General features: G+C 65.2%; 53 protein-coding genes (2 of these 53 running past the window's edge). 25 read left to right on the top strand and 28 right to left on the bottom strand.

Features of this window, described 5'->3' with window-relative positions:
- Both QRQ56_RS15850 and QRQ56_RS15855 read left to right on the top strand, forming a co-directional pair.
- A protein-coding gene (locus QRQ56_RS15850) for a PLP-dependent cysteine synthase family protein (protein WP_438741344.1) crosses the window boundary here: on the top strand, window positions 1-953 show its 3' portion. It extends 208 nt beyond the left edge of the window; the window shows 953 of its 1,161 coding nt (coding positions 209-1,161); its start codon lies beyond the left edge, outside the window; its stop codon occupies window positions 951-953.
- Window positions 954-1,063: 110 nt separating this feature from the next.
- Entirely contained in the window at window positions 1,064-1,624 is a 561-nt protein-coding gene (locus QRQ56_RS15855; protein ID WP_438741346.1) for a carboxymuconolactone decarboxylase family protein, read from the top strand.
- A gap of 16 nt (window positions 1,625-1,640) precedes the next feature.
- On the opposite strand, the gene QRQ56_RS15860 is transcribed toward QRQ56_RS15855, so the two are convergent.
- Window positions 1,641-3,224 carry a diguanylate cyclase gene (locus QRQ56_RS15860; RefSeq protein ID WP_438741348.1) on the bottom strand — a complete coding sequence of 528 codons (1,584 nt, stop codon included), beginning with the start codon at window positions 3,222-3,224 and terminating at the stop codon, window positions 1,641-1,643.
- A 184-nt stretch (window positions 3,225-3,408) separates the two neighbouring features.
- Complete coding sequence (locus QRQ56_RS15865) at window positions 3,409-4,338, bottom strand: hypothetical protein (protein ID WP_438741350.1); 930 nt, start codon at window positions 4,336-4,338, stop codon at window positions 3,409-3,411.
- Between the two features lie 155 nt (window positions 4,339-4,493).
- On the opposite strand from QRQ56_RS15865, the gene QRQ56_RS15870 reads away from it, so the two are divergent.
- Window positions 4,494-4,739, top strand: coding sequence for a hypothetical protein (locus tag QRQ56_RS15870; protein ID WP_438741351.1), 246 nt, complete (start codon window positions 4,494-4,496; stop codon window positions 4,737-4,739).
- A 168-nt stretch (window positions 4,740-4,907) separates the two neighbouring features.
- Here QRQ56_RS15870 and QRQ56_RS15875 read toward each other — a convergent pair whose 3' ends face one another.
- Entirely contained in the window at window positions 4,908-5,843 is a 936-nt protein-coding gene (locus QRQ56_RS15875; RefSeq protein ID WP_438741353.1) for an alpha/beta hydrolase, read from the bottom strand.
- A 267-nt stretch (window positions 5,844-6,110) separates the two neighbouring features.
- Here QRQ56_RS15875 and QRQ56_RS15880 point away from each other — a divergent pair, with 267 nt between their 5' ends.
- A complete protein-coding gene (locus QRQ56_RS15880; RefSeq protein ID WP_438741355.1) occupies window positions 6,111-6,998 on the top strand; it encodes a branched-chain amino acid aminotransferase in 888 nt (295 codons plus the stop codon).
- Between the two features lie 122 nt (window positions 6,999-7,120).
- Here the strand turns inward: QRQ56_RS15880 and QRQ56_RS15885 are convergent, their stop codons facing one another.
- Complete coding sequence (locus QRQ56_RS15885) at window positions 7,121-7,741, bottom strand: class I SAM-dependent methyltransferase (protein ID WP_438741356.1); 621 nt, start codon at window positions 7,739-7,741, stop codon at window positions 7,121-7,123.
- A gap of 44 nt (window positions 7,742-7,785) precedes the next feature.
- Entirely contained in the window at window positions 7,786-8,376 is a 591-nt protein-coding gene (phaR, locus tag QRQ56_RS15890; protein ID WP_438741358.1) for a polyhydroxyalkanoate synthesis repressor PhaR, read from the bottom strand.
- 316 nt (window positions 8,377-8,692) lie between these two features.
- Between phaR and QRQ56_RS15895 the strand changes: the two genes are divergently transcribed.
- The 3 genes from QRQ56_RS15895 (at window position 8,693) to yddG (ending at window position 11,871) form a co-directional block, all read left to right on the top strand.
- Window positions 8,693-9,871 carry an acetyl-CoA C-acetyltransferase gene (locus QRQ56_RS15895; RefSeq protein WP_438741359.1) on the top strand — a complete coding sequence of 393 codons (1,179 nt, stop codon included), beginning with the start codon at window positions 8,693-8,695 and terminating at the stop codon, window positions 9,869-9,871.
- A gap of 263 nt (window positions 9,872-10,134) precedes the next feature.
- Window positions 10,135-10,860, top strand: coding sequence for an acetoacetyl-CoA reductase (phbB, locus tag QRQ56_RS15900; protein WP_438741361.1), 726 nt, complete (start codon window positions 10,135-10,137; stop codon window positions 10,858-10,860).
- 141 nt (window positions 10,861-11,001) lie between these two features.
- The gene (gene yddG, locus QRQ56_RS15905; protein WP_438741362.1) at window positions 11,002-11,871 is read left to right on the top strand and encodes an aromatic amino acid exporter YddG; all 870 of its coding nucleotides are present in this window, start codon (window positions 11,002-11,004) and stop codon (window positions 11,869-11,871) included.
- On the opposite strand, the gene QRQ56_RS15910 is transcribed toward yddG, so the two are convergent.
- From QRQ56_RS15910 to gloB, 3 genes are all read right to left on the bottom strand, one after another.
- Complete coding sequence (locus QRQ56_RS15910; protein ID WP_438741364.1) at window positions 11,872-12,555, bottom strand: flavin reductase family protein; 684 nt, start codon at window positions 12,553-12,555, stop codon at window positions 11,872-11,874. It lies immediately after the preceding gene.
- Between the two features lie 104 nt (window positions 12,556-12,659).
- A complete protein-coding gene (locus QRQ56_RS15915) occupies window positions 12,660-13,082 on the bottom strand; it encodes a cupin domain-containing protein (RefSeq protein WP_438741366.1) in 423 nt (140 codons plus the stop codon).
- A 49-nt stretch (window positions 13,083-13,131) separates the two neighbouring features.
- Window positions 13,132-13,899: a hydroxyacylglutathione hydrolase gene (gene gloB, locus QRQ56_RS15920; RefSeq protein ID WP_438741368.1), complete on the bottom strand. Its 768-nt coding sequence runs from the start codon at window positions 13,897-13,899 to the stop codon at window positions 13,132-13,134.
- Between the two features lie 108 nt (window positions 13,900-14,007).
- On the opposite strand from gloB, the gene QRQ56_RS15925 reads away from it, so the two are divergent.
- The gene (locus QRQ56_RS15925; RefSeq protein ID WP_438741369.1) at window positions 14,008-14,754 is read left to right on the top strand and encodes a methyltransferase domain-containing protein; all 747 of its coding nucleotides are present in this window, start codon (window positions 14,008-14,010) and stop codon (window positions 14,752-14,754) included.
- 69 nt (window positions 14,755-14,823) lie between these two features.
- Here QRQ56_RS15925 and QRQ56_RS15930 read toward each other — a convergent pair whose 3' ends face one another.
- Both QRQ56_RS15930 and prmC read right to left on the bottom strand, forming a co-directional pair.
- Entirely contained in the window at window positions 14,824-15,618 is a 795-nt protein-coding gene (locus QRQ56_RS15930; RefSeq protein ID WP_438741371.1) for a DUF4167 domain-containing protein, read from the bottom strand.
- A gap of 462 nt (window positions 15,619-16,080) precedes the next feature.
- On the bottom strand, window positions 16,081-16,977 hold the full coding sequence (gene prmC, locus QRQ56_RS15935; RefSeq protein WP_438741372.1) for a peptide chain release factor N(5)-glutamine methyltransferase: 897 nt from the start codon (window positions 16,975-16,977) through the stop codon (window positions 16,081-16,083).
- A 90-nt stretch (window positions 16,978-17,067) separates the two neighbouring features.
- Here prmC and QRQ56_RS15940 point away from each other — a divergent pair, with 90 nt between their 5' ends.
- The gene (locus tag QRQ56_RS15940; protein WP_438741374.1) at window positions 17,068-17,493 is read left to right on the top strand and encodes an HIT family protein; all 426 of its coding nucleotides are present in this window, start codon (window positions 17,068-17,070) and stop codon (window positions 17,491-17,493) included.
- Here the strand turns inward: QRQ56_RS15940 and QRQ56_RS15945 are convergent, their stop codons facing one another.
- From QRQ56_RS15945 to QRQ56_RS15960, 4 genes are all read right to left on the bottom strand, one after another.
- Window positions 17,494-18,192: an ABC transporter ATP-binding protein gene (locus QRQ56_RS15945; protein ID WP_438741376.1), complete on the bottom strand. Its 699-nt coding sequence runs from the start codon at window positions 18,190-18,192 to the stop codon at window positions 17,494-17,496.
- Window positions 18,189-20,030 (bottom strand): branched-chain amino acid ABC transporter ATP-binding protein/permease, encoded by a 1,842-nt coding sequence (locus QRQ56_RS15950; protein ID WP_438741377.1) that lies wholly within the window; start codon window positions 20,028-20,030, stop codon window positions 18,189-18,191. Before QRQ56_RS15950 ends, QRQ56_RS15945 begins: the two co-directional genes overlap by 4 nt.
- Before the next feature lie 11 nt (window positions 20,031-20,041).
- Window positions 20,042-20,917, bottom strand: coding sequence for a branched-chain amino acid ABC transporter permease (locus QRQ56_RS15955; RefSeq protein ID WP_438741379.1), 876 nt, complete (start codon window positions 20,915-20,917; stop codon window positions 20,042-20,044).
- Window positions 20,918-21,020: 103 nt separating this feature from the next.
- Window positions 21,021-22,352 carry a substrate-binding protein gene (locus QRQ56_RS15960; protein WP_438741381.1) on the bottom strand — a complete coding sequence of 444 codons (1,332 nt, stop codon included), beginning with the start codon at window positions 22,350-22,352 and terminating at the stop codon, window positions 21,021-21,023.
- A gap of 269 nt (window positions 22,353-22,621) precedes the next feature.
- Here QRQ56_RS15960 and QRQ56_RS15965 point away from each other — a divergent pair, with 269 nt between their 5' ends.
- The gene (locus QRQ56_RS15965; RefSeq protein ID WP_438741383.1) at window positions 22,622-23,221 is read left to right on the top strand and encodes a hypothetical protein; all 600 of its coding nucleotides are present in this window, start codon (window positions 22,622-22,624) and stop codon (window positions 23,219-23,221) included.
- Between the two features lie 109 nt (window positions 23,222-23,330).
- A complete protein-coding gene (locus QRQ56_RS15970) occupies window positions 23,331-23,810 on the top strand; it encodes a MarR family winged helix-turn-helix transcriptional regulator (protein ID WP_438741384.1) in 480 nt (159 codons plus the stop codon).
- Window positions 23,811-23,822: 12 nt separating this feature from the next.
- Here QRQ56_RS15970 and prfA read toward each other — a convergent pair whose 3' ends face one another.
- The 3 genes from prfA to QRQ56_RS15985 form a co-directional block, all read right to left on the bottom strand.
- Window positions 23,823-24,908, bottom strand: a complete 1,086-nt coding sequence (gene prfA / locus QRQ56_RS15975; protein ID WP_438741386.1) for a peptide chain release factor 1 — start codon at window positions 24,906-24,908, stop codon at window positions 23,823-23,825.
- 57 nt (window positions 24,909-24,965) lie between these two features.
- Window positions 24,966-27,233 carry a phosphoenolpyruvate--protein phosphotransferase gene (ptsP, locus tag QRQ56_RS15980; protein WP_438741387.1) on the bottom strand — a complete coding sequence of 756 codons (2,268 nt, stop codon included), beginning with the start codon at window positions 27,231-27,233 and terminating at the stop codon, window positions 24,966-24,968.
- A gap of 371 nt (window positions 27,234-27,604) precedes the next feature.
- Window positions 27,605-28,861 carry an aspartate kinase gene (locus QRQ56_RS15985; RefSeq protein WP_438741390.1) on the bottom strand — a complete coding sequence of 419 codons (1,257 nt, stop codon included), beginning with the start codon at window positions 28,859-28,861 and terminating at the stop codon, window positions 27,605-27,607.
- Between the two features lie 149 nt (window positions 28,862-29,010).
- On the opposite strand from QRQ56_RS15985, the gene QRQ56_RS15990 reads away from it, so the two are divergent.
- The 4 genes from QRQ56_RS15990 to QRQ56_RS16005 all read left to right on the top strand — a co-directional run bounded on the left by QRQ56_RS15990 (window position 29,011) and on the right by QRQ56_RS16005 (window position 31,827).
- Window positions 29,011-29,478, top strand: a complete 468-nt coding sequence (locus QRQ56_RS15990) for a PH domain-containing protein (protein ID WP_438741392.1) — start codon at window positions 29,011-29,013, stop codon at window positions 29,476-29,478.
- Between the two features lie 14 nt (window positions 29,479-29,492).
- Entirely contained in the window at window positions 29,493-30,266 is a 774-nt protein-coding gene (gene ubiG / locus QRQ56_RS15995) for a bifunctional 2-polyprenyl-6-hydroxyphenol methylase/3-demethylubiquinol 3-O-methyltransferase UbiG (protein ID WP_438741394.1), read from the top strand.
- A 112-nt stretch (window positions 30,267-30,378) separates the two neighbouring features.
- Complete coding sequence (locus QRQ56_RS16000) at window positions 30,379-30,660, top strand: GIY-YIG nuclease family protein (RefSeq protein ID WP_438741493.1); 282 nt, start codon at window positions 30,379-30,381, stop codon at window positions 30,658-30,660.
- A 267-nt stretch (window positions 30,661-30,927) separates the two neighbouring features.
- Window positions 30,928-31,827 (top strand): EamA family transporter, encoded by a 900-nt coding sequence (locus tag QRQ56_RS16005; protein WP_438741395.1) that lies wholly within the window; start codon window positions 30,928-30,930, stop codon window positions 31,825-31,827.
- Here QRQ56_RS16005 and QRQ56_RS16010 read toward each other — a convergent pair.
- From QRQ56_RS16010 to QRQ56_RS16025, 4 genes are read right to left on the bottom strand one after another with little or no spacing between them, the layout of a single operon-like run.
- Window positions 31,824-32,315 (bottom strand): DUF1178 family protein, encoded by a 492-nt coding sequence (locus QRQ56_RS16010; protein WP_438741397.1) that lies wholly within the window; start codon window positions 32,313-32,315, stop codon window positions 31,824-31,826. The genes QRQ56_RS16005 and QRQ56_RS16010 overlap by 4 nt on opposite strands.
- Window positions 32,312-33,190, bottom strand: coding sequence for a carbon-nitrogen hydrolase family protein (locus QRQ56_RS16015; protein WP_438741398.1), 879 nt, complete (start codon window positions 33,188-33,190; stop codon window positions 32,312-32,314). Before QRQ56_RS16015 ends, QRQ56_RS16010 begins: the two co-directional genes overlap by 4 nt.
- A complete protein-coding gene (gene grxC, locus QRQ56_RS16020) occupies window positions 33,187-33,462 on the bottom strand; it encodes a glutaredoxin 3 (RefSeq protein WP_438741495.1) in 276 nt (91 codons plus the stop codon). The genes QRQ56_RS16015 and grxC overlap by 4 nt, the downstream gene beginning before the upstream one ends.
- Before the next feature lie 47 nt (window positions 33,463-33,509).
- Window positions 33,510-34,307: a ComF family protein gene (locus tag QRQ56_RS16025; protein WP_438741399.1), complete on the bottom strand. Its 798-nt coding sequence runs from the start codon at window positions 34,305-34,307 to the stop codon at window positions 33,510-33,512.
- 237 nt (window positions 34,308-34,544) lie between these two features.
- On the opposite strand from QRQ56_RS16025, the gene QRQ56_RS16030 reads away from it, so the two are divergent.
- Entirely contained in the window at window positions 34,545-35,393 is an 849-nt protein-coding gene (locus tag QRQ56_RS16030) for a methyltransferase domain-containing protein (protein ID WP_438741400.1), read from the top strand.
- A 135-nt stretch (window positions 35,394-35,528) separates the two neighbouring features.
- Here QRQ56_RS16030 and mutT read toward each other — a convergent pair whose 3' ends face one another.
- Entirely contained in the window at window positions 35,529-35,939 is a 411-nt protein-coding gene (gene mutT, locus QRQ56_RS16035) for an 8-oxo-dGTP diphosphatase MutT (protein ID WP_438741401.1), read from the bottom strand.
- A gap of 142 nt (window positions 35,940-36,081) precedes the next feature.
- Here mutT and QRQ56_RS16040 point away from each other — a divergent pair, with 142 nt between their 5' ends.
- Complete coding sequence (locus QRQ56_RS16040; protein WP_438741402.1) at window positions 36,082-37,413, top strand: TadE/TadG family type IV pilus assembly protein; 1,332 nt, start codon at window positions 36,082-36,084, stop codon at window positions 37,411-37,413.
- Window positions 37,414-37,536: 123 nt separating this feature from the next.
- Here the strand turns inward: QRQ56_RS16040 and argJ are convergent, their stop codons facing one another.
- Together argJ and QRQ56_RS16050 are read right to left on the bottom strand one after the other, a co-directional pair.
- Entirely contained in the window at window positions 37,537-38,778 is a 1,242-nt protein-coding gene (argJ, locus tag QRQ56_RS16045) for a bifunctional glutamate N-acetyltransferase/amino-acid acetyltransferase ArgJ (protein WP_438741403.1), read from the bottom strand.
- Window positions 38,779-38,879: 101 nt separating this feature from the next.
- Window positions 38,880-39,806 carry a peptidylprolyl isomerase gene (locus tag QRQ56_RS16050; protein ID WP_438741404.1) on the bottom strand — a complete coding sequence of 309 codons (927 nt, stop codon included), beginning with the start codon at window positions 39,804-39,806 and terminating at the stop codon, window positions 38,880-38,882.
- A 353-nt stretch (window positions 39,807-40,159) separates the two neighbouring features.
- On the opposite strand from QRQ56_RS16050, the gene secA reads away from it, so the two are divergent.
- Window positions 40,160-43,000 (top strand): preprotein translocase subunit SecA, encoded by a 2,841-nt coding sequence (gene secA, locus QRQ56_RS16055; RefSeq protein WP_438741405.1) that lies wholly within the window; start codon window positions 40,160-40,162, stop codon window positions 42,998-43,000.
- Between the two features lie 235 nt (window positions 43,001-43,235).
- Here secA and QRQ56_RS16060 read toward each other — a convergent pair whose 3' ends face one another.
- Window positions 43,236-43,679: a MarR family winged helix-turn-helix transcriptional regulator gene (locus tag QRQ56_RS16060; protein WP_438741406.1), complete on the bottom strand. Its 444-nt coding sequence runs from the start codon at window positions 43,677-43,679 to the stop codon at window positions 43,236-43,238.
- Between the two features lie 179 nt (window positions 43,680-43,858).
- Here QRQ56_RS16060 and QRQ56_RS16065 point away from each other — a divergent pair, with 179 nt between their 5' ends.
- The 7 genes from QRQ56_RS16065 to QRQ56_RS16095 all read left to right on the top strand — a co-directional run bounded on the left by QRQ56_RS16065 (window position 43,859) and on the right by QRQ56_RS16095 (window position 51,334).
- Entirely contained in the window at window positions 43,859-45,043 is a 1,185-nt protein-coding gene (locus QRQ56_RS16065; protein ID WP_438741407.1) for a substrate-binding domain-containing protein, read from the top strand.
- 153 nt (window positions 45,044-45,196) lie between these two features.
- Window positions 45,197-46,711 (top strand): amidase, encoded by a 1,515-nt coding sequence (locus tag QRQ56_RS16070; RefSeq protein ID WP_438741409.1) that lies wholly within the window; start codon window positions 45,197-45,199, stop codon window positions 46,709-46,711.
- A gap of 36 nt (window positions 46,712-46,747) precedes the next feature.
- Window positions 46,748-47,605, top strand: a complete 858-nt coding sequence (locus QRQ56_RS16075) for a branched-chain amino acid ABC transporter permease (protein ID WP_438741410.1) — start codon at window positions 46,748-46,750, stop codon at window positions 47,603-47,605.
- A gap of 4 nt (window positions 47,606-47,609) precedes the next feature.
- Entirely contained in the window at window positions 47,610-48,827 is a 1,218-nt protein-coding gene (locus QRQ56_RS16080) for a substrate-binding protein (RefSeq protein WP_438741411.1), read from the top strand.
- A 6-nt stretch (window positions 48,828-48,833) separates the two neighbouring features.
- The gene (locus QRQ56_RS16085) at window positions 48,834-49,925 is read left to right on the top strand and encodes a branched-chain amino acid ABC transporter permease (RefSeq protein ID WP_438741412.1); all 1,092 of its coding nucleotides are present in this window, start codon (window positions 48,834-48,836) and stop codon (window positions 49,923-49,925) included.
- On the top strand, window positions 49,915-50,646 hold the full coding sequence (locus QRQ56_RS16090; protein WP_438741413.1) for an ABC transporter ATP-binding protein: 732 nt from the start codon (window positions 49,915-49,917) through the stop codon (window positions 50,644-50,646). The genes QRQ56_RS16085 and QRQ56_RS16090 overlap by 11 nt, the downstream gene beginning before the upstream one ends.
- Window positions 50,639-51,334, top strand: coding sequence for a branched-chain amino acid ABC transporter ATP-binding protein (locus QRQ56_RS16095; RefSeq protein ID WP_438741414.1), 696 nt, complete (start codon window positions 50,639-50,641; stop codon window positions 51,332-51,334). The genes QRQ56_RS16090 and QRQ56_RS16095 overlap by 8 nt, the downstream gene beginning before the upstream one ends.
- 249 nt (window positions 51,335-51,583) lie before the next feature.
- Here QRQ56_RS16095 and QRQ56_RS16100 read toward each other — a convergent pair whose 3' ends face one another.
- From QRQ56_RS16100 to xerD, 3 genes are all read right to left on the bottom strand, one after another.
- The gene (locus QRQ56_RS16100) at window positions 51,584-53,092 is read right to left on the bottom strand and encodes a L,D-transpeptidase family protein (protein WP_438741415.1); all 1,509 of its coding nucleotides are present in this window, start codon (window positions 53,090-53,092) and stop codon (window positions 51,584-51,586) included.
- Window positions 53,093-53,598: 506 nt separating this feature from the next.
- Window positions 53,599-54,561 (bottom strand): acetyl-CoA carboxylase carboxyltransferase subunit alpha, encoded by a 963-nt coding sequence (locus QRQ56_RS16105; protein ID WP_438741416.1) that lies wholly within the window; start codon window positions 54,559-54,561, stop codon window positions 53,599-53,601.
- Window positions 54,562-54,877: 316 nt separating this feature from the next.
- Window positions 54,878-55,735: the 3' portion of a site-specific tyrosine recombinase XerD gene (gene xerD / locus QRQ56_RS16110; RefSeq protein WP_438741417.1), read on the bottom strand. It continues 102 nt past the right edge of the window; only the last 858 of its 960 coding nucleotides appear in the window; its start codon lies off the right edge, out of view — the gene reads right to left on this strand; it ends in the stop codon at window positions 54,878-54,880.

Genomic DNA, 55,735 nt, shown 5'->3' on the forward strand with positions numbered 1-55,735 from the left:
TGGCGCGCTCGCTGTTTCTCTATGCGCTTTGCAACGGCCATATCCGCCAAGGTACGCCCGTGGTCGAGGCTTCCTCCGGATCGACCGCGGTGTCGGAAGCCTATTTCGCAGAGATGATCGGCGTGCCCTTCTATGCCGTGATGCCGCGCACGACCTCGGCGGAGAAGGTCGCCGCGATCGAGCACTACGGCGGCAATTGCCATTTGATCGACGACGGCCGCGCGCTCTATGCGGAGGCGGCCGCGCTCGCGGCCCGCCTGAATGGTCATTACATGGACCAGTTCACCTTCGCCGAGCGTGCCACCGATTGGCGCGGCAACAACAACATCGCCGAATCGATCTTCAGCCAGTTGCAGGGCGAGCCGCGCCCGCTGCCGGACTGGATCGTGATGGGCGCGGGCACCGGCGGCACCTCGGCCACCATCGGACGCTATTTGCGCTATCGCCAGTTTCCGACGCGCCTGTGCGTCGCCGATGTCGAACACTCCGCCTTCTTCGAGTGCTTCCGCTCGCAGGATCATTCCCATGTCTGCGATCGCCCGTCGCTGATCGAGGGCGTCGGAAGGCCGCGCTGCGAGCCGTCCTTTGTGCCCGGCGTGGTCGACCGCATGATGAAGATTCCGGATGCGGCAACGATCGCGGCGATGAACGTGCTGTCGCGGCGGCTGCGTCGTCCGGTGGGCGGCTCCACCGGCACCAATTTCCTGGCGCTGTGCCGGCTCGCGTCGGAGATGCGGCAGGCGAACGTGACGGGGTCGCTGGTGACGCTGATCTGCGATTCCGGCGAGCGCTATCGGCAGACCTATTATGAGCCCGGCTGGCTGAAGGCGCGCGGCCTCGATCCGGCGCCGTTCGAGGCGATGCTGTCGTCGTTCCTCGCGACTGGCGAGCCGCTGACGCTCGCCGTTGACGACGTCATCAACCCGCAGAGCGCAGGGCAAAACGGCCCATAGCCGGCGTTGCCGTGCGATTTGCGAAATGGCACGGCCGTCACGGCAACTTCACTTGCCTTGCGCAAGCATGCGGGTGAGCTTCGCATCTTCTCAACGAGGAGACCCCTGCTGTGCGCCTTCCCATTCTCGATCCCAAGGATCTGACCGACGAGCAGAAGCCCCTCTATGATGACATGCGAGCGGGCATCAAGGACCACTTCAAGGGCTTCGTGAACATGCGCGACGACGGTGCGCTGCTCGGTCCGTGGAATCCCTGGATCCGCGAACCGCGCTTCGGCAAACCAGTGTGGGAGCTGGTCAAGGCCATCGCGGCGAACCCGCTGCTGCCCGCGCCGGTGCGCGAGGTCGCGATCCTCGTCACCGGCTCGCATTTCCGTTCCGGCTACGAACTGTATGCCCATGTGCTGGTGGCCGAGCAGCGCGGCCTGTCCGACGAGAAGCTCGCGACCATCGTCGCCGGCCAGCGGCCGGTCGATCTCACCAAGCAGGAGGCGGTCGCCTACGACATGGCTTCGGCACTGGTGAACGGCGGCGTGCTGCCTGAGCTGACCTATCGTGCCGCCGTGAAGGAATTCGGCGAGCACGGCGCGGCCGAGCTGTCCTACCTTGTCGGCGTCTATTGCATGGTCTCGGTCACGCTCAACACGTTCGACGTGCCGGTGCCGGAGTAACAGCTACAGCGCTCGGTCACTCCGCCGCCTTGTCGGCCGGCAATGGAGGCGCGAAGGCGATGCAGCGATTGCGGCCCTCGGCCTTGGCCTGGTAGAGCGCTGAATCGGCCGCGCTCATCAGCGCGTCGATGCCGGACATGCTCACGGTCGCCTCCGCGATGCCGACGCTCACGGTGACGCCGAACTGAATTTGTCCGGATACGACCTGCGCCCCTAACACGCGCTTGCGGATGCGATCGGCGACGGTCCTTGCGCGCGACAGGCTGGTCTCGGGCAGCAGAATCGCAAACTCCTCGCCGCCGAGACGGCCGACGATGTCCGATTTGCGCTTGCCGTCGAGGCACGCGGACGCAACGGTCCTGATCGCGGCGTCGCCCACGGCGTGGCCGTAACGATCGTTGACCGACTTGAAGTGGTCGATGTCGAGCATCAGCACCGAGACGGAGCGATAATAGCGCTGGAACCGGCTCCATTCCGCGTCAAGGCACTCCAGAAAGTGCCGGCGGTTGTAGAGGCCGGTGAGCGGGTCGGTGGTCGCGAGCGTCTCCAGCATCGCGGCCTTCTGCGTGAGGTCGGTGATGTCGACATAGGTCAGCATGCGGCCGCCATTCGACATCGTGGTGCAATGGGCCCTGATGCGTCGTCCATCCGGCGTCTGCAGGTCGCGCACGTGGTCGCCGGCCTTGACCTCTGCAACTCGCCTGGCCGGAAATTTCGTCAGTTCATTTGTGGGAAGGTTCGGCGCGCTCGCGCGATGGACCCGGCTCACCAGCGATGCATAGGTCGGCCGGCTTGCGGCTTCCTGCTCGCTGACTTCCCAGAACCGGCGCATCCGCCGGTTCATGAAGCTGGCGTTGAGATCGCGATCGAGCAGCAGCACGCCGTCCTCGACATTCTCGAGCGCGTCGCGCAGCAATTTGAGCTCGTCGGAATTGCGCACGATGTCGGTGACGGGAGTATAGGTCAGCATCCGCCCACCGTCGGGCAGCGGCGTACATTGCATGCGAACGACGTCGCCGCCCGAGCGGCGCAGATCGAGCGGCGATGCGTCGCCCGCCTGCACGTGACGAACCCGCTCGGCGACATAGGCTTCGAGTTCAGCCGGCGGAATCTCGTAAGCGAGCGTATCGCGGCCATGATGCATCAGGGTCACGAATGACGGATGGCTGTCGGCGACTTCATCCGGCAATAGCCACATCTGCCGGAACGCGTGGTTGATCAACCTAGCGCGAAGATTTGCATCCAGGAGCACGATGCCGAGTGGGACGAAATCGAGCGCCGCGCGAAGCGCGAGCATCTGCCCGCGCATCATCGCGTCGGACGAGCGCCTCCGCTCTTCACCGGCGTGGCTCTCGACGCCGTTCGGTCGTTCGAAGGCGATGCCGACTTGCCGGTCGGACCGCCAGACGATGCGGCAGGACAGCATCTCGTGTCCCGCCAGCCTGAGCTGGAAGCGCTCGGGCACGCCGAGGCTGCTTTCCATTTCCAGCGTTGCCGCTTCCTCGGTCAGCCGGCGTACCAAGCAATCGATCGTGGACTGGCCGAAATTGAAGAAGATCTTCCCAGCGAGCAGAGTCCGTTCCGGCACCAGATGGGACATTCGCAGCCTCCAAGCACGCACGATGCGAAAAGTCGGTCCAGTTTGCTTCAGGCTTCCTTGCCGCGGCGTAACGCAATCGAGGTTTTGGGATGAGGATTAACAATCGGTTGACGGCCGGTGCGGCACCCGGCCGTGGGTCAATGGCCGAGGCCGGGCTCTGCCGAAAATCCCTGCGCGATCGCAGTCAGTTGCGCACGGCGTAGAGCGGCGTGCGCAAGGTCAGCTGGTAGGACGGCTTCGGCATCCAGGCGATCTGCGCGGTGATGCCGAACAGGCGGTTGTCATTATCGTCCATGCGATCGAGGTCGAGCCGCAGGATCGGTTGTGTGAAGGACTCTGCCAGCGTCCGGCCGGCAAGCCGAGCGCCGCCGAACGACTGCATGCCGAGGCGTCCAGTGAACTTCCAGTTGCTGGGCCATTGGTAATAGCCGCCGGCATAGAGGATCGTGTTCGTTCCGATGCTGGCGAACGGGCTGGCGATGGTTGTGTAGGTATGTTGCATGCCGGCTAGCCAGCCCCGCGTCTCGTCCTCGTCGAGCGCGTAGTCGAATTCCAGGATGTTGTTGAACGAATTCGTCATGCCCTGATCGTTCGGCACGGATTGCGTCAGGGTCGATTGCAGCGTGATGGTCGGGATCGCCCCGCCATCCTGGCTGTAGAGATCGGCCTGCACGCCAATGTTCCAGCTCGTGACGTCGAACATCGACCAGCCGCCGCCGATGTCGGTCGTCGAGCCCGACACGCCGCCATAAAGCGAGACGCGGTCGTTGACGTCGACGGTCAGCGGCAGGTCGACGGCGATCGATTTCGCGGCCGGCAGGCCGTTCGGCAGCGTTGCGCCTCGGCGCACCGCCAGGGCTTCGAGCGCGGTCGACAGCGACGTGGTGCCGAAGCCGAGCCCGAGCGTTCCGGCCGGAATCGACGCGTAGGTCGTGCGCAGATCGAGATAGAGATTCGGCACCGCGGGTTTCGCGGGTGCATCCTCTTCGTCGTCGGCGGCGAACGCGGCGCCGATCGAAACCCCAAGGCAGGCCAGTCCCATCGCGACAGCGCGAAAGATTGGACGATGCGAGGAGCGGTGAGGGGACACGTGACAATCCGACGCGTGGGCCATGGTGGCGAAATCGCGAGCTAGATGGAACGTGATCGTTCCCGCGGTCAAGCGCTATCCGCAAGCCATGGACTGCATCGACAAGCGCGGCTAATTTGCGGCGATTGCACTGACTCGCTCGCCGGCCGGGATCGGCGGGACAACGGAGGACGACAGCCATGACCACGTCACGCCGCATCCTGCTCGCTGGAATGGCGGGGCTTGCCGTCGCTCCCACCGCTGTCGCGGCTGCACCCGCGCCGGTGCCCGACGACGCGACGGTGGCCGAAGAACGCTTTGCGCGCATGATCGCCGCCGCGCATGCGCCCGACGTCACCTGCGCCCGCCATGCGGAACGCTACGCAGACATGCATTGGCCTGACTACGTCACGGCCGCCAGAGCGGTGATCGACGCGCGCGCGTAATTTGTTTCCTTCTCCCCTTGTGGGAGAAGGTGGCGCGAAGCGCCGGATGAGGGGTGTGTCTCGGCACATTCGAATGCGAGTTGGATTCGTGGACGGAGACCCCTCACCCGTCTCGCCGCCATCGCGGCGAGCCACCCTCTCCCACAAGGGGAGAGGGGAAGGAGCATCTCATCTCTCCACCGCCCGCCGCACCTGCTCGCCGATCTGCGACAGCGCGAGCTGCGCCTGCGGCAGGATCGCGCCCATGGCGTGGAAATTGTGAACCATGCCGTCGTGGCAGACATGCTCGACGGCGACGCCGGCGGCGAGCAGCTTGCGGGCATAGGCATTGCCCTCGTCGCGCATCGGGTCGTATTCGGCGGTGTGGATGATCGCGGTCGGCAGGCCGGAGAGCCTGGTTGCACGCAAGGGAGACACGCGGGGGTCGGCCGTGTCGATGTCTTCAGGCAGATAGTCGGACAGATCGGCCTCGATCGTGACGCGGTCGATCAGATGGCCCTCGGCGAAGGCCTCGCGTGAGGGCGAAATTTCCTCGAAATCAAGCACCGGGCAGATCAGGCATTGCGCGGCAATGGCAAGGCCCGCCGTCTGTGCCGCTTCCTGGCACACGATCGCCGCGAGCGTTGCGCCGGCGGAATCGCCGCCGACCACCAGGCGGTCTGCGTCGATGCCGAGCGACGCGGCCTCGCGCGCAACCCATTCGGTGGCGGTGATCGCGTCCTCGACCGCGGCCGGAAAAGGATGCTCCGGTGCGAGGCGGTAGTCGACCGAGACGAGGCGGCAGCCGGTGGCGTGCGCCAGCGCTGCCGCGATGCGGTCATGCGTGGCAATGCCGCCGGCGACGAGGCCGCCGCCGTGAAAGAACACGAAGCCCGGCGCAAGCGCGTCGGCATTGGCGGGTGTGTAGAGGCGATAGGGCAATTCGCCGGCGCGGCCGGGCAGCGTGCCATCGTGCGTCGTCACGTCAGGCGCATCGGCGCGCGCGAATTGCATCAGCTTGGCCAGCGATTGCCGCCGCGCCTCCACGCTCGGGCGGCTTCTCGCCTGCGGCGCAGCCGCGGCCATCATGGTCAACAAGCGCTTTGCGAGCGGATCGAGCGGCATCTTCCTTCTCCCCTTGTGGGAGAAGGTGGCATAGGCGGCCTTCGGCCGCCGTTCCTAAGAACGCCGAGGCGAAGCCTCGGCTATGGCGCCGGATGAGGGGTATCTCTCCGCAAACGCGCACGCGGACAGATACCCCTCACCCGTCTCGCCGCTACGCGGCGAGCCACCCTCTCCCACAAGGGGAGAGGGTAACTCACCTGGTCGCGGCAGCAAATCGTTTAGAAATTGGGACAATAGTGCCCGGATATGTCCAACGGGAGGCCTGATATGGCCGAGATCAAGAAGCCGATCGAATATTCGCCGAGCTGGACCTTCTTCGAGGGCAAATGGCACGACGGCAACGTGCCGATCATGGGGCCGCGCACGCATGCGGCCTGGCTCGGCTCGGTAGTGTTCGACGGTGCGCGCGCCTTCGAGGGCGTCGCGCCCGATCTCGACCGTCACGTCGCCCGCGCCAATCAATCCGCGATCAATTTCGGCCTGAAGCCGGTGGTCGATACCGGCACCTGGCTCGGGCTTGCGACCGAAGGCATTGCGCGCTTTGCGGCCAATGCCGAGCTCTATGTCCGTCCGATGTACTGGGCGCAGAACGGCTCGGGCGGCGGCGTGCTGTTCGACCCCGAGACCACCAATTGGTGCCTGTGCATCTACGAGGCGCCGATGCCGAAGCCGGTCGGAAATGCGATCACGCTGTCGCCGTTCCGCAGGCCCACGGCCGAATGCGCGCCGGTCGAGGCCAAGGCGGCCTGCCTCTATCCGAACAATTCGCGCGCGCTCGCCGAAGCCGCGTTGCGCGGTTTCCAGAACGCGCTGATGCTCGACATGCTCGGCAACGTCGCCGAATTCGGCAATTCCAACGTGTTCATGGCCAGGGACGGCGTGGTCTATACGCCGGTGCCGAACGGCACCTTCCTCAACGGCATCACGCGCCAGCGCGTCATCAGCCTGCTGCGCGGCGACGGCGTCAACGTGGTCGAGAAGACGTTGCGCTATGCCGATTTCCTGGCCGCCGACGAGATCTTCTCCACCGGCAATTTCGCCAAGGTCGCCCCGGTGATCCGCATCGATGAGCGCGAGCTCAAGCCGGGGCCGTTCTACACCAAGGCGCGGAAGCTCTATTGGGACTTTGCCCATGCGGTGAAGCTGGCGGCTTGATCGAGCTGGTTTCGCGAATTCCGTCATTGCGAGGGTAGCGAAGCAATCCAGGAATCTTTCCGCGGCGGCAGTCTGGATTGCTACGCTCGCAATGACGAACTCGTCGAGCGTGCAGCCGCTTTTCACGAGCCTCGTCGTTGAAACCGGCTGAACTGAAACGCCTGCGTCGAATCCCACGGCGTATGATGCATCTCGCTGCGCGTCTCGATCAGCGCGAACTCCGCCCCGAGCTCTGCTGCAAGGCTGGCGCCGTCATGGCGCTGCACCGGCAGGCCGCTGCATTTCTCCGGGCCGTCGGGTGCGAATGTCGCGATGATGACATGGCCGCCGGGGGCGACCGCGGACCGCAGGCGCTCGACGTAAGCCGCCCTGTCGCGGGGGTCGGTCAGAAAGTGAAACGCCGCGCGATCGTGCCAGACCCCATAGGCCTTTGCAGGCCGCCATGTCGTGGCGTCGGCGACGATCCAGTCGACCGTCGCGGCGGCGCTGCCGATCCGCGTCCTGGCGGCGTCGAGTGCGTTGGCCGAGAGGTCCAGCACGGAGACGTCGCGATATCCGTCCTGCAACAGGGCATCGACCAGGCGCGAAGCACCGCCGCCGATGTCGATGATGGCGGAATGGCGATCGGGATTGGCCGCTCGGATCATCGCGAGCGAGGTCGAGGGGCTATTCTGAAACCAGCTGACCTCGTCCTCGCCCTTGGTGGCGTAGACCCTGTCCCAATGAGAGCTGCGGTCGGACATGTCGTATCCTCCGGCTCATTCGGCTGCCGGGGGGGAAGAAAGACCTATTCTTCCTTCTTCGACATCCGCTCCAGGCGATCCTGCATTTCCTTCATCTGCTGGCGCAGATCGTCGATGTTGCTTTCCGCCGGCGCCGCGGCATTGGCATCGGGCTCCGCCTCCGCCGTGCCCGAACGGGGCGGCTGGGCGAAGGGCTTGAACATCGAGAAGGTCTGCTGGAACAGCTCCATGTTCCGGCGGACCTGTTCTTCCAAGGGAGCAAAAGGAGTGCCGGACAGGGTGTTGGCGATCTGCTTGCGGAACTTCTCTTGCTCCTGGGTCAGGGTCGCGATCGACTGTTCCAGATATTTCGGCACCACCATCTGCATGCTGTCGCCGTAGAAGCGGATGAGCTGGCGCAGGAAGGTGGTCGGGAGCAGGTTCTGGCCGGCCTTGTTCTCTTGCTCGAAGATGATCTGGGCGAGCACGGAACGGGTGATGTCGTCGCCGGTCTTGGCGTCATAGACCAGGAAATCCTCGCCATCCTTGACCATCGCGGCGAGGTCTTCCAACGTCACGTAGGTGCTCGTTCCGGTGTTGTAGAGCCGGCGGTTCGCGTATTTTTTGATGGTCGTGGGTTGGTCTGATTTCGCCATGGGCTCTCACTTGCAAACGCGGAGAACGGGAACCCGGCGGGCCATACCGCAGGGCGGGAAGAGTACGCAACGCAACAAAATAAGCATTTTCAAAGGGCTTACGCTACCGTTTTGTGCGGCACGGTTAATCCCGGAGCAAAATCTTGCTTGCGAAAGCGCCAAGAACGCTATTTTGAATGCGCTGCGGCATGAATTCGGTCGCCGGCCGATTGACATGCCTCAACGACGTTAACAGGATGGCTGACGAGACTGGCGAGCCGTTTTCTCAAAGCCCCGCCTGCCCCCTTTCAAGAAACCCAAGCCTCAGGAGATGCCCATGTCAGACGATGTCGTCATCGTCAGCGCCGCCCGCACCCCGGTCGGAAGCTTCAACGGAGCGTTCGCGACCCTTCCCGCCCACGATCTCGGCGCCATCGCCATCAAGGCCGCGCTGGAGCGCGGTGGCATCGAGCCCGGCCGGGTCTCGGAAGTCATCATGGGTCAGATCCTGACCGCCGCCCAGGGCCAGAACCCGGCCCGTCAGGCCTCGATCGCCGCCGGCATCCCGGTGGAGAGCCCGGCCTGGGGCGTGAACCAGCTTTGCGGCTCCGGCCTGCGCACGGTCGCGCTCGGCTATCAGGCGCTGCTCAACGGCGATTCCGAAATCGTGGTCGCCGGCGGCCAGGAATCCATGAGCATGGCCCCGCACGCCCAATATCTGCGTGGCGGCGTCAAGATGGGCGCGGTCGAGTTCGTCGACACCATGATCAAGGACGGCCTGTGGGATGCCTTCAACGGCTACCACATGGGCAACACCGCCGAGAACGTCGCACGGCAGTGGCAGATCACCCGCGCCCAGCAGGACGAGTTCGCGGTCGCCTCGCAGCAGAAGGCAGAAGCGGCGCAGAAGGCCGGCAAGTTCAACGACGAGATCGTCCCCGTCACCATCAAGACCCGCAAGGGCGACATCGTCGTCGGCGCCGACGAATATCCGCGTCACGGTGCAACGCTCGACGGGATGGCCAAGCTCAAGCCCGCCTTCGAGAAGGATGGCACGGTCACCGCGGGTTCGGCATCCGGCATCAATGACGGCGCTGCCGCCGTGGTGCTGATGACCGCCAAGCAGGCGGCCAAGGAAGGCAAGAAGCCGCTCGCGCGGATCGTGTCCTGGGCGCAGGCCGGCGTCGATCCGAAGATCATGGGCTCGGGCCCGATCCCGGCCTCGCGCGCCGCGCTGAAGAAGGCCGGCTGGAACGTCGGCGATCTCGACCTGATCGAGGCCAACGAAGCCTTCGCGGCGCAGGCTTGCGCCGTCAACAAGGACCTCGGCTGGGATACCGCCAAGGTCAACGTCAACGGCGGCGCGATCGCGATCGGTCATCCCGTCGGCGCGTCCGGCGCGCGCGTGCTGGTGACCCTGCTGCACGAGATGCAGAAGCGCGATTCGAAGAAGGGCCTTGCCACGCTGTGCATCGGCGGCGGCATGGGTATCGCGATGTGTCTGGCGCGCGACTGAAGGTAACTGACGCGTAGCTGACGTTCAGTTGCGCGTGCGCTGCACACGTCGATGAGTGCGTTGCACGCGATTAAAAAGGCAGCGGTTGCAAATCAAATATTCTTCGCAACCGCGCAAGCCTCGACTAAATACAAACGCCCGGCTCAACGCCGGGCGTTTTGTTCTTGATGTCCGTCAAACCAACCGCATAATCCAACGTTAAAAACAATCACTCCAGAAACGTCCGACGAGTCCAAGGAAGAGTCCAAGGGAAGGAATACGATATGGCACGTGTTGCATTGGTGACGGGTGGTACGCGGGGCATCGGTGCTGCGATCAGCAAGGCGCTGAAGGCGGCCGGCTACAAGGTTGCGGCGAGCTATGCCGGCAACGACGCGGCCGCGGAGAAGTTCAAGGGCGAGACCGGCATTGCCGTCTACAAATGGGACGTCAGCAGCTTCGAGGCCTGCGCCGAAGGCGTGAAGAAGGTCGAGGCCGATCTCGGGCCGATCGAGGTGCTCGTCAACAATGCCGGCATCACCCGCGACACCGCCTTCCACAAGATGACGCTCGAGCAATGGAACGCCGTCATCAACACCAATCTCGGTTCGCTGTTCAACATGACGCGCCAGGTGATCGAGGGCATGCGCGCGCGCAAGTTCGGACGCATCATCTCGATCTCCTCGATCAACGGCCAGAAGGGGCAGTTCGGCCAGGTCAACTATTCCGCGGCGAAGGCCGGCGACATCGGCTTCACCAAGGCGCTCGCGCTGGAGAATGCCAAGGGCGGCATCACCGTGAACGCGATCTGCCCCGGCTACATCAACACCGAAATGGTGCAGGCGGTGCCGAAGGACGTGCTGGAGAAGAACGTGATCCCGCAGATCCCGGCCAACCGGCTCGGCGAGCCCGAGGAGATCGCGCGCGCGGTCGTGTTCCTGGCGGCCGACGAATCCGGTTTCATCACCGGCTCGACGCTGACGGTCAACGGCGGCCAGTACATGGTGTGATGCGCAGGCATCAGGTGCGATCATAAGCCGATGCCTCGTCGTGCCCGGGCTTGTCCCGGGCATCCACGGCTTTAAAACAACCGTCTCCCACGGAAGAGCGTGGATGGCCGGGACAAGCCCGGTCATGACGGAAATTGGCCAATGACTCCCCGTAGCGCCACGCTGATCGGTTTGACCGCGATCCTGATGTGGTCGCTGCTCTCGGTGATGACGGTGGCGACCGGAACGATTCCGGCGTTCCAACTCGCGGCGATGACGTTTGCGATCGGCGGCCTCGTCGGCCTGCTGACCTGGATCGGCCGCGGCGATGCCGCGAAGAGCCTGCGCCAGCCGCTCGTCGTCTGGGTGGTCGGCGTCGGCGGCCTGTTCGGCTATCACGCGCTGTATTTCCTCGCGCTCCGCTTCGCCCCGCCGGCTGAAGCCGGTCTTCTGAACTACATGTGGCCGCTGCTGATCGTGCTGTTCTCGTCGTTCCTTCCGGGCGAGCGGCTCGCCCTGCATCACATCATCGGCGCGGTGCTCGGGCTCGTCGGCACCGTGCTGCTGTTCGCCGGCAACACCAGCGGCTTCGCGCCGGGGGCCGTGCCGGGATTGATCGCGGCCTTCATCGCTGCGTTCGTCTGGGCGGCCTATTCGGTGCTGTCACGCCGCCTGAAGGCAGTGCCGACCGACGCCGTCGCGGGCTTCTGTCTGGCCACTTCGGCGCTGGCCGCGCTGATGCATGGCCTGGTCGAAACCACGGTGTGGCCGGAGACGGGCTTGCAATGGCTCGCGGTGATTGCGCTCGGCATCGGCCCCGTCGGCGCTGCGTTCTACGCCTGGGACATCGGCATGAAGCGCGGTGATATCCGCGTGCTCGGCGCCGCCTCCTACGCGACGCCGCTGCTCTCGACCGGCTTCCTCATCGCCGCCGGTTTCGCCAAGGCCAGCGCCAACATCGCCCTTGCCGCGATCCTGATCGCCGGCGGCGGCCTGATCGCGGCCAAGGACATGGTGTTGAGGAAGCGGTAATCAAAGCGCCGGCTGCCAGCCCGGCGGTCGATACATCGCCTCGGGAATCTGTCCGAGCTCGGAGCGTTGCAGGCGCTGGGGTGTCAGGCCGTAGAACTCCTGGAAGCTGAGGATCAGCGGCCGCCATTTGTCGGGATCGATGCGGTTGGGGACGCCCTCCATCATGATGTCAGGATGGGCGTGCACACGCGTGATGCGGACCTCGATGGCTACGAGGTTGCCGCGCCAGACCGCATCGTCTTGCGCCATCTCGTGCACATGCGCGAGCTTTGCCTCCATCTGCACCGGACATTCCACCGCACGGGGCGCACGGACCGTTTCGCCCGGCAGCGCGGTCAGGCCGCTGAGACCGAACTTGTCCTTCTCGTGCCGATAGCCGCGATAGAGCTTTCCCGGCGGAACGGGATTCGAGCCCGTGGTGCGGGCGAGGCGATCGACCGCGGCGACGAGATCCGCCGACGGCAGATTGAGTACGCATTCGCCACTGCGGATCACGTTCTCGGTCGTCTTGGAATTGTGGGCGAGCCCGAGCATGCAGCGCCATCCCACCCACCACGCCGAGGACATCGGTGCGAGATTGTGCGAGCCGTCGTCGTTGCTCGATCCGATCAGGACGACGGGCGTCCCGAAATAGAGAATTGCCGGGTCGATCTGAATCGCAGGGGAATCGAATGTACCGTGCATGCCGCGCTCCTGTTCGTTGCGAGCGCCGTCCTACGATGCACGATGGATCGAACCCACCCGATTCCGGACTTGGGGCCCAGGACTCGGGGCCCAGGACTCGCGGCCTACGGCTCCCAGCCCTTCGGCGCCAGCTCGAACCTCGCGAATTCGAACGCTGGCGCGACGGTGCAGCCGACCAGGGTCCATTCGCCTGATGTCTCCGCCATCTGCCAGGCATTCGCCGGCACGATGGCCTGCGGCCGCTCGCCGCCGGCGAGATCGATGCCGAGCCGCACCTCGTGCTGGGAGCAGCCGTCATGGGCGATGCGCAGCATCAAGGGGCTGCCGGCGTAGTAGTGCCACGTCTCGACAGCATCGACGCGATGCCAGTGCGAGCGTTCGCCGCGGGCGAGCAGGAAGTAGATCAGGGTCGAACGCGATCGCCCGTTGGCGTCGGTGGCCTGGTCGCGAAACGTCTCGCGGTAATGGCCGCCCTCGGGGTGCGGCCGCAGTTCAAGGCGCGCGATGATCTCGGCTGCGGTCGGCATCGATCCCGTCAGGACTTTCTTCTGCAGGGTTTTGTTTTCAGGACGTGCTTCAGGATTTATTCTTGCGCTCGCGCAGCTCGCCGAACACCGCGGCGGGATCGGCGCCCTTCATGTGCAACTTGGCGGCGACCGATGGCTCGTCGGCGCGCAGGAACACGTTGGCGCGCTTCTCCTCGCCGAGCAGCGTGGGAATGGTCGGCTTGTTCTCGGCACGAAGCTTCGTCACCTCCGCCGCGCGCGCCTGGAGCGCCGCATTGTCCGGCTCGACGGTGAGCGCGAATTTGACGTTTGAGGCCGTGTATTCGTGGCCGCAATAGAGCTTGAAGTCGTCGGGCAGGGCGCGCAGCTTCAGAAGCGAATCCCACATCATCGGATAGGTGCCCTCGAACACACGTCCGCAGCCGATCGAGAACAGCGTGTCGGCGGCGAAGACCGCCTTCTCGGTGTCGAACACGTAGGAGATGTGGTCGAGCGTGTGGCCGGGGGTTTCGATGATTCGCGCCAGCAGATTGCCGATCTTGACCACGTCGGCATTGGCGACGCGCAGATCGACGTCCGCGATCTTCGTCCCCTTGTCGTGCGGCGCGACGACGCGGCAATTGTATTTCTGCTTGAGTTCGGCGACCCCGCCGACATGATCGCCATGATGATGGGTGACCAGGATGTCGGTAAGCTGCCAGCCCTCGCGGTCGAGCGCCTTCAGGATCGGGCCGGCCTCCGGCGCGTCGATCGACGCCGTCGCCCCGGTTTCGGGATCGTGGATCAGATAACCGAAATTGTCGTTTAAACAGCTGAAAGTACGAATTTCGGCGGCCATGTCATCTCCATCGCGCTCAACCCCGCCCGACAAATATGGCGTTAACGTTGCGCAGGCAATGCAATATTCCGCGCGCAGGCGGAGCCCGGCGCATGTTACATTGCGGTCATGACAATCGACGTCGTCGACCTCCGCGAGTTCTATTCCCGCCGCCTCGGGATCGTGGCGCGACAAATGATCAACCGCGGTATCCGGGAGCGCTGGCCGCGCGCGGAGGGCCAGCGCGTGCTCGGCCTCGGCTATCCCACGCCCTATCTGGGGTTGTTCCGCGAAGATGCCGAGCGCTGCCTTGCCTTCATGCCGGCGGCCCAGGGCGTGCTGAAATGGCCGACCGGGCGGCCGGCGCTGGCCTCGCTGGTCGACGAATTCTCGCTGCCGCTTCCGGACGCTGCTGTCGACCGCATCCTGCTGATCCACGCGCTGGAGATGTCGGACGATCCGGCCGCGCTGCTGCGTGAGGTGTGGCGGGTGCTGTCGCCCTCGGGCCGCGTGATCGCGGTGATCCCGAACCGGCGCGGGGTGTGGACCCGCACCGACAGCACGCCGTTCGGCCACGGCCGGCCCTATTCGCGCTCGCAGATCACCGATCTGCTGCGGCAGACCTGGTTCACGCCGACTGCCTGGGGCGAGGCGTTGTTCATGCCGCCCTATGCCGGCGGCTGGGTGCTGAAATCGGCGCAGATGTGGGAGCGCGCCGGCGCGGCGCTGTCGCTGCCCTTTGCAGGCGTGCACATCGTCGAGGCCACCAAGCAGGTCTATCGTGCGATCCCCGCCAAGCGCGAACGAGCGCGGCTCATTCCTTCGCTGGCGAAGCCGGTGCTGGTGCCGTCCTCGACGACGGTGACGCGCGGCTGAAAGCAAGCTGAAAACAAAACGTCCCGGCGCGAGGCCGGGACGATTGCAGTTCACGATATCGGAACGAGCTTACTCGCCGGGCGCGAGATCGTCGCTCGAGGCGGCTGCCGGAGCAGCCTCGCGCTCGGGGCGCGGGCCGTGCGGCCGGCGACGCCGGCGCGGAAAGCGTTCGCTGCCGCCAGCGCCGCCCTCGAAGCCGGGCTGAGCGCCATTGGCGCCGCCATTCACCTGCGGCTGCGCGCCAGTGATGAAGGAGGGCAGGCGGTCGACGCTGCCGGCCTCGGCGATGACGGGCTGCGGCTGGTTCGGCGGTTGCGGCTGATATTGCGGCTGCGGACGATGGTCGCGCTCGCGCTGCTCGCGCGGCTGCTGCTGGTCACGCTGATAGGGCTGCTGGCTGTCGCGCTGCTGGTGATCACGCTGATGATGCTCGCGCTGGCCGTCGCGGTCGCGCGCGAAGGGCTGCTGCTGTTGCGGCTGCGGGACGAAGCCGGGCTCCTGCCCGAAGTTCGAGAAATTCTCGCCGTCGTCCTCGCCGTCGTCGCTATGGCTGGTGACGGGCTCGTCACCGCGCGGCTGCTGGTTCTGGCGGAACTGCTCCTGAGCAGTCGCGATCAGGCGGAAATAATGCTCCGCATGCTGGTAGTAGTTCTCGGCTGCAACGGGGTCGCCGGAGGAGCGCGCGTCGCGCGCGAGCTGCAGATATTTCTCAGCGATGTGCGAGGCGGTGCCGCGGATCTTGATGTCGGGTCCGTTGGACTCGTAGACCCGGGTCATCGGGTTCTGGCTGCGCCGGTTGTTGTTATTGTTGTTATTGTTGTTGTTGCGGTTGCGCATCCGCTGCTTGTTCTGACCGTTTCTCATGTCCTGCCTTTAATTCCAGCCCTAAAGGTTGCACGCGTACTGATTGCTAGGAGTGACCTGGTGACAGCGGTTCACATCGCTCGCGCGCGCCGCGCGCAAGAGCGGGATCGATCCCTGCCGATGTTCGTCGACCGTCGCGCTCAACAAAGACGCGTTCCCCACCCGCCAGCACTGATCGCCAGCGAACCCATTCATTTTGCCTGCCGAAACAAGCCCAGCGTTGTTGCGTAAGTCTTCAAGCGCAATATCAGGCTTTCGTTCACTTTGCGGTCGGAGAGCAGCGCAGCTCCAATGGCCATCGCGCTTCACAGGACCTGCGGCTTGGAACCTTTAATCAGTAAAGCTCTCGCCCGAGAGCCCGGCTTTCGCCCGTAGGTCTACGGGGCCGGCACCGATCTGTTGAACGGAACGTAGTCGTTCCCAAGGGATATTCCAAGAGCTTTTTGCAAGCCAATCCGGCTTTTATGGGGGCATTTTTCGGGCCGAAACCGCCCGCGGGATGCCAGCCAGGTCGGCCTTGGGTGCCCTGTCCAGCGTCAACCCGGCGGCTGCCATCAAGGTTTCGATATTTCTCGCCTGGCCCTGGCCGGCCTCGACGATGAGCGCGCCGCCGCTTGCGAGACGCTCGCTCGCTTGCGGGATCAGGGCGCGGTAGGCGTCATATCCGTCGTTGCCGCCGTCGAGCGCCAGATGCGGATCGTGCTCGCGCACCTCGATGCTCAATGTCGGAATTTCGGCCGCAGGAATATAGGGCGGGTTCGACACGATGAGGTCGAACGGGCCGCGCAGCGCCGATGCATAGGAGCAGGCGACGAAAGCGGCGCGGCCGGCGAAGCCGAGAGCTGTCGCATTGTCCCGCGCCGTGTCGAGGGCGGACAGGCTGAGATCGGTGCCGACGCCGAAGGCATCGGGAATCTCGTGCAGCAGCGCGAGCAGGATTGCGCCCGAGCCGGTGCCGATGTCGGCGATGCGCGGCGGTCGTCCCGAGACCGTGAGCCCGCGAAAAATTTCGAGCGCCAGCTCGACGACGGTCTCGGTATCCGGCCGCGGCACCAAAGTCGCCTCGGACAGGCGGAACGGCATTCCCCAAAACTCCCGCGTGCCGAGAATGCGCGCCACCGGTTCGCCCGCGATCCGGCGCTGCGCATATTGCTCCAGGCGCGCGGTCTCTTCGGGCGTGAGGTGTCGCGTCGCCTGCGCCACCAGGCCGGTCAGATCGAGCTGCAGGGCAGCGCCGACGAGCAGGCGCGAATCGAGGCCGGGCTCCTCGATGCCTGCTGATTTCAGCCGCGCGGTGAGGGCGCGCCGCGCGCTCTCTATGCTGTGTCCGGGATCGAAGCCTGTCGTCAATGGAACCATCCTGCCGGCATCGTGGATAGATCGGCGGGCTTGCTTGCGTCAACGGAAACGAGCGCGTTTGATCGCGGCTCGCAAGCGTGGAGGCGACCCATGACGACCTATGACGATCAGAACGTCTTCGCAAAGATCCTGCGCGGCGAGATCCCCTGCTTCGAGGTCTTCAGGGACGACCGCAGCTTCGCCTTCCTCGACATCATGCCGCGCTCGCCCGGGCACACCCTGGTCATTCCCCGCGCGCCGGCGCGCGGCATCCTCGACATCACCGATGACGATCTCGCCGCGGTCGCGAGAACGGCCAAGCGGATTGCGATTGCGGCGATGAACGTGTTCGATGCCGAGGGCATCATCCTGCAGCAATTCAGCGAGCCGGCCAGCGGGCAGGTGGTCTTTCACCTGCACATGCACGTCATGCCGGTCAGATCAGGCGTCGAGCTCCTGCCGGCGCAGACGCGCAAGGAAGACATGGCCGTGCTTGCCGATCACGCCAGACGGATGGTAGCCGCGCTTGCCGGCTGATCAAACGCCGAGATAGCGCTGCAGCAATTCCGGCCGGGCCTTCAGCTCCTGCGCCGGCCCCTCGTGCACGATGTGGCCGTTGTTGATGATGTAGATCCGGCTCGCCAGCGCCAGCGTCGCCGCCAGATTCTGCTCGACCAGCACGATGGTCTGGCCGGCGGCCGCCAGCTCGCGGCAGGCCTTGACGAGATCGTGGACGATCACGGGCGCAAGGCCCTCGAACGGCTCGTCGAGCAGCACGATCTTGGGATCGCGCACCAGCGCCCGCGCGATCGCGAGCATCTGCTGCTCGCCGCCGGAGAGCTCGGTGCCGCGGTTGCTGCGACGCTCCTTGAGCCGCGGAAACATCTCGTAGATGCGGTCGAGCGGCCAGCGCTTGGGTGCCGTGATCCCGGCGAGCAGGATGTTCTCTTCCACCGACAGGCTGCCGAAGATCCGGCGCTCCTCGTGCACGAGCTGCATGCCTGCCTGCGCGATTTTGTGGCTCCTGCGTCCGGCGATGTCGATGCCGTCGAACTTCACGCTGCCGCTACGCGGCGTCACCACGCCCATCAGGCTCTTCAGCGTGGTGCTCTTGCCGGCGCCGTTGCGGCCGAGCAGCGCGACCACCTCGTGACGCTCGACGTGCATGGCGACGTCGAACAGGATGTGGGAATCCCCGTAATAGCTGTTCAGGCCGTTGACCTCGATCAGGCTCATGCGGCGATCTCCCCATGCACGCCGCCGAGATAGGCCTCCTGCACCGCTGCGTTGGTCTTGATCTCCTCGGGCGTTCCGGAGACCAGCACGCGGCCCTCCTGCAGCACGGTGACGCGCTCGACCAGCTCGAACAGGGAGTCCATGTCGTGGTCGATGATGATCATGGTGCGGCCGCGCGCGATCGACTTGAGCAACTTGACGGTCTCGATCCGCTCGCGCGGGCTCATGCCGGCGAGCGGCTCGTCGAGCAGCAGCAGGCGCGGTGAGGTCGCGAGCGCGAGCCCGATCTCCAGCCTGCGCTTCTCGCCATAGGCGAGCTCGGACACGGGCGTGTCGGCGCGGCGGGCCAGATTGACCAGTGCGAGCGTATGCTCGACCTGCTCGGTCAGGCCCTTGACGTCCGAGAGCTTGCGGAACAGGTCGAGCCGGAATTTCCCGCGCAGCTCGGCGAGCGCGGCGATCGTCAGGTTCTCGCGAACCGTGAGGCCGGTGAAGAGCTGGTTGACCTGATAGCTCTTGGTGAGGCCGAGCTGGCAAACCTCGGTGACCTTCAATCCCGTGATGTCGCGCCCCTCGAACCCGATCTGGCCCGAGGTCGGCGCAATCTCGCAGGTCAGCATCTTGAAGAAGGTCGATTTGCCGGCGCCGTTGGGCCCGATGATGCCGCGCAGCTCGCCTTGATTGACGCTGAAATCGATGTCGCTGTTGGCGACGAGGCCGCCATAACGCTTGGTGAGCCCGGTGGCCTTCAGGATCGGACCGGAATAAGCGGGATGCTCGACCTCCTTGGCCAGCATCGGCGCCGGTGCGGATTGCTGTGTCGCCTCGGCGTCCGCAGCTTCTTGCTCGGTCTCGGTCCGCTTACGCTTGCCGGAGGCAAGGCGATAGAGATCCGCAATCCCCCCGATGATGCCGCCGCGCAGGAAGCAGACCAGCACGACGAACACGACACCGAGCACCAGCTTCCACGCCGCCCCAAGGCCCAGCGCGGATTGGAGGAAATCCTGCAGGAACAGCCAGACGGTTGCGCCGACCAGCGGTCCGAACAGCGTGCCCCGGCCGCCGATCGCGGTCTGCATCACGAGCTGGCCGGACGTGTCGAAGGTGAACGCATCCGGCGGCATGAAGGCCTGGAGCACCCCGAGCAGGCCGCCGGCGAAGCCGGCATAGGCGGCGGCGATCACGAAGGCGGTCAGCTTGTAGCCGTGGATGTTGTGGCCGACGGCGGTGGCGCGCAGGGGATTGTCACGGATCGCGTTGAAGATGGCGCCGACCGGCGAGCGCACGATCCGGAGCGCGATGATGACGCCCACGAAATAGCACAGGGCGATGAACTGATAGAGCGACCAGCCATTGGTGAAATGGAGGGTCGTGAAGCCGAGATTGAAGCTCGGCGTCGGCACGCCCGGCAGGCCGTTCTCGCCGCCGGTGAAATCCGAGAGCGGATTGAACTCGACGAAGAAGAACACTTCCGCGATGGCCACGGTGATCATGGCGAAATAGATGCCGGTACGACGCAGCGCTATCAGTCCGATCAGGTAGCCGGTCGCGGCGGCCGCGATCATGCCGATGATCAGCGCGCCGAGCACGTTGCCGAAGCCGGCGCGGGTCAGCAGGTACGCCGCGACGAAGCCGCCGGTGCCATAGAACGCGGACTGGCCGAACGACAACAGCCCGGTGAAGCCGAACAGGATGTCGAAGCCGAGGCCGAACAGGCCCCAGACCAGGATACGGTTGACGGTGTTCGGTGCGAATCCGAGATGAGGCAGGACGAAGGGGGCTGCGATCAACCCGATGGCCGTCAGGGTCTCGATCAGAAACGGGCGTTGCTTGAGCATCAGCGGATCACTTATTCGCGGCCCTGCACGCCGAGCAGGCCATGCGGTCGCACCACGAGTACGAGCGTCATTGCCGCAAACAGCATCACATAGGCGTAGCCGGGGTTGAACATGGAGGTGACGCTAATGATCTCGCCGGCGATCAGGCCGCCGAGGATCGCGCCGGGGAAGGAGCCGACGCCGCCGATCACCACCACCACGAAGGTCTGGACCAGGATGTCGTCACCGATGCCCGGTGTCAGCGAGACCACCGGCGCGTTGACGATGCCGGCAAAGCCGGCGGCCGCCGCGCCGATGCCGAACACCACCATGAAGACGCGATAGACGTCGATGCCGAGCGAATCCACCATCACCGAATCCTCGATGCCGGCCCGCACGATCATGCCGAGCCGGGTCCGGTACAGGATGATGAACAGCGCGCCGAGCGCGATCGCGACGATGCCGACTACGGCGAGGCGGTAGGTCGGATAGAACATGAAGCCGAGATTGGTGATGCCCTGGAATATCGCCGGCGGCGGGACCAGCTGCGACTGGCTGGAGAAGATCAGCCGGATGATCTCGACGAAGCAGATGCCGAGCCCGAACGTCACGAGCAGCTGATCCTCGTGCGGGCGATGATAGAAATGGCGGATGATGAGACGTTCCATCGCGACGCCGAGCAGCATCACGAACAGGGAGCCGGCGATCACGGCAAGGATGAACGATTCCGTGTATTGGTAGGTCACGAAGCCGGCATAGCCGCCGATCATGAACATCGCGCCGTGGGCGAGGTTGAGCACGCCGAGCGTGCCGTAGATGATGGTCAGGCCGGAGCTGATCAGCGCGAGCAGCGCGCCGAGCGCGAGCCCGTTGAAAAGCTGCGAAACGAGATTGGGCCAACTAATCATGCAATGATCACGGTTGCGGCGTGCTCATGCGGCGCGCCAAAAAGGACGTGACGCCGCAGGAGCCGGAAGCGGCCTGCGGCGTCACGGGGATTGAGCGGGAGACTCAGCTGTAGTCGCCTGGATGGCAGCCGAACGCGTCCGGCTTCTGCATCAGGCTTTCGCCCGGTACGATCTCGACCACGTCGTACCAGTCCTCCTTGCCCTTCATGTCCTTCTGCTGCTTGCCCTTGACGATGATCACGGGGCGGACGCATTGATGGTCTTCGGGGCGGTAGTGCACGTCGCCGACGAGCGAGGGGATCGTCTCGCCCTTCTCATAGGCCTTGATCACGTCGGGCGGGTTGAAGCTGCCGGCCTGCTCGCACATGTGGGCCCAGTGCGCGAAGCTGACATAGGCGTTCTCCGCGCCCCATTCCGGCTTGTAGCCGTACTTCTTCTCGAAAGCCTCGTTGAACATCTTGGCCAGCGGAAACTTGTCCTCGATCGTCCACCAATAGTCGGTGGCGGCGTAGACGCCCTGCATCAGCCCGCCGGTCTCGCGCGCGATGAACGGCACCTGATAGGGGACCACCAGCTTCATCTTGTCGAGCACGCCGAACTGCTTGGCCTGCTGCGTCGACAGCACGGCGTCGTGGCCCCAGTTGACGTTGATCAGCACGTCGGCGCCGGAGTTGGCGACGTTCAGCAGATATGAGGAATAGTCGGGCGCGCCGAGCGGGGCGACTTGGTTGGTCACGGTGGTCCAGCCGGCGGTCGCGAGGAAGTCCTGCATCGACTTGGTGACGGTGTGACCGTAGGTGTAATCCGGCGTGAGATAAGCGGCCTTCTTGCCCTTGCCGAATTCCCTGACCATCACGGGGCCGATCGCCGCTGCGGCGGTCTGGCCGAAGAAGTTCTGGCGGAAGCCGTAGCGGACGCAGTCCTTGCCGGTCGTGTCGTTCGAGCCCGAGATGCCGCAGACGAACAGCACGTGCTCGCGCTGGGCCAGCTTGTTGAGCGCGACCGCGACCGCGCTCGACGTGCCGCCGGTGATCATGATCGCCTTGTTCTCGCTGATGAAGCGCTGTTGCGCCTGCACTGCCTCATTCGGCTTGGCCGCGGAATCCGCGACGCCGAACTTGAGTTCCTTGCCGAGCACGCCCTTGCTGGTCTTCGGCGAGATCTTCTTGATCAGCTCGTGGCCGCTGTTGATGTGCTCGATCGCGAGTTGATATCCCTTGAGCTCGTCTTCGCCCTGCACGGCATAGGTGCCGGTGCGCGGCACCGAGATTCCGATGAAGGCCGTGGAACCGGACACGCCGGCGGGATAGGAGCCGATGGGCTTGTCCTCGGCAAAGGCCGGCATCGCCGGCAGCACGGAGCCGCCGATGAGGCCTGCCGTGGTCTGGAGCAAGCCGCGGCGCGAGAGGCCGCGGCGGATGAGATCGTCAGTCATGATCGTTTCCTCCGATATCGTTCTTGTTTGCAGGCAAAACACGACTCGTCCGGCGGCAACCGACCTCCGAAGGTCTGCCAGCGCCGAGCACGTCACATCCGCGTGTAGCTCTTGGACCTAAACATTGCTTGTGAAGGCCTTCTGTCAATTTCGCCTTTGGTCGAACGACGAAAATTATCGCGTGAAAACATATCGGATCACGATATATATTATCCTTTGTGAGTACGAGGCTGGAGGGGTCGGCGGGAGAAATGGTGCGGCAGACGACAGTGGCAGGTGCCCGGAAGCGACGGCCCTGGCCGCAGCAGGCCGAGCGGAAAGAGGCCGCGTGGCCTGCCGGCGAGGCGGGCGACCAGCGCGCGTCACCGCAATCCAGCGATGCCTCGCGTGCGCCCGACCCGCGCAACCGGCCTGCGGGCGGACGTGGACCGGCCGTCGGCTCGGTTCAGGAGAAACGCGCTCCGGTACCGATGCGCAGGCTGAGCGTGCGTGCCCAGAACGTCCTCAAGGAGCTTGCGGTCGAACTCACCGGCGAGCAGCCGCCGAAGGGGAATTGGGCGCCCTCGCGAGAGCTGCTGCGCGCGCTGACGGCCGAGCGTCTCGCGACCGCGCGCAATTGCGGCCCCCACACCATGCGGGAGATCGCCGACTGGGCGCAGGGGTGCGGCGTCACCATCAAGCCGGTGATCCCGCCGGGTGGATCGCTGTCGCAGATGTGGGCGGAACTGATCGCCAGCGCGTCCGCAGGCAGCCTCACCACCGCCGAGATGGCCGGCGCGCTTCAACGATCGATCCGGCGGAAGAGCGTCCGCATCCCGATCGCGTTTCAGGTCATCCTGGCGAAGATCCTGCTCTCCAGCTTCGAATAGGCGACCGGATAGCTGTGCATCCGTGACACCGGCCGGTTGGTCCGGCCGTGGCCTCTTGCTACTTTAGACTATGCCGCCTGCGCCGCCGGGCGACATGGTCGAGGTTGCAATGGTTCAGGCGAAGAAGGCGCAGCGGTCCAAGGTCGAGACGTCGGGCAGACGCTCGGCCGGTGCCATGCGTGCTTCCGATTATGCGGCACTGGCACAGTTCCGCTATCAGATCCGGAGCTTTTTGGCATTCAGCGAGGCGGCGGCGGTCGAACAGGGACTGACCCCGACGCAGCACCAGGCGCTGCTCGGGATCAAGGGTTTCGTCCGTCCCGGACCCGCGACCGTTGGTGACGTGGCGCGGTTCCTGCTGGTCCGGCATCACTCTGCTGTCGAGCTGATCGACCGATTGGCCAAGCTCGGGCTGGTCAGCCGCGTCCCCGATCCCGATGACGCCAGGCGCGTCCATCTCAAGCTGACGAAGAAGGGCGAGCAGAAGCTTCAGGCGCTCTCTCGGAAGAATCTCGAGGAGCTCCGCCGCGCGGCGAGCCCCGCACTGAGCCGCCTGCTGAAATCGTTCGGAGAGGCCAGCGAGGTCTGAGCGCTGCGCCCGTCAGGCCGCCGCGCCTTGCGCGGCGAGCTGGGCGGCTTGGTGCTCGGTGGTCAGCGCGTCGGTCAGCTCGCCGAGCGCTTCGCCCGCGATCACCTGCGGCAGTTTGTAGAGCGTCAGGTTGATGCGGTGGTCGGTGACGCGGCCTTGCGGAAAATTGTAGGTGCGGATGCGCTCGGAGCGGTCGCCGGAGCCGACCTTCTCCTTGCGCTCGGCCGAGCGCGCGGCATCGACGCGCTGGCGCTCGGCGTCGTAGATGCGCGAGCGCAGGATGTTCATCGCCGAGGCGCGATTCTTGTGCTGCGAGCGCGAGTCCTGCATCATCACAACGATCCCGGTCGGGATATGGGTGATGCGGATCGCCGATTCGGTCTTGTTGACGTGCTGACCGCCGGCGCCTTGCGCGCGCATGGTCTCGATGCGCAGATCGTCGTTCTTGATCTCGACGTCGACCTCCTCGACCTCCGGCATCACGGCGACGGTGGCGGCGGAGGTGTGAATGCGCCCCTGCGTCTCGGTGTCGGGCACGCGCTGCACGCGGTGCACGCCGGATTCGAATTTCAGCTTGGAGAACGCGCCGCGGCCCTGCACCTCCGCGATGATTTCCTTGAAGCCGCCGACGGTGCCTTCGCTCGCGGAGATTACCTCGACCTTCCAGCCCTGTAAGGCGGCGAAGCGCTCGTACATCCGGAACAGGTCGCCGGCGAACAGCGAGGCCTCGTCGCCGCCGGTGCCGGCGCGGATTTCCAGCACCACGTTGCGGTCGTCCATCGCGTCCTTGGGCAGCAGCGCGACGCGGATTTTCTGGACCAGCTCCTCGATCTTCGGCGCCAGCTCGTCCCGCTCGGCTTCCGCCATGCCGCGCATCTCGGCATCGGTTGCGGGATCGGCGATCAGCGCCTCGGTGTCGGCGAGCTCCTTGACCGCAGAACGATAGGCCTTCACCGCTTCGATCAGCGGCGTGAGCTCGGCGAGCTCGCGCGTGATCTGCACGTAACGCTCGGAGGCGAGCTGGCCCAGCGATTCGGCCTCGAGAGAGGCGTGATGTGCCAGCAGCACGTCCAGTTTGGCTTCGGGGAGTGACGACATCGGTTCAGTCTCAAATGCGGAAAAGGGCGAGGCGGCGGCGAAGGGAGGGCCGGCCCGCTACAACGCCAGGCCTTCGGCCTCGGCAAATTCCGTCAGCTTCTGCCGGATCGAGACGCTGCCTGCGGGTGCGTCGAGGATCGGGCCGAGCATCGCCTCGGCTTTCTTGGCGTCGAGATCGATCACCATCGCCTTGACCGGGCCGAGCGCGGTCGCCGACAGCGACAGCGAGCGGTAGCCCAGCGCGATCAGCGCCAGCGCGCCGATCGGCTTGGACGCCATCTCGCCGCAGAGCGAGAGCGATTTCTTCGCCGCCTGGCACTTGCGCGAGATATCGCGCAGCGCGCGCAGGATCGGCGCCGACATGGTGTCGAAGCGTTCGGAGACTTTTGCGTTGCCGCGGTCGACCGCGAACAGGAACTGGAACAAATCGTTGGAGCCGACCGAGATGAAATCGACCTTCCGCAGGAGCTCGTCGAGCTGGTAGAGCAGCGCGGGCACCTCGACCATCGTGCCGATGTCGATTCGTTCGGGCAGCGTGTGGCCGTGCTGGCGCAGGTAGGTGAGCTCGCGCTCGACCAGCGCCTTGGCCGAATCGAACTCGCCGACTTCCGAGATCATCGGGAACATGATGCGCAGTGCGCGGCCGCCGCCGGCTCGCAGCAGCGCGCGGATCTGGCCGCGCAGCAGGCCGGGGCGATCCAGCCCGAGCCGGATCGCGCGCCAGCCGAGCGCGGGATTTTCCTCGATCACCGCCTCCATATAAGGCAGCGCCTTGTCGCCGCCGATGTCGAGGGTGCGGAAGGTGACGGGCTTAGTGCCGGCGGCATCCAGCACGGTGCGATAGAGCGCGAGCTGGTCGCTGGTGCGCGGCAGGCTCTGGCCCACCATGAATTGCAGTTCGGTGCGGAACAGGCCGATGCCGGCGCTGCCGGTGTCCTCGATATGCGGCAGGTCGATGGCGAGCCCTGCGTTGATCATCAGCTCGACCTTCTGGCCGTCCCTGGTGACACAGGGCCGGTCGCGCAGCGCCAGATATTGGGCCTGGCGGCGGGCGCGGAAGCGCACGCGCTCGGCGAAGGCCGCTTCGACCTCCTGCGAGGGGCGCACATAGATCGTGCCGGATGTGCCGTCGACGATGACGGCGTCGCCGGGATCGGCAATGCCCGGCGCGTTCGGGACTTCGCCGACGGCGGGAATGCCGAGCGCGCGCGCCACGATCGAGACATGGGAATTGGCGGTGCCTTCCTCCAATATGATGCCGCGCAGGCGCTTGCGGTCGTAGTCGAGCAGCGCCGCCGGCCCCATCGCGCGCGCGATGACGATGGCGTTGTCGGGCAGCTGCTCGCGCGAGGGCGCGTGGTCCTGGCCGACCAGCTGCCGCATCAGGCGATAGCCGAGATCTTCCAGATCGTGCAGGCGGTCGCGCAAGTAGGGATCGGTCGAGCGCAGCATGCGCGCGCGGGTGTCGGACTGCACGCGTTCGACGGCGGCTTCCGCGGTGAGGCCGGTGGCGACCGCCTCGTGCAGCTTGTGCGACCAGCCCTGGTCGTTGGCGAACATGCGGTAGGCTTCCAGCACCTCGCGATGCTCGCCGCCCTCGGCGACGTCGCCGCGCTCCAGCATGCGGTCGAGATCGGCGCGCAGCTTGGCGAGCGCAGTGTCGAGCCGCTTGATTTCCTTCGGCAGGTCCTCGGCGATGTAATCCTTGATGACGACGCGCGGCTCGTGCAGCACGACATGGCCGAGCGCGATGCCCTCCGACAGGATGGCGCCGACCTTCTGCGCGGAGTGCCGGGCGGCCGGCTCCTGGCCCGGCTGGGCCAGCGCGGACAATTCGCCGGAGGCGATCAGCTCGGCCAGCACCATCGCGGTGGTCTGCAGCGCCTCGAGCTCTTCCTCGACATAATTGCGCTTGGCGCGGTTCTGCACCACCAGCACGCCGAGCGTGTTGCCGGCGCGCAGGACCGGCACGCCGAGGAAGGAATGGTAGATTTCTTCGCCGGTCTCGGGACGGAACGAGAAGGCCGGATGGCTCTGTGCGTCGTTGAGATTGAGCGGGGTCGCCTCGCTGGCGACGAGGCCGACCAGGCCTTCATGAGCGGTCAGCACGGTATGGTGCACCGCCTCGCGGTTGAGGCCTTCGGTGGCGTAGAGCTCGAGCGTGTTGTCGATGCGCAGCACATAGACCGAGCACACCTCGGCCACCATGTTGGCGGCGATCAGCACCACGATCTTGTCCAGCCGCTCCTGGGCCGAGACCTGCTCCGCCATGGTTTCGCGGAGCCGTCTCAACAAGACGCGGGGACCTCCCGACGCGCTCCGCATGTCCCGTCAATCTCCTCCGTCTGCCCGGCCCGGCGGTATCGGCCGGCGGCTGGCCCAAAATTCCAGAAAAACAACCAATTTGTTTGTCCGGCGCAGGCACAAACCCAAAATCTACGCGAGATCTAGCGCTTGCACCGAATCAGCGCCGCCTGAACTGGGACACAGTCTGCGGCAGCCCACCCTGTTCGCCGTATAGCGAATTGAGGCTTGTTTTGCCAAGCAAAACGCCTGCCAAACGCGAAGGTGTGTACACCTTCGCGTTTGCTGCGACCGCTAAGAGAAAATTAGCCTAGACATGGACCGGAGTGCGAAGCGGGTGTCCGGAAAGACCATGCTCGAACGAGAGCCTTGAAGCGCGCGACGGTCGCGCTTCAGGCCTGATCGAGGCCGTAGAGCGTGTGCAGGGTGCGCACCGCAAGCTCGGTGTAAGCCGTGTCGATCAAAACCGAGAATTTGATCTCGGAGGTTGTAATGGCCCGGATGTTGATATTCCGTCCCGCGAGGGCCGAGAACGCCTGGGCGGCGACGCCGGCATGGCTGCGCATGCCGCTGCCGATCACCGAGATCTTGGCGACGTCGGTGGCGGTATCGAGCCTGGCATAACCGATCGTGCCCTTGGCGGCGGTAATCGTGTCCTTGGCGCGGGTATAATCGGCCGCCGGCACCGTGAAGGTGAGGTCGGTGGTCTTGCCGTCCTCGGACACGTTCTGGACGATCATGTCGACGTTGATGTTGGCATCGGCCAGCGGCCCGAAGATCGAGGCGGCAACGCCCGGCTTGTCCTCGATCTGGCGCACCGAGATCTGGGCCTCGTCCTTCGAAAAGGCGATGCCGGTGACGACGTGGTTTTCCATGATCTCCTCCTCGCCGCAGATCAGCGTGCCGGGCGGCTGGTTGGCATGCGGGTCGATGTCCTCGGGCTTGTCGAAACTCGAGCGGACGAAGATCGGCATGTTGTGGACCATGCCGAGTTCCACTGAACGGACCTGGAGCACCTTGGCGCCCTGGGAAGCCAGTTCCAGCATGTCTTCGAATGCGATCTTGTCGAGCCTCTTGGCCTTGGGCACGATTCGCGGGTCGGTGGTGTAGACGCCGTCGACGTCGGTATAGATGTCGCAGCGGTCGGCCTTCACGGCGGCCGCAACCGCCACGGCCGAGGTGTCCGAGCCGCCGCGGCCGAGCGTGGTGATGCGGTTGGTCTTGGGCTCGATGCCCTGGAAGCCGGCGATGACCGCGACTTCCTTGCGCTCCTGGAAGCGCTTGATGATCTCGCTGCCGTCGATGTCCTCGATCCGGGCCGAGGCATGGGCGTCGCTGGTCTTGATCGGGATCTGCCAGCCCTGCCAGGAGCGGGCCTGGATGCCCATGCCCTGGAGCGTGATGGCAAGCAGGCCGGACGTGACCTGCTCGCCGGAGGCGACGACGGCGTCATATTCGCGCGCGTCGTGCATCGGCGAGGCCTCGGTGCACCAGGCCACCAGCTCGTTGGTCTTGCCGGACATCGCCGAGACGACCACGGCCACTTCATGGCCGGCATCGACCTCACGCTTCACATGGCGTGCGACGTTGCGGATACGTTCGATGTTGGCGACGGATGTGCCGCCGAATTTCATCACGAGGCGGCTCATGACGACGCGTGCATTCCTTCAAAGGGATCAGTATGGTGACCCGCACCGGACAGGCCTCGCGGACACCGACCGCGCGTATACCTAGCGGCGGGGCCGGGGGCAAGCGGGTTCCTGCGGGGCCGGGTGCGGGCAATGGGTTAACCGAGGTCATGGCGCGTTACATCGACGAGATTCTCCAGCCCGGCGAGAAGGTGCTGTATTCGACCAATGCGCACTGGATCTTCTATTTTCCGGCGATCCTGGCCTGGATCGTGGCCCTGGGCCTGTTCGTGCTGTCGCGGCAGACCACGGTCGAAGGGCTTATGCTGCTGTGCCTCGCCGCCGCGGCGGTGGTCGCCCTCGCCGCCCTGTATTGGACCGTGAAGGGCTGGTTCCACCGCTTCACCACCGAGACCGACGTCACCAATCTCAGGGTCGTGCACAAGACCGGCTTCATCAAGCGCCGCACCTTCGAGATGGCGCTGGACAAGGTCGAGAGCGTCGACGTCGATCAGACCATCCTTGGACGTATTCTCAACTACGGCGACGTGACGATTCGCGGCGTCGGCGAGGGGATCGAGACGATCAAGACCATCGCCTCGCCGCTCGCTTTCCGTAGTTCGATCACCACGCGGTAGGACCGCGCGTAACCATGAGCATGCAGCAAAATACTTCCGAAACCACCAACCCGCAGCAGGGATCGACCGTCGATGCTGCCGAGATCGCGAAATTCTCAAGACTCTCGGCGGAGTGGTGGGACCCCAACGGCAAGATGGCGCCGCTGCACCGGATCAATCCGCTGCGGCTCGGCTATATCCGCGATGCCGCCTGCCGCAAATTCGAGCGCAACGTGCGCAGCCTCAACTGCCTCGGCGGCTTGCGCGTGCTCGACATCGGCTGCGGCGCCGGCTTGCTCTGCGAGCCGCTGTCGCGCCTCGGGGCGCAGGTCATCGGGGTCGATCCGTCCCAGAGCAACATCGCCGCCGCGAAGCTGCACGCCGACAAGGGCCATCTGGCGATCGACTACCGCTGCACTACGGTGGAGGAGATCGACCCGCGCGAGCGCTTCGACATCGTGCTGGCGATGGAAGTGGTCGAGCACGTCGTCGATGTCGGCGTCTTCCTGAAGCGCTGCGCCGCGATGCTGAAGCCGAACGGCCTCATGGTGGTCTCGACGCTGAACCGCAACTGGAAGAGTTTTGCGCTCGCCATCGTCGGCGCCGAATACGTCCTGCGCTGGCTGCCGCGCGGCACCCACGAATGGAACAAGTTCGTCACGCCGGACGAGCTGACCAAATATCTGCTCGACAACCGCCTCGTCATCACCGAGCAGACCGGCGTGGTCTACTCCCCCTTCGCCGACAAATGGGCGCTCTCGTCGGACATGGACGTGAACTACATGGTGGTGGCGGAAACGATGGTGTGAGGGCTTTCGTGAGTAAGACGCGAACTCGTGCCCCTTGGACGGTGTCGTCCCTGCGAAAGCAGAGACCCATAGCCCCAGGCCTATCGAGTTAGCCAAGGCAGGCGCCCCGAGCCTGTACCACGTCTACATCCTCGCCAGCCGCCATCACGGAACGCTCTACATCGGCATCACGAACTCGCTCCAGAAGCGCTTGGAGGAGCATCGAGCCGGCAAAGGCTCGGAATTCGTCAAGCGCTACGGGGTGTATCGGCTGGTCTACACCGAGGCGTACGAGCGTGTCGAAGAGGCGATCGCCCGCGAAAAGCAACTCAAGCGCTGGAAGCGCGACTGGAAGATCGAGCTGATCGAGCGGGATAATCCGGACTGGCGAGATCTGAGCGATTTGCTGGTGTGATGTGTAGGCCGCGCCAAACCCTCGGTGTCGTCCCTGCGAACGCAGGGACCCATACCGCGTGATCTCTCGGTGGGATTCGGTGTGAGATGCGGAGGTTGGCAATCTTCGCAAAACTCCTCCCTGGGGTAATGGGTCCCTGCGTTCGCAGGGACGACAGAGGAGATTGTTGCGGGAGCATCGCTCCCATGACGCCCACGTGGTTGACCGCGCCCGCCTCAACTTGCAGGTTGACCGCCTCATTTTTCGCTAAGCGCCCCCACCTCCCCCATGCTCACCGTCGCCAGCCTCTGGATTCCCTTCACCGTCGTTGCCGCGCTCGGGCAGGTCGTGCGCAATGCGATGCAGCGATCGCTCACGAAGCCGCTGGGGACGTGGGGGGCGACCAATATCCGCTTCCTGTTCGGCTTTCCGTTCTCGCTGCTGTTCCTCGGCGTGGTGCTGATAGGTACCGGCGATCATCTCGGTATGCCGCCGGCCGTGTTCTGGCCGTGGCTGCTGCTGGGCGCGCTCAGCCAGATCGTTGCCACCGGCCTGATGCTGCTGGCGATGAACGATCGCTCATTCGTAGTGACGACGGCTTACCTGAAGACCGAAGCGATCCAGACCGCGATCTTCGGCTTCGTCTTCCTCGGCGATCACCTCAACTGGCTGAAGGTGCTGGCAATCGTGATCGCGACGATCGGCGTCGTCATCACCGCGCTGCGGCCGGGCGGCGAGAAGAGCTTTGCCGAGTTGAAGCCGACCATCACCGGTCTCGTCGCGGCCGCGGCCTTCGCGCTTTCCGCGGTCGGGTTTCGCGGGGCGATCATCAACGTTCCCGGCGTCTCCTTCGTCACCGCGGCCTCGTTCACGCTGGTGCTCGGCCTGTTCGTGCAGACGCTGATCCTGACGGTCTATCTGCTGCTGCGCGCGCCGGACGTGCTGCGGGGGATCCTCGGCCTGTGGCGGCCGTCGATGCTGGCGGGCTTCACGGGCGCCTTCGCCTCGCAGTTCTGGTTCCTGGCGTTCGCGCTGACGGCCGCCGCCAATGTCCGCACGCTCGCGCTGATCGAGGTGCTGTTCGCGCAGGCCGTGGCCTATTACTCGTTCAAGCAGCCGATCTCCCCGCGCGAGCTTGCAGGCATCGCGCTGATCGTGGTCGGCGTGGCGGTGCTGGTGGGAGCCTAGTTGCGGTCTTCCGGCAGCGTCGGCAGCGGCGAGACCTCGATGCCCTCGTCGATCAGCGACTTGGCCTCTTCCGGCGAGGCCTCGCCGTAGATCGGGCGGTGCTCCTTGTCGCCGTAATGCATCGCGCGGGCTTCGTTGGCGAAGCGCTCGCCGACATTGTCGGCGTTCTTGACGATGTGATCGCGCAATTCCTTCAGCTTGCTGCGGAGCTCACGCTCCTGCGCCATCATGAGCGAGGTCGAGCCGGGCGCAGCCGCTTCGGGCGCGGCAGTCGCGGTCGTTGTCGCCGGCTCGGGCGGCGGCGTCGCGCGCCCGCGGCCCTTCTTGCCGACGATGCGCGGGGCCATGATCGCCTTGTCGACCTTGGCGGAGCCGCAGATCGGGCACGTCACGAGCTTGCGCTTGACCTGGGAATCGTATGCCGACGAGCTCTGGAACCAGCTCTCGAAATCATGGTCCCGGTCGCAGCGAAGCGCGTAGCGGATCATGCCGATCCCCGTACGAGGTGCAGATGATCCGGCCCCGCCTTGGGGTCGGACACGCCGAAGCGGCGGCCGTGCTGCAGAGATGGAATCGCGCGGCGCGCGGTCTCGACCTTGGCCGGATCGATCTTGGCCATGATGATGCCGGGCTCGACGTCGCCCTCGGCGAGGATCTCGCCCCAGGGATCGATGATCAGCGAATGGCCGTAGGTCTCGCGCTTGTTCTCGTGGGTGCCGGCCTGGGCCGCCGCGAACACGAAGCAGCCGGTCTCGATCGCGCGCGCACGCAGCAGCACATGCCAATGGGCCTCGCCGGTCTTGCGGGTGAAGGCCGAGGGCACCGTGATGAAGTAGGCGCCGCTTTCGGCAAGGGCACGGTACAGCGCGGGGAAGCGGACGTCGTAGCAGATCGTCAGGCCCACCCGGCCCCAGGGCAGGTCGGAGATCACGGCGGTCTCGCCCGGCTGGTAATTGGCGGATTCGCGATAGCTCTCGCCGTCCGGCAGCTCGATGTCGAACATGTGGATCTTGTCGTAGCTCGCGAGCACATTGCCCTCGGGCCCGATCAGGAAGGAGCGGTTGACCGCCTTCTCCGGCGAGAAGCGCAGCGCCAGCGAGCCGACATGGAGGTGGATCTTCAGCTCCGCCGCGAGCGCGCGGTAGGCCTTCAGCGAGGTGTCGTCCTCCTCGCTCTGCAGATGCTCGAACAGCGCCTTGCGGTTCAGCTGCATCATGTTGCTGACTTCGGGCGTCTGCACATAGTCGGCGCCATTGGCTGCCGCCTGCCGGATCAGCCTGGTCGCCTGCTCGAGGCTCGGCCCCGGCATCAAGCCGGTGCGCATCTGCACCATCGCGGCCGTGAAAATGCGGTTCTCGCTCATGAGCTGGCCTTTACGCCTTCGAGCATGCCGTCGAGCTTGCCTTCGCGATCGAGCGCGTAGAGGTCGTCGCAGCCGCCAACATGGGTTGCACCGATCCAGATCTGCGGGAAGGTCGAGCCCTCGCCGGCGCGATCATACATCTCCTGGCGCCACGACGAATTCCTGGCGACGTCGAATTCCGTGAAGGTCACCTTCTTGCGGGTCAGCAGCGACTTGGCGGCGGAACAATAGCCGCAGCCCGGCCTGGTGTAGATCTCGACAGCGGCGGTCATCTCGTCTGGCGCTCTCATGTCATGAATTCATTGAATTATATGGGACTTTACCTGACCTCCACAACCCGGGCGAAGACTAGGACGTCGACCTGGGCGGCCTTGGCGCGGAGCAGGGCCCGGGCGCAGGCATCCAGCGTGGCACCCGAGGTCAGGACATCGTCGATCAGGACGATCCGGCGGCCCTGAACCTCGGCCTGACGGTCGGAGGATACCTGGAATGCGCCCTGCACATTGGTGGCGCGCTGGGCCCGCGACAGGCCGATCTGCTGCTCGGTGGCGCGCACCCGGCGCAGCACCTCGGCGCTCACCTTCACCCCGCTCTGCCGCGCGATGATCCCCGCCAGCGCCCCGGACTGGTTGTAACGGCGGCGCCAGGCGCGCCGCCAATGCAGCGGAACCGGCACCAGCATGTCGGCCCCGTCCAGCAGCTCACCACCCGCGCGCGCCATCCAGCGGCCCATCGCGGGCGCCAGATCGGTGCGGTCCTGATACTTCAGCGCGTGCACCAGCGTGCGCGCGACATCGTCGTAACGCACCGCCGCCCGGGCGCGCATGTAAGCCGGCGGGCTTGCGATCGCCTCCATCGACAGCATGTCGGGGCCGGGGTCATAGACGAAGGGAATGCCGAGCCGCGGGCAATAGGGCCGCTCGATGAACGACAGCCGGGCCCAGCACGCCGCGCACACGCCCTCGCCATCAACCGGCTCGCGGCAGGACACGCACAGCGTCGGCAACGCGATGTCGAGCGCGAGCCGGGCCGCCCGCGACAGCACGTGGCGGCCAGCCGTCCACGCGGCACGCAGCGGCGCGGCGATGGAGCGGGTGCGGGCGGCGTCGGCGTTCATGAGGGGAGGCTAGCGGTCTGCCCGATGACGCTCAAGCGGCTATACAGGTCTCGTGCCCCGGACGCAGCGCAGCGTCTCTTCGACGGTGCGCTGCAGAGCCGGGGCCTATGTGGCCGCATTGTGCCGTGCCGCCTTCTGGGTCCCGGCTCTGCGCAGCAGCGCTAAAGAGCGCTGCAGCGCGTCCGGGACACGAGAGACGAGATTGCAATCACTGCCTCGATCAGCGTAACCAGCGCCATGGCTCAGCCCCCTCAAACCCCGCCCGCCTTGTTCGACCGCGCCTTGCTGCACGCGCGGCAGCGGCGCGCACGGGCGCAGGGGGGCGTGACTTTCCTGCTTGATCGCGTCGCCGAGGACATGTCCGAGCGGTTGGCCGCGGTGATGCGTGAGTTTCAGGCGCCGGTCGATCTCTGGACGCCTGGCGAAGGTCTCGCAGCGTTGCGCGCACGGCTCCCCTCCATCGCCCACATCGCGCTCGATGGAGCGGGGGCGGAGACACTGCCGCTCGCACCGGAAAGCCTCGACCTCGTCATCTCCGCGCTGGCGCTGCAATTCGTCAACGACCTGCCGGGCGTGCTCGCGCAAATCCGTCGCGCCCTGAGGCCGGACGGACTGCTGCTCGCCGCGATGATCGGCGGCGACAGTCTGACCGAGTTGCGGCAGGCCTTTGCCGCGGCGGAGGCCGAATGCGAGGGCGGCGTGTCGCCGCGCGTCGCGCCGTTCGCGGATCTGCGCGACATCGGCGCGCTGTTGCAGCGGGCCGGCTTCGCGCTGCCGGTCACCGACGTCGACCGTGTCGTGGTGCGCTATGGCAATGCGTTCGCCCTGATGCAGGATCTCCGCCGCATGGGCGCCGCCAACGTGCTGATCGAGCGCCGCCGCACACCGAGCCGGCGCGCGACGCTGCTGCGCATGGCCGAAATCTATGCCGAGCGCTTTGCAGATGCCGATGGCCGCATCCGTGCGACGTTCGACATCATCTGGCTCTCCGGCTGGGCCCCGCATGCGAGCCAGCAGCAGCCGCTGAAGCCGGGGTCGGCAAAAGCGAGCCTGGCGGAAGCGGTGAAGAAGGCGGGGAAAGAATGACGCGTGTCCCGGACGCGCTGCAGCGTTCTTACGCTGCTGCGCAGAGCCGGGACCCAGTCTGCCGCCAGCAATGGGCCCCGGCTCTGCAGCGCATCACTGAAGAAGTGCTGCGCTGCGTCCGGGGCACAGTGCGCGTCACATCAGCAGATCGATCAAATGCGGGATCAGCGGAATGTCCGCGGGCGGCATCGGATAGTCGCGCAGCTTGTTGGCGCGGACCCAAGCGAGGGTCTGGCCCTCGCGCGAGGTGACCTGCCCCTCCCAGCGCCGGCAGATGTAGAGCGGCATCAGGAGGTGAAAGGTCTCGTAGCCGTGGCTGGCGAAGGTCAGCGGCGCCAGGCACGGCTCGGCGACGGTGATGCCGAGCTCTTCGTGCAGCTCGCGGATCAGGCTCTGCTCCGGCCGCTCGCCGGGCTCGCACTTGCCGCCGGGAAATTCCCAGAGGCCGGCCAGCGTCTTGCCTTCCGGGCGCTGCGCGATCAGGACGCGCTTGTCGGCATCGATCAGCGCGCAGGCCACCACCAGTATCAGTTTGAGATCGGCCATGCGTGAATGTGTCGCTCGTTGAAGATCACCGGTAACGGTTCGTTAATCGGTGACGGACCGGATTATTACGGTTCCCCATAAGTCATATTTAATCAACGGTTCCTAGACTGGAAACATATTTAGATCATTCCGGGCCTGGTCCATGCGCGCTGCGCTTTCCTCCACCATCCGCCGGTTCGGCCGCGACCGGCGCGGCAATATCGCGGTGATTTTCGCGCTCGCCTGCGTCCCCCTGATCACAACGGTCGGCTGCGCCGTCGACTACTCCCGCGCGACGCAGATTCGGGCCAAGCTCCAGGCCGCGGCCGATTCGGCCAGCGTCGGCGCCGTCGCCAAGGCCTCGCCGGGGTTTGCGGCCGCGGGCACGATGACCTCGGACGGCTCGATTGCGGTCGGCGTCACCGACGCCAAGAACATCTTCAATGCCAACGTCGCCAACCTGACCGGCTACACGCTCAACAGCGTCACGCCGACCGTGGTCAAGAGCGGCTCGACGGTCACCTCGACGGTTGCGTTCAGCGGCAGCATCAAGACCATGTTCCTCGGCGTGATCGGCAAGACCGCGCTTACGATGACCGGCACGTCCACGGCGACGGCGAGCATGCCGCTCTATGTCGACTTCTACCTGCTGCTGGACAATTCGCCGTCGATGGGCGTGGCGGCGACGCCCGCGGACGTCAGCACGATGGTCAACAACACGTCCGACAAATGCGCCTTCGCGTGTCACGACTACAACGACTCGAACAACTACTACAATCTCGCCAAGACGCTGGGCGTGACGACGCGGATCGACGTGCTGCGCAGCGCGACCCAGTCGCTGATGGACACCGCCACGGCCAGCGAGACCTATTCCAACCAGTTCCGCATGGCGATCTACGATTTCGGCGCATCGTCGAAAACCATCGGCCTGCGCGCGCTGTTCTCGCTGTCGGCGAGCCTGTCGAGTGCCAAGACCGCGGCGGGCGGCATCGACCTGATGGGCGTCTACGGCAACAACGATTCCTACACGGCCGACAAGGACACCCAGTTCAGCACGGTCTTTCCGGCCATCAATTCCGCGATCGCCGCACCGGGCGCCGGAACCTCGTCTGCGCCCATGAAATATCTGTTCTTCGTCTCGGACGGCGTCGCCGACGAGTACAACACCGGTTGCTCAAAGACGCTGGTGAGCGGCGGGCGCTGCCAGTCGCCGATCGACGTCTCGCTCTGCACCACCATCAAGAACCGCGGCATCAAGATCGCGGTGCTCTACACCACCTATCTGCAACTGCCGACCAACTCCTGGTACATGTCCTATATCGACCCCTTCAACAAAGGGCCTTTCGGTCCGTCGCCGAACAGCGAGATCGCGCAGAACATGGAAAGCTGCGCCTCGCCGGGACTGTATTTCGAGGTCAGCCCGACGCAGGGCATCTCGGACGCGATGAACGCGCTGTTCCGAAAAGCGGTCGCGGACGCCAGGATTTCGGGGTGACTTCAAATCCGTCACCGTCACCTCCGCGCAACGGCCCGGCTCTTTCGGTGCGGCGGGCGGGCCGCTCATCCTTCGAGGCTCGCTTCGCGAGCACCTCAGGATGACGGGGAGAGAACGGTCGGCCTACGACCTGTAATCGCCGTTGATCGCGACATATTCCTTGGTGAGGTCGCATGTCAGCACGCGGTCGCGGCCCTTGCCGAGGCCGAGCGAGACCTTGATCGCGATCTCCGGGGCCTTCATCGCCTCCGACACCTGCGTCTCATCATAGGACGGATCGCGCGCGCCGCTCTTGGCGACGCGAATGCCGTTGAAGGAGATCGAGAGCTTGTCGCGGTCGGCGGGCTCGCCAGCCTTGCCGACGGCCATCACCACGCGGCCCCAATTGGCGTCTTCGCCGGCGATCGCGGTCTTCACCAGCGGCGAATTGGCGATCGACATTGCGATCTTGCGCGCCGAGGCCTTGGTCTTGGCGCCCTCGACCGTGATCTCCACGAGCTTGCGCGCGCCTTCGCCGTCGCGGGCGACCTGTTCCGAAAGATTGGCCAGAACCTGGTTGAACGCCTTGACGAAGGCCTTCAGCCTGGGGTCGCTGGCGCGGCTGATCTTCGGCGCGCCATGCTCGGCGGCCGCGCCGGTGGCGAAGGCCAGCAGCGTGTCCGAGGTCGAGGTGTCGCCGTCGATCGTCACCGCATTGAAGGTGTCCTCGACGCCGGCCTTGAGCAGCGCCTGCAGCGCGGCGGGCGCGATCGGCGCGTCGGTGAAGATGAAGGACAGCATCGTCGCCATGTCGGGCGCGATCATGCCGGCGCCCTTGGCCATGCCGTTGATGGTGACCTTGGCCTTGCCGAGCTTCACGGTCGCGGTCGCGACCTTCGGGAAGGTGTCGGTGGTCATGATCGCCTTGGCCGCGGCGAGGTAATCGCCGGCTTCCGCGGTCTCGGCGAGGCGGCCCAGCACGCCGTCGAACTTGGTCGCGTCCAGCGGCTCGCCGATCACGCCGGTCGAGGCCAGGAAGATTTCGCCCTCGCTGCAACCGACCGCCTTGGCCGCGATCTTCGCGGTCAGCGCGGTGGAGGCGCGGCCGGTCTTGCCGGTGAAGGCATTGGCGTTGCCGGAGTTGACGACGAGGGCACGTGCCTTGCCGCCCTTCAGCTTGGCGCGGCACCATTCCACCGGCGCGGACGGGCATTTCGACTTGGTGAAGACGCCGGCGACCGCCGTGCCCTTGTCCATCACCGCCAGCAGCACGTCGGTGCGGTTCTTGTAGCGGATGCCGGCCTCGGCCGTCGCAAGGCGGACGCCCGCGATCACGGGCATATCAGGAACGTTCTTCGGGGCGAGCGGGGAGACGGATGAGGACATCGCTGGTGCCTTGATCAGGTCTGGATATGCAGATGGCCGGGCATGTGCCCGGCCATTGCGACGTTAGATACTATTGGCGTCCGCGAAGTGACAGCAAATTCTTACTTCTTGGCGGGCGGCGCCATCTTGCTGTCCGAGGGCTTTGCCGCGTCCGCCGGCTTTGCATCGGGCTTGGCATCGGCCGCCGGCTGGTCCAGCCGCTCGACCTTGGCCTCGGCGCGCAGCTTGGCGACGTACTCGGCCTGGGCCTTGCGGGTGACGTAGCTCTCGATCTGGGTCTTGACCTGCTCGAAGTCCGGCGCCTTGCGGTTGCGCTTTTCCTCGACCTTGATGATGTGCCAGCCGAACTGCGACTTCACGGGGTCGGAAATCTTGCCCGGCTCGAGCGTGAAGGCGATGGCCGAGAATTCCGGAACCATCTGCTCCTTGGTGAAGAAGCCGAGGTCGCCGCCGTCGGCGGAGCCGGGATCCTTGGACTTCTTCTTGGCGAGCTCGGCGAAATCGGCCCCCTTGTCGAGCTCCGCCTTGACCGCCTTGGCCTCGTCCTCGGTCTCGACCAGGATGTGGCGGGCGCGCACCTCCTGCTCGCCGGTGATCTGCTTGGACGCCTCCTCATAGACCTTCTTCATCGAGTCCGGGTTGGTGGCGGCCTTGCCCTCGTTGGCGAGCAGGCTGTCCATCAGGAGCCGGTTGCGGGCGAACGCCAGGCGCTTCTTGAACTCCTCGCTGTCGGCGACCTTCTTGTCCTCGGCAGCCTTGCTGACGATTTTCATGTCGATCAGGAACGACAGGACGTTCTCGTCCTTGGTCGCCGGGTCCATCTGGGCGAGGCTCGGTCCAAGCTCCTCCTCGGCCATGGCAACGTCGCTCTTCTTGATTTCGGCGCCATTGACCTTCGCCAGGACCGGATCGTCAGCGGCCCGGAGCGGGCCAGCGAACGCCAGGGACAGCCCCAAAGCGAGGCAGCCAGCCAGGGCGGACGCATGGCGGAAACGCTGGCCGGTGGTTACCGGGAACGAGGTGGTCATGGAAAATCCTTTTGTTGAAGCAGGGGGCTGCCCGAAGCGGGCGGACACTCGCCCAATTCAGGGGGCCTTGGCAACGCGAAAAGTCTGTCAAAATGATGAATTAGCCGCAATGCGCCCGCCGTTGACAAGGCCCTGACCCGGCCATATCTCTGGCCGGTCGCGACCATGGCGATGGCGTTTATTTTGCTGCGTTTTTGGCCGTTGAACCCAGACTAGCCCAATTCCCACCCATATGGCGGATGACCCCCGCAGTCCGGGTTATGACGCCGGGAGGCGTCACGGTGAGTTGATGGGTAGGCGGGTGACAACTTCTTGGGCCCAACGCGGTTAAATCGCGAACACAGGAACTAGGCATGATCGGCGCGCTCGCCCGCAAGTTTTTCGGCTCCGCCAACGACCGGCGGGTGAAGGGATATCAATCCCGCGTCAACGCGATCAACGCGCTGGAGCCCGAGGTTTCCAAGCTCTCCGACGAGGCGCTCAAAGGTCGCACCGCCGAATTCAAGCAGCAGCTTGCCGAGGGCAAGACGCTCGACGATCTCCTCGTCCCCGCCTTCGCCACGGTGCGCGAGGCCGCCAAGCGCACGCTCGGCCAGCGCCATTTCGACGTCCAGCTGATCGGCGGCATGGTGCTGCACGAGGGCGACATCGCCGAGATGAAGACCGGCGAAGGCAAGACGCTGGTCGCGACCCTTGCGGTCTATCTCAACGCGCTCGCCGGCAAGGGCGTCCACGTCGTCACCGTCAACGACTACCTCGCCCGCCGCGACTCCGGCTGGATGGGCCAGATCTACGGCTTCCTCGGTCTGACCACCGGCGTGATCGTGCACGGCCTCGACGATGCCGAGCGCAAGGCCGCCTATGCCTGCGACATCACCTACGGCACCAACAACGAATACGGCTTCGACTATCTGCGCGACAACATGAAGTACCGGCTCGAGGACATGGTCCAGCGGCCGCACTTCTACGCCATCGTCGACGAAGTCGACTCGATCCTGATCGACGAGGCGCGCACGCCGCTGATCATCTCCGGTCCGCTCGACGACCGCTCCGATTTCTATAACACCATCGACGGCTTCCTGCCCAAGCTCGACAAGACCGACTACGACGTCGACGAGAAGCAGCGCACGGTGACGCTCACCGAAGCCGGCATGGAGAAGATCGAGACGCTGCTGCGCGATGCCGGCCAGCTCAAGGGCGAATCGCTCTACGACGTCGAGAACGTCTCCGTCGTGCACCACATCAACCAGGCGCTGCGCGCTCACACGCTGTTCACCCGCGACAAGGACTACATCGTCCGCGACGACGAGGTCGTGATCATCGACGAGTTCACCGGACGCATGATGGCCGGCCGGCGCTATTCGGAAGGCCTGCACCAGGCGCTGGAAGCCAAGGAGCATGTCCAGGTCCAGCCCGAGAACCAGACGCTGGCCTCGATCACCTTCCAGAATTACTTCCGCATGTACGAAAAGCTCGCCGGCATGACCGGTACGGCGCTGACGGAAGCCGACGAACTGTTCGACATCTACAAGCTCGAGGTCGTCGAGATTCCGACGAACCTGTCCATCGCCCGTCTCGACGAGGACGACGAGGTCTATCGCACCCAGAACGAGAAATACGCCGCGATCCTGGCCGAGATCGAGCGCGCCAACGGGCGCCTCCAGCCGGTGCTGGTCGGCACCGCCTCGATCGAGAAGTCGGAAGTGATCGCCGAATATCTCAAGAAGCACGGCTACCGGCAGATCGATTTCGGCAACGAAAATTCGATGCAGAAGCTGTACGCCGCGGCCCGCGCCGGCAAGCCGGCAAAGCTGTTCGCAGTGCTGAACGCCCGCTTCCACGAGCAGGAAGCCTATATCGTCGCGGAAGCCGGCGTGCCCGGCGCGATCACGATCGCGACCAACATGGCCGGCCGCGGCACCGACATCAAGCTCGGCGGCTCGCTGGAAATGCGCATCCAGCAGGAGACTGCCGGGATCGAGGACGAAGCCGAGAAGGCGAAGAAGATCGAGCAGATCAAGGCCGACATCGCGCATTTCCGCGACATTGTGCTGAAGGCGGAGGAGACCGTCGAGCTCGAGCCGGCGAAGGGCTCCAAGCCGGCCAAGACCGTGAAGAAGCCCGGCGGCCTCTACATCATCGGCTCCGAGCGTCACGAATCCCGCCGCATCGACAACCAGCTGCGCGGCCGCTCCGGCCGTCAGGGCGACCCCGGCCGCTCGAAGTTCTTCCTGTCGCTGGAAGACGATCTGATGCGCATCTTCGGCTCGGATCGTCTCGACAGCATGCTGCAGCGTCTCGGCCTGCAGGAGGGCGAGGCGATCATCCATCCCTGGATCAACAAGGCGCTGGAGAAGGCGCAGCAGAAGGTTGAGGCGCGCAACTTCGACATCCGCAAGAACCTCCTCAAGTTCGACAACGTCCAGAACGACCAGCGCAAGGTGATCTTCGACCAGCGCGTCGAGCTGATGAAGGACGAGAGCGTCGCCGAGACCGTCTCCGACATGCGCCACGCCTTCATCGACGACCTCGTCGCCAAGCACGTGCCCGAGCACGCCTATGCCGAGCAGTGGGACGTCGCAGGCCTGAAGGAAGAGCTGAAGCGCGTGCTCGATCTCGACCTGCCGGTCGACGAATGGGCCAAGGAAGAGGGCATCGCTGACGAGGAGCTGCTCAACCGCATCGAGACCAAGGCGGACGAGCACATGGCGGCCAAGGTCGGGCAATGGGGTCCCGACGTCATGCGTTACGTCGAGAAGACCATCCTCCTGCAGACGCTCGACCATCTCTGGCGCGAGCATCTGATCATGCTCGACCACCTGCGCCAGGTCATCGGCCTGCGCGGCTATGGCCAGCGCGATCCCTTGCAGGAGTACAAGACCGAAGCCTTCAATCTCTTCCAGGAGATGAGCGCGCATCTGCGCGAGGCCGTCACGGCGCAGCTGATGCGCGTCGAGATCGTCCCGCCGGAGCAGGAAGCACCCGTCCTGCCGCCGATGGAAGCGCACAAGTTCGACCCGAACACCGGCGAGGACGAAATGGCGATCGCCAACGTCTCGCTCGGCGCCCAGGCCACCGACTCCGCGCTGCGCGACCCCAAGAACCCCGCGAGCTGGGGCAAGGTCGGCCGCAACGAGGACTGCCCCTGCGGCTCAGGCAAGAAGTACAAGCACTGCCACGGGCGGTACGCGTAAGGCTTGAATGCGTTGGTGGGGCGCGATGTCCGCGCCTCACTCTCCGCTGTCGTCCCGGCGAACGCCGGGACCCATACCGCGGAATCTATCGACGGCACGCAGTCGTCGTACCGCGAGGAAGCCTAACTACTAATCTTTGAAACAACCAGGCCCTGTGGTTATGGGTCCCGGCGTTCGCCGGGACGGCAGTCTTTGCTGGGCTGACTGCGTCGCAACTCTCGCGATATGTGCCCGCTCAATTCGAGCTGTCGATCAAACTCTCCAGCAGCCGCTTGAGCTCGCTCGTCGGCTTGTCGCCGTAGCTCTCCAGGATGTGCTCCTCCTGGTCGACCGCGAGCGAGTTGAGCTTCTTGCACAGCACCTTGCCGCGGTCGGAGATGAACATCAGCACCTTGCGGCGATCGTTCGGATCCTGCACGCGATAGACCAGCGTGTCCGAGACCATGCGGTCGATCATCTTGGTCAGCGTCGGATGGTTGAGCAGTACGGCGTCGGCGAGCTCGCCCATCGAATGGCCGTTGCCATCCGACAGCACCTTGAGGATGCGCCATTGCTCGACGGGAACACCTTCCTTGCTCAGCCGCAGTTCCAGCTGCCGGTTGATCTCCCGGTTGGCTTGGGCCAGCAGATAAGCGAGATGTTCGGTGATCGGGATGTTTGCTTTGGTCGGTTTTGCCACGGCTAAGACTTCGTCTTGACCCAAATGAGTGAATGTCTTGCAATCAATGCTGCATCTATATGCACTTCAATTGTTGAATATTCAATATTTTCAAAATAGGATGTTTGCCTAACAAAAGGGCGGATGCCGCGGTCGCCCGCAGAATGTGCTTTCAAGTCTGCTGCCAGACAGGAGTTGGCGTGCGCGCGACGGTAAACTTCCCGGCTCACGGCGGTCCGGCGTTGCCGCCGTCCATGCTGTTCAGGAATCTGTCGTCATCGGCGGCTGACGGCATGTTGTCGCCGGGCGACCATGCCCTGTTCAAGCGGCGCGGCGCCAACAAGCTCCGCGTCGGCGGCTTCATCTGCTGCACCGGCTCGCCCGGCGTCTGGGGTCCCTGCGCGATCAACAGCGCCCAGCTCGCCGCCGCCGAGATCAACAAGCGCGGTGGCCTGCTCGGCCGCGAGATTGAGCTGTCCATCTACGACGCCGGCGGGCCGCTGGATGAAGTCCTCGACCGCGCCGAGCAGGCGATCGCGTCCGACGAGGTCGATCTCATCGTCGGCCTGCACACCAGCGCAGTCCGCGTGGCCTTGCGCGACGTCATCACGCGCCACCGTATCCCCTACATCTACACGCCGGTCTACGAGGGCGGCGAGCGCACGCCCGGCGTGATGGCGATCGGCGAGACGCCGCGCTGGCAGAGCCGGCCCGCCATCCACTGGCTCGCCGATGTCAAGAAGGCCCAGCGCTGGTACCTGATCGGCAGCGATTACGTCTGGCCCTGGCAATCCCATCGCGCGGTGAAGAACTACATCAGGGAAACCGGCGGCCATGTCGTCGGCGAAGAGTTCGTGCCGCTCGGCGAGGACAATCACGAGCCGCATCTGGCGCGCATCCGCGCTGCCAAGCCCGACGTCGTGCTGATCTCCCTGATCGGCACCGACAGCATCACCTTCAACCGCGCCTTCGGCGAATGGGGGCTCGGCGCCACGACGCTGCGGCTCGCGGGCGCGATGGACGACACCGTGCTGCTCGGCATCGGCGCCGACAACAGCGAGAACATGTTCTGCGCCTCGGGCTATTTCACCGGCACCGGCACGCGCGCCAATGACGACTTCCAGAGCCGTTATCGCGCGATGTTCGGGCCGAATGCGCCGCCGATCGGGTCGGTCGGACAGTCGAGCTACGAGGGCATGCGCTTCCTCGAGGCCGTCGCGAACAAGGCCGGCTCGTTGTCGATGGGCCCGATGCTCGTGGCCGGCCGCAACATCGTCTACAGCGGCGCCCGCGGTCCGGTCACCGTCCGCGACGGACGCGCGCGTATGCCGATGCATCTCGCCGAGGCCGACGGTCTCGACTTCCGGCTGATCAAGCCGCTCTGACCTCGCTGCGGCGACTGGTTGCTGGCCTCATTGCAAAATAATACTTGAAAAGGAAAATATTTCCGTTTTGAATGTTTCGGCGAAGCATGCGGGTGCGTGCGTCGCGCCGGGGCGGCCACGCCCAACGTTCAAAAGAAAGTTCAGGAGAGCGCCGTGACAGTCGTCCTTCCCACGCCAGCCCAGCTTCGCAGTGTCGCCGAGCAATGCGGTCTTTCGCTCACCGACGAGGACGTCACCTCGTTCCGCGGTCTGATGCAGGGCTCGATCGAGGCCTACAATCTCGTTGCCGCGATGCCGGACGAGCTGCCCGAGGTGAAATATCCGCGCACGCCCGGCCACCGTCCCTCGGCCGAAGAGAACCCGCGCAACGCCTGGTATCGCAAGTCGACCGTGAAGGGTGCCGCCAGCGGCAAGCTCAAGGGCAAGACCGTCGCGCTGAAGGACAACATCATGCTGGCCGGCGTGCCCATGACCAACGGCTCGTCGACGCTGGAAGGCTATGTTCCCGATTTCGACGCCACCATCGTCACGCGCATGCTGGATGCCGGTGCCGAGATCAAGGGCAAGGTGCATTGCGAGCATTTCTGCCTGTCCGGCGGCAGCCACACCGGCTCCTACGGGCCGGTGCATAATCCGCACAAGATGGGCTATTCGGCCGGCGGCTCGTCGTCGGGCTCGGGTGTCGTGGTTGCGCTCGGCGAGGTCGACATGGCGATCGGCGGTGACCAGGGCGGCTCGATCCGCATGCCGGCCTCGTTCTGCGGCATCTACGGCATGAAGCCGACCTGGGGCCTCGTGCCCTACACCGGCATCATGCCGATCGAGATCTATGTCGACCACACCGGGCCGATGACGGCGACGGTCGCCGACAACGCGCTGCTGCTCGAAGTGCTCGCCGGCGACGACGGCTACGATCCCCGCATCAAGTCGCCCAAGGTCGAGGAGTACACCAAGGCGCTCGGGCAGAGCATCAAGGGCATGAAGATCGGTATCGTCAAGGAAGGCTTCGAGCAGCCGACCGCCGAGGCCGCGGTGAATGAAAGCGTGCGCGAGGCGGCAAAGCGCTTCAAGGATTTGGGCGCCACCGTCGAGACCGTGTCGATCCCGATGCACATGCTGGGCGGCGCGATCTGGACCCCGATCGGCACCGAGGGCCTGACCCAGACCATGATGTTCGGCGACGGCTACGGCCTCAGCCGCGGCGATCTCTATTCGACCTCGCTGATGGATTTCCATCGCGGCTGGCGCCGGCAGGCCGACTCGCTGTCCGAGACCACAAAGCTGTTCATGCTGCTCGGCACCTACATCAACAACAATTTCGGCCCGCGCTTCTACGGCAAGGCGCTCAATATCTCGCGGCGCCTGACCGCGGCCTATGACAAGGCATTCGGGGATTACGACCTGCTGCTGATGCCAACCACGCCGATGAAGGCGACCAAGCTGCCGGAGCCCAATGCCAGCCGCGAGGACTATGTCGCCCGCGCGCTGGAGATGATCTCCAACACCGCGCCGTTCGATATCACCCACCATCCCGCGATGTCGCTGCCTTGCGGCATGGTCGACGGCCTGCCGGTCGGCCTGATGCTGGTCGGCCGCATGTTCGAGGAATCCACCATCTACCGCGCCGCCCACGCCTTCGAGCAGATCGGCGACTGGAAGAAGATGTGAGCGCGGCTCTGACGCAGGCGAACGGAACCCAAAAGCATGGCTAACGCGTTCGTCGCGGCCTTCGAGATCCTGAGCTTCGGCGCGATCATCGTCCTGATCGTGCTGGGGCTCGGGATCATCGCCAGCATGATGGGCATCTTCAACTTCGCGCAGGGCGAGTTCGTGCTGCTCGGGGCCTACATCACCTATCTCGCCTACGCCAAGGGCATGCCGATCTGGGCCGGGATGATTGCCGCGCCCTTCGTGGTCGGCGGGCTCGGCTTCGTGCTGGAAGCGCTGATCATCCGCCGCTTCTACGCCGCGCCGATCGTCGCCATGCTCGGCACCTACGCGCTCGGCCTCATCATTCGCGAATCGGTGCGTGGGCTGATCGGCGGCTTTTATCTCACCGTGCCCGAGCCGATCGGCGGCTCGATCGACATCGGCGCCATGCACATCTCGGCCTGGCGCTTCACCATCATCGTCATCACGCTCCTGGTGATGGCGGGCTGCTATCTCCTGCTGTCACGCACCAGCTTCGGCCTGCGTATGCGCGCCACGCTGGAGAATCCGTCGCTGGCGCGGGCCTCGGGCATCTCCACGCCGCTGATGTACGGCGCCACCTTCGCGTTCGGCTCCGCGCTCGCCGGGCTTGCCGGCGCGCTGATCGTGCCGGTGTTCAGCCTCTACGCCGATTTGGGCCTGCGCTTCCTGATCCAGGGCTTCGTCGCGGTCATGGTCGGCGGCGTCGGCTCCTTCATCGGGCCGGTCGCGGGCGCCGGCGTCATCGGCACGCTGAGCGCGGCGCTGCCGTGGATCATGGCGCCCGTCGTCGCCGACGTGCTCGTTTTCGTCCTTGCCATTGTCTTCATCAAATTCCGCCCGCAGGGCCTCATCGCTGGAAAAGGGGTTTAGTCACATGTTCGATCGCATTCAGCTTTCACGGCGCCGCTTCCTCTCGAATTTCGCCTTTGCCTCCGGTGCGGTTGCGACCGGCGTGGGCAGCTGGGTGATCCCGGCGCCCTGGGCCAACGCGGCCGAAGGCCCGATCAAGGTCGGCATCGCCACCGACCTCACCGGCCCGATCGCCTACGCCGGCAATGCCGACGCCAATGTCGCCAAGATGGTGATCAAGGAGATCAACAATTCCGGTGGTCTGCTCGGCCGCCCGCTCGAGCTCTACATCGAGGACACCGCGTCGAACGAATCCGTCGCCGTCGGCAACGTGCGAAAGCTGATCCAGCGCGACAAGGTCGACATGGTGCTCGGCGGCATCACCTCCTCGATGCGCAACGCGATCAAGGATCCGATCGTGGCGCGCGGCAAGACGCTCTACATCTATCCGCAGCTCTACGAGGGCAAGGAGTGCACGCCCTATCTGTTCTGCACCGGGCCGACCCCGGCGCAGCAATGCGACGAGTTCATTCCCTGGCTTATCAAGAACGGTGGCAAGAAGTTCGCGCTGCCGAGCGCCAATTATGTCTGGCCGCACACGCTCAACGTCTATGCCCGCAAGGTGATCGAGGCGAATGGCGGCGAGGTCGTGTTCGAGGAGTATTATCCGCTCGACCAGGTCGACTTTTCCGCGACCGTCAACCGCATCGTCTCCAACAAGGTCGATGTCGTCTTCAACACCGTCATTCCGCCGGGCGTCGGGCCGTTCTTCAAGCAGCTTTATGAAGCCGGCTTCCTCAAGAACGGCGGGCGACTCGCCTGCGTCTACTATGACGAGAACACCCTCAACATCAACCAGGCCGCCGAGATCGAGGGGCTCGCCAGCTGCCTCGACTATTTCAAGGTGCTGACCAAGGAGAACCCGTTCGACGCCAAGATCCAGGCGGCCTACGAAAAGGACTTCCCCGGCAACTTCCTGTTCGCGGCCGGCAGCGCCGCGACCGGCACCTATCGCGGCCTCAAGCTGTGGGAAGCGGCGGTCAAGGAAGCCGGCAAGATCGACCGCGAGTCCGTTGCCGCCGCGCTCGACCATGCCAAGATCGCCGAAGGTCCGGGCGGCCCCGCCGAGATGGTTCCCGGCAAGCGGCACTGCAAGATGAAGATGTACACCGCGGTCGCCAAGGCCGGGAATTACGAGATCGTCGCGCGCAGCGAGGGTCTGGTCGATCCCAAGGAATGCTGAGCGCGAATGCCGAAGTCGATGGGCGCAGTGAAGCAGGCGATCCCCGCCGAAATGGGCGGGGAGACGGTTGCCGTCATGAGTAGCAGTGGAGCGCCGGCGAAAGCCGTCGCGGGCCGAAAGATCCTGCCGATCGTGGAGGGGCTCGTGCTCGTCGCGGCGCTGCTGGCGCCGCTGGTGCTGCAGGATTATCTCACGGTGTTCGCGACGCGTGTGATCATCCTCGCGCTGTTCGCACTGTCGTTCGACCTGGTCTGGGGCTATGCCGGCATCATGAGCTTCGGCCAAGCGCTGTTCTTCGGCTCGGCCGGCTATGGCGTCGCGCTGCTCGCGCGCGACCTCGACGTCACCAACATCTTCCTGGTGCTCCCGGCGGGCACGCTGATCGGCCTCACCTTCGCACTGTTGCTCGGCGGCTTCCTGCTGCTCGGCCGGCATCCCTCCAGCGTGATCTTCGTCTCGCTCGGCACGCTCACCGGCTCCTATGCCGCCGATCGTCTCGCGCGCGGCTGGTATTATCTCGGCGGCCAGAACGGCATCCCCTCGATCGCGCCGATGTCGCTCGGTACTTACGAGTTCACGGAAGGGCCGTCGTTCTATTATCTCGTGCTCGGCATTCTCGTCGTGGTCTATCTGCTCTGCCGCTTCCTGGTGCGGTCGCAATTCGGCCTCGCGCTCGCGGGCCTGCGCGAGAACGAGCAGCGCATCGCTTTCTTCGGCTACAAGGCGCAGCATCTGAAAGCGATCATCTTCACCATCGGCGGCGCCATCGCAGGGCTCGCCGGCAGCCTCTATGCGTTCCACGAGGGCTTCGTCTGGCCCAACATGGTCGGCGTGGTGGTCTCGACGCAGGTCGTGCTCTACGTGCTGTTCGGCGGCTCCGGCACGCTGATCGGCGCCGTCATCGGCACTGTGATCGTCGAGGGCGTCAGCTTCTGGCTCTCGGACAATTATCGGGACATCTGGCCGATCATTCTGGGATTGCTGCTGTTGCTCGTGATCCTGTTCCGGCCACTCGGCCTGATCAGTCTCGTTCTCGGCGAGCGGGAACGGGTCGGCAGCTTCGGCGCCAGGCGAAAGGAGAAGCGCAATGCTCCTTGAAGCCGCCGGCATCAGAAAAGTCTTCGGCAAGCTGACCGCGCTCGACGGCGCGGCCCTCAGCGTTCGCGAGAACGAGTTTCACGGCCTGATCGGTCCGAACGGCTCCGGCAAGAGCACGCTGATGAAGTGCATCGCCGGCGCCGAGGTGCCGACCACGGGCAAGGTCTCCTTCGTCAACGCCGACATCACCGCCTTCACGCCGACCGAGCGCGCGCGGGCCGGCATGAGCCTGAAATTCCAGATCACGTCCGTGCTGCCGTCGCTGACGCTCTACGACAACATCCTGCTCGCGCTGCAGGCGCAGTCCTCCCTGATCGACCTCGTATTCTCGCGCACGCGGGCCGCGCTGCACGAGCAGGTCATGACCATGCTGACGCAGTTTCGCCTCGCGAACCGGGCCTTTGAGGCCGCGGCTGCGCTGTCTCACGGCCAGCAGCAATGGCTGGAGATCGCGATGGCGCTCGCGGGCAAGCCGAAGCTGCTGCTGCTCGACGAGCCGACCGGCGGCATGAGCCTGGAGGAGCGCCGCGTCACCGGCGAATTGCTGCAGCCGATCAAGCAGCATTGCTCGCTCGTCATCGTCGAGCACGACCTCGATTTCATCCGCGACATCTGCGACCGCCTCACGGTGCTCGACCAGGGCAAGGTGCTGGCCTCCGGCACCGTGGCGGAGATCCAGGCCAACACATCCGTTCAGGAGATCTATTTGCGCCGTGCCTGAATTTCTGGACATCAAGCATCTCGACGCCGGCTATGGCCGCAGCCAGGTCCTGTTCGACGTCAGCCTCGGCATCCCCTGGCGTGGCGGTGTCGCCGTGCTCGGGCGCAACGGCGCCGGCAAGACCACGCTGATGAAGACCATCGTCGGCGAGCTGCCGGCGTGGAAGGGCGAGGTCGCCTTCGACGGCCGCGACATCAGCCGCCGCGCCACCCAGGAGCGCGTCCGCGCCGGCATCGGCTACGTGCCGCAGGAGCATTCGGTGTTCGCGCGCCTGTCGGTGCGCGACAATCTCGCGGTCGGCTCGCTCGCGAACAAGGATGCCTCAGCGATTGATCGCGTGCTGGCGATCTTTCCCAAGCTTGGCCAGCGCCTCGACCAGCCCGCCGGCACGCTCTCCGGCGGCGAGCGCAAGATGCTCGCCATCGGCCGCGCCATGCTGGGCGATCCAAAACTGCTGCTGCTGGACGAGCCGACAGAGGGTGTCTGGATCGGCGTGATCGAGGAGATCACCGAGCGCCTGATCGAGCTCGCCAAGACCATCGCCGTCATCATCGTCGAGCAGCACCTCGACCTCGCGCTGCGCGTCGCCGACTACGCCTACGTGCTGGACCGCGGCCGCGTCGCGCTGCAGGGGCAGGCGGGCGACGTGCGCGGCAATCCGGAGCTGATGCGGTATCTGGCGCCGTAACCTCCGCCGCCGTAGCCCGCATGAGCGAAGCGACATGCGGGGATGGCCGGCAACGGAAGTCCCGGATATCGCTGCGCTCATCCGGGCTACGCGCTGTCATGCTCCGCGAAAGCGGGGCATCCAGTACGCCGCGGCTTCGCGGTTCAATCACAAACGTCTCTGGAATACTGGATCGCCCGCTCCTGTGCGCAATTGCGCACCAGGCGGGCGATGACAGCTGAGTGTCGAATGGGAGCGAAAGTCGCCCGCCTACTTCACCGCCCCAAACCGGCTGTCGAACGAGTTCGACGACACCACCGGCGCGGCGCCCATGATCTGGGTCGCTTCGCCTGCACCATCGTTCACCGACGGCTTCAGTGCGGGACGTGTCTGAGCGAGGCGGGTGTCGGGCTTTGCCGCCTCGGCGGGCTTGGCGGCGGCAACGGCCGGCTTCGGCGCGTCCTTCGCGGCTTCCTTCGGCTTGTCATGTCCCGGCACGAAGCGGGTCACGGCGGCCTTCAGCCTCGATGCGGCGGTCGGCGGCGTCGTGGTGGTGGTTGCGGCCGGCGCGACGGACGCGGTGGCTTGCGGCGGCGGGTTGGTCGAAGTCGTCTCGGACGAGCCCATGCCCATCTTGCGGCCGAGATTGGAGAAGAAGCCGGATTTCTCGGCAGGCTGAGCCGAGGCGACGCGTGCGCTGCTTGTGGGCGCGCTGACGGCGACGACAGGCTCTTCCTGCGGCGCAGGCGCGGACGCCACGCTGTCGAGATTGGGCTTGGGCGGATTGACGTGACCGGGGATCGTGCCGGGGGCCTTCGCCATGGCCAGCATCTGCAGCGTGGTGCCCTCGGCGCCCTCCGACAGGCCGGTCGAGCCTTCCGGAATCTTCGCGGCGAAGATCTTGTTCATGCCGCCATCGATGCCGGTGTTCATGCGCGCCACAGGCGTGCCCTTGGCGACCAGCTTGGCGTATTCCGCCTCGTCCCGGGCTTGCTTGCCCCGCACGGCGGCGACGACGTCCTCGGGGATCACATAGGCCGGGCACTTGGCGGAGGCGTCGAACACGGGATCGCGCTTCGCGTCGGGCGTGCGGGTCGCGTCGAAGACGTACTTCTTCTCGCAGAAATCGACCTTCGGCTCCTGCCGCGTCACCTCGAAATGATCATAGCCTTCCTTGATCATCTTCCAGAACGGCATGTTCGGATTGTTCCGGTGCTTGGCCATGTTCACCGGCGTCATCTTGAACGGATAGGCCTGCAGCTGGAACGCCTTCTGGCCGCCGAAGAAGGATTCGCGCCCGAGCGAATAGATCTCGGCGATCTGCTCGTCCGTCATGGCGTAGCAGCCGCGCGACGAGCAATCGCCGTGCACCATCAGCTGCGAGCCGGTGCGGCCGAGCGCCTTGTCGAACGCATTGGGATAGCCGGTGTTGAAGGAGAGGTAATAGGCCGACTGCGGATTCATCTGGCTCGGATTGATCGAGTAGAATCCTTCCGGCGCCTGGCGATCGCCTTCGCGTACCTTCGGTCCGAGGTCGCCCGACCAGCGGCAGATCGGATAGGTCTTGAGCAGCGCGAACTGGCCGTTGCGCGCCTGCTTCCAGACCTCGAGCTCGGCCTCCTGCTTGAACAGGCGGACCAGGATCGGCGATTGCAGATCCATGTCCTTCTCGACCATCGCGGCGAGCAGCTTCGGCGGCACCGGCTGGTTGGCCTTGGCATTGGTCGCGAGCGAGACCTGGTCGGTGTCGCACCCGGACAGCACAACGCCGGCCGCCATCAGAGCAACCGAAGCCAAAAGCGCGCGAGCAAGCGAACGAGAAATCAAGATGGACCCCACACCGTGCCGGGCTTTGAAGCGCGAACCCCAATTCTTCAGAGCGTGCCTGAACGGATACCCCGTCCTGACGGGATTTCAGACCACGCTCCAGCGCTTATGCCCTGAAGCCATTGATTAAAATTCTAACCTCTGGGTCATGTGGTCGCAACCCGAGCGGGGATCACGAGCCCGTTGCCCCATTGGCATGGTCAACGAAGACTGAATGGACGCGACTTTGGGCCTTACTTGGGCTTTTTGGGCCCATAGGGACTGAGATCGCTGATTTGGGCAAAAAAAGGGTTAATGCGGGGTTACCGGGGGCTTTGAGGCGGTCTCTCGTGCCCCGGACGCGGCGCAGCGCGTCAGCGGTGCGACGCAGAGCCGGGGCCCAGTTCGCGAGACGGGTCCCGGCTCTGCGGAGCGTTACTTCGTGCCGCACCGCGTCCGGGACAGGGAGAAACCCCTAATCAGCCCAGTTTCCGGCCGATATCGAGGAATTTCTGCCGGCGCTGCTTGCGGATGGCGTCCCCATCCAGGCCCTTCAGCTCGTCGAAGGCCTTGGCGATGGCGTCCCCGGTGGTGGCGATCATGGCGGCGGGGTCGCGGTGGGCGCCGCCGACCGGCTCCTTCAAAATGCTGTCGATCACCCCGAAGCGGAGCATGTCCTGGGCGGTGATCTTCATGTTGTTGGCGGCTTCCTGCGCCTTGGTGCCGTCGCGCCAGAGGATCGAGGACGCCGCCTCCGGCGAGATCACGCTGTAGATCGCGTGCTCCAGCATCAGCACCTTGTTGGCGGTGGTGATGGCGATGGCGCCGCCCGACATGCCCTCGCCGGTGATGATCGCAACGTTCGGCACGGTCAACGCCATGCAGGCATCGGTCGAGCGCGCGATCGCCTCGGCTTGTCCCCGCTCCTCGGCGCCGATGCCGGGATAGGCGCCGGCGGAATCCGCGAGCGACAGCACCGGCAGGCCGAACCGCTCGGCCATCTCCATCAGCCGCACGCATTTGCGATAGCCCTCGGGCCGCGCCATGCCGAAATTGTGCTTGATGCGGCTCTCGGTGGAATCGCCCTTTTCCTGGCCCATCACGCAGATGGCCTCGCCGCGGAAGCGGCCGAAGCCGGCGACCAGCGCCTCGTCCTCGCCGAACTTGCGGTCGCCGGCGAGCGGGGTGAAATCGGTGATCAGGCCCTTGATGAAGTCGTTGAAATGCGGCCGCTGCGGATGCCGCGCCACCAGCGTCTTCTGCCACGGCGTCAGGTTGTTATAGAGGTCGGCCAGCGCCTGTGCCGCCTTGTCCTCGATCCGCCCGATCTCGTCGGAGATGTCGGTGCCGGAGGCGGCGAGCGCGCGCAATTCGTCGACCTTGGAGTCGAGCTCGGCGACGGGCTTTTCGAAGTCGAGATAGCTGCGCATCTGGTCTTGCATCAACTCAATATAGGGGGACGGGGCGAGAGAGCGAAGCGAGGTCGGGGTCTCGGAAAGAAGTGTAGCTTCTTCAACGGGTTGGCTTGTGGACCTGGGGCCATCAGCCAAATCAGTCATGAGGGCCCCGGCTCTTTCTGCGGAGATGTGGCCGAAGTCAAGGCGGTTTCGGTTGTCGTCCCGGCCGAGCTCTCGTGTCCCGGACGCGCAGCAGCGCCTCTTTAGCGCTCCTGCGCAGAGCCGGGACCCAGCAAGCGGTGGGCCCCGGCTCTGCAGCGCATCACTACGTGCCGCGCTGCGTCCGGGGCACGAGACCTTCCTATTTCTCCGCCAGCGGGTGCAGGTCGCGCACCAGGCTCTTCAGCCGCTCCTCGACCACATGGGTGTAGATCTGGGTCGTGGAGATGTCGGTGTGGCCGAGCAGGGTCTGCACGATGCGCAGATCGGCACCATTGTGCAGGAGGTGGCTGGCAAAGGCGTGGCGCAGCACGTGCGGTGAGACCAGCCGGGCCTGCAGGCCCGAGGCGACTGCGAGCTCCTTGAGGTCGCGGGCAAAATGCTGCCGCGTCAGATGTCCGCTCTCGCCGAACGAGGGGAACAGCCATTTCGAGGCGGCGAGGCTGTCTTTCTTCTTCTCGGTCCTCGAAGCTTCCGTCGCCGCGAGATAATCCGCCATCGCCTGGCGCGAGGCCTCGTTGAGCGGCACAAGGCGCTCCTTGTTGCCCTTGCCGCGCACCACGATCATGCGCGCATCGCGCTTGGCCGCCGAGCGCGGCAGCGCCACCAGCTCGGAGACGCGCAGGCCCGTGGCGTAGAGCACCTCGAGCAGGCAATAGAGCCTGAGAGAGCGCAGCCGCTTCGACGGCGAGGCATCCTCCGCCTCGCTCAATTCCTTGGCGCGGCGGAGCATGCGGTCGACATCTGATATCGACAGCACCTTCGGCAGGCCGCGGCCGCGCTTGGGTCCGGACAGGATCGCGGCGGGATCCTCGGCTCGGATGCGCTCGTTCAGCAGGAAGCGATAGAGATGCCGCATCGCCGACAGCCGCCGCGCCACGCTGGTGGATTTGAAGCCGCGGCTGTCGAGATCGGCGAGATAGTCGCGCAGCGTCTGCGTCTCCGCGTCCGCGAAGCTGTGGCCGCCGCGGCCCAGGAATTCCGAGAAATCGGTGAGGTC

This window comes from Bradyrhizobium sp. U531, assembly GCF_051710265.1.
In the GTDB taxonomy this organism is placed as follows: domain Bacteria; phylum Pseudomonadota; class Alphaproteobacteria; order Rhizobiales; family Xanthobacteraceae; genus Bradyrhizobium.

Bases quoted from the DNA above. Each gene is read 5' to 3' on its own strand.
- QRQ56_RS15860 (WP_438741348.1), bottom strand. From the start codon at position 3,224: ATGTCCCATCTGGTGCCGGAACGGACTCTGCTCGCTGGGAAGATCTTC.
- QRQ56_RS15865 (WP_438741350.1), bottom strand. From the start codon at position 4,338: ATGGCCCACGCGTCGGATTGTCACGTGTCCCCTCACCGCTCCTCGCAT.
- QRQ56_RS15870 (WP_438741351.1), top strand. From the start codon at position 4,494: ATGACCACGTCACGCCGCATCCTGCTCGCTGGAATGGCGGGGCTTGCC.
- QRQ56_RS15875 (WP_438741353.1), bottom strand. From the start codon at position 5,843: ATGCCGCTCGATCCGCTCGCAAAGCGCTTGTTGACCATGATGGCCGCG.
- QRQ56_RS15880 (WP_438741355.1), top strand. From the start codon at position 6,111: ATGGCCGAGATCAAGAAGCCGATCGAATATTCGCCGAGCTGGACCTTC.
- QRQ56_RS15885 (WP_438741356.1), bottom strand. From the start codon at position 7,741: ATGTCCGACCGCAGCTCTCATTGGGACAGGGTCTACGCCACCAAGGGC.
- phaR (WP_438741358.1), bottom strand. From the start codon at position 8,376: ATGGCGAAATCAGACCAACCCACGACCATCAAAAAATACGCGAACCGC.
- QRQ56_RS15895 (WP_438741359.1), top strand. From the start codon at position 8,693: ATGTCAGACGATGTCGTCATCGTCAGCGCCGCCCGCACCCCGGTCGGA.
- phbB (WP_438741361.1), top strand. From the start codon at position 10,135: ATGGCACGTGTTGCATTGGTGACGGGTGGTACGCGGGGCATCGGTGCT.
- yddG (WP_438741362.1), top strand. From the start codon at position 11,002: ATGACTCCCCGTAGCGCCACGCTGATCGGTTTGACCGCGATCCTGATG.
- QRQ56_RS15910 (WP_438741364.1), bottom strand. From the start codon at position 12,555: ATGCACGGTACATTCGATTCCCCTGCGATTCAGATCGACCCGGCAATT.
- QRQ56_RS15915 (WP_438741366.1), bottom strand. From the start codon at position 13,082: ATGCCGACCGCAGCCGAGATCATCGCGCGCCTTGAACTGCGGCCGCAC.
- gloB (WP_438741368.1), bottom strand. From the start codon at position 13,899: ATGGCCGCCGAAATTCGTACTTTCAGCTGTTTAAACGACAATTTCGGT.
- QRQ56_RS15925 (WP_438741369.1), top strand. From the start codon at position 14,008: ATGACAATCGACGTCGTCGACCTCCGCGAGTTCTATTCCCGCCGCCTC.
- QRQ56_RS15930 (WP_438741371.1), bottom strand. From the start codon at position 15,618: ATGAGAAACGGTCAGAACAAGCAGCGGATGCGCAACCGCAACAACAAC.
- prmC (WP_438741372.1), bottom strand. From the start codon at position 16,977: ATGGTTCCATTGACGACAGGCTTCGATCCCGGACACAGCATAGAGAGC.
- QRQ56_RS15940 (WP_438741374.1), top strand. From the start codon at position 17,068: ATGACGACCTATGACGATCAGAACGTCTTCGCAAAGATCCTGCGCGGC.
- QRQ56_RS15945 (WP_438741376.1), bottom strand. From the start codon at position 18,192: ATGAGCCTGATCGAGGTCAACGGCCTGAACAGCTATTACGGGGATTCC.
- QRQ56_RS15950 (WP_438741377.1), bottom strand. From the start codon at position 20,030: ATGCTCAAGCAACGCCCGTTTCTGATCGAGACCCTGACGGCCATCGGG.
- QRQ56_RS15955 (WP_438741379.1), bottom strand. From the start codon at position 20,917: ATGATTAGTTGGCCCAATCTCGTTTCGCAGCTTTTCAACGGGCTCGCG.
- QRQ56_RS15960 (WP_438741381.1), bottom strand. From the start codon at position 22,352: ATGACTGACGATCTCATCCGCCGCGGCCTCTCGCGCCGCGGCTTGCTC.
- QRQ56_RS15970 (WP_438741384.1), top strand. From the start codon at position 23,331: ATGGTTCAGGCGAAGAAGGCGCAGCGGTCCAAGGTCGAGACGTCGGGC.
- prfA (WP_438741386.1), bottom strand. From the start codon at position 24,908: ATGTCGTCACTCCCCGAAGCCAAACTGGACGTGCTGCTGGCACATCAC.
- ptsP (WP_438741387.1), bottom strand. From the start codon at position 27,233: ATGCGGAGCGCGTCGGGAGGTCCCCGCGTCTTGTTGAGACGGCTCCGC.
- QRQ56_RS15985 (WP_438741390.1), bottom strand. From the start codon at position 28,861: ATGAGCCGCCTCGTGATGAAATTCGGCGGCACATCCGTCGCCAACATC.
- QRQ56_RS15990 (WP_438741392.1), top strand. From the start codon at position 29,011: ATGGCGCGTTACATCGACGAGATTCTCCAGCCCGGCGAGAAGGTGCTG.
- ubiG (WP_438741394.1), top strand. From the start codon at position 29,493: ATGAGCATGCAGCAAAATACTTCCGAAACCACCAACCCGCAGCAGGGA.
- QRQ56_RS16005 (WP_438741395.1), top strand. From the start codon at position 30,928: ATGCTCACCGTCGCCAGCCTCTGGATTCCCTTCACCGTCGTTGCCGCG.
- QRQ56_RS16010 (WP_438741397.1), bottom strand. From the start codon at position 32,315: ATGATCCGCTACGCGCTTCGCTGCGACCGGGACCATGATTTCGAGAGC.
- QRQ56_RS16015 (WP_438741398.1), bottom strand. From the start codon at position 33,190: ATGAGCGAGAACCGCATTTTCACGGCCGCGATGGTGCAGATGCGCACC.
- grxC (WP_438741495.1), bottom strand. From the start codon at position 33,462: ATGACCGCCGCTGTCGAGATCTACACCAGGCCGGGCTGCGGCTATTGT.
- QRQ56_RS16025 (WP_438741399.1), bottom strand. From the start codon at position 34,307: ATGAACGCCGACGCCGCCCGCACCCGCTCCATCGCCGCGCCGCTGCGT.
- QRQ56_RS16030 (WP_438741400.1), top strand. From the start codon at position 34,545: ATGGCTCAGCCCCCTCAAACCCCGCCCGCCTTGTTCGACCGCGCCTTG.
- mutT (WP_438741401.1), bottom strand. From the start codon at position 35,939: ATGGCCGATCTCAAACTGATACTGGTGGTGGCCTGCGCGCTGATCGAT.
- QRQ56_RS16040 (WP_438741402.1), top strand. From the start codon at position 36,082: ATGCGCGCTGCGCTTTCCTCCACCATCCGCCGGTTCGGCCGCGACCGG.
- argJ (WP_438741403.1), bottom strand. From the start codon at position 38,778: ATGTCCTCATCCGTCTCCCCGCTCGCCCCGAAGAACGTTCCTGATATG.
- QRQ56_RS16050 (WP_438741404.1), bottom strand. From the start codon at position 39,806: ATGACCACCTCGTTCCCGGTAACCACCGGCCAGCGTTTCCGCCATGCG.
- secA (WP_438741405.1), top strand. From the start codon at position 40,160: ATGATCGGCGCGCTCGCCCGCAAGTTTTTCGGCTCCGCCAACGACCGG.
- QRQ56_RS16075 (WP_438741410.1), top strand. From the start codon at position 46,748: ATGGCTAACGCGTTCGTCGCGGCCTTCGAGATCCTGAGCTTCGGCGCG.
- QRQ56_RS16080 (WP_438741411.1), top strand. From the start codon at position 47,610: ATGTTCGATCGCATTCAGCTTTCACGGCGCCGCTTCCTCTCGAATTTC.
- QRQ56_RS16085 (WP_438741412.1), top strand. From the start codon at position 48,834: ATGCCGAAGTCGATGGGCGCAGTGAAGCAGGCGATCCCCGCCGAAATG.
- QRQ56_RS16090 (WP_438741413.1), top strand. From the start codon at position 49,915: ATGCTCCTTGAAGCCGCCGGCATCAGAAAAGTCTTCGGCAAGCTGACC.
- QRQ56_RS16100 (WP_438741415.1), bottom strand. From the start codon at position 53,092: ATGGCGGCCGGCGTTGTGCTGTCCGGGTGCGACACCGACCAGGTCTCG.
- QRQ56_RS16105 (WP_438741416.1), bottom strand. From the start codon at position 54,561: ATGCAAGACCAGATGCGCAGCTATCTCGACTTCGAAAAGCCCGTCGCC.